43 protein-coding genes and 1 riboswitch (1 of these 44 only partly in view) are annotated in these 57,671 nt (G+C 71.8%); of the genes, 24 read left to right on the top strand and 19 right to left on the bottom strand.

Going from position 1 to position 57,671, the window contains the following annotated elements:
* Positions 1-1,100, top strand: partial view of a chaperonin GroEL gene (gene groL / locus ACFV2J_RS18215; RefSeq protein ID WP_266700883.1) — the 3' portion only. 529 nt of this gene lie to the left of the window's left edge; the window shows 1,100 of its 1,629 coding nt (coding positions 530-1,629); its start codon lies beyond the left edge, outside the window; its stop codon occupies positions 1,098-1,100.
* Between the two features lie 202 nt (positions 1,101-1,302).
* Here groL and ACFV2J_RS18210 read toward each other — a convergent pair whose 3' ends face one another.
* Together ACFV2J_RS18210 and ACFV2J_RS18205 are read right to left on the bottom strand one after the other, a co-directional pair.
* A complete protein-coding gene (locus tag ACFV2J_RS18210; RefSeq protein WP_385081555.1) occupies positions 1,303-2,076 on the bottom strand; it encodes an SDR family NAD(P)-dependent oxidoreductase in 774 nt (257 codons plus the stop codon).
* Positions 2,077-2,207: 131 nt separating this feature from the next.
* Entirely contained in the window at positions 2,208-2,876 is a 669-nt protein-coding gene (locus ACFV2J_RS18205) for an MOSC domain-containing protein (RefSeq protein WP_385081556.1), read from the bottom strand.
* A gap of 79 nt (positions 2,877-2,955) precedes the next feature.
* On the opposite strand from ACFV2J_RS18205, the gene ACFV2J_RS18200 reads away from it, so the two are divergent.
* Complete coding sequence (locus ACFV2J_RS18200) at positions 2,956-3,852, top strand: LysR family transcriptional regulator (RefSeq protein ID WP_385081557.1); 897 nt, start codon at positions 2,956-2,958, stop codon at positions 3,850-3,852.
* 139 nt (positions 3,853-3,991) lie between these two features.
* Here ACFV2J_RS18200 and ACFV2J_RS18195 read toward each other — a convergent pair whose 3' ends face one another.
* A complete protein-coding gene (locus ACFV2J_RS18195) occupies positions 3,992-4,321 on the bottom strand; it encodes a WhiB family transcriptional regulator (RefSeq protein WP_153289078.1) in 330 nt (109 codons plus the stop codon).
* Positions 4,322-4,711: 390 nt separating this feature from the next.
* Between ACFV2J_RS18195 and ACFV2J_RS18190 the strand changes: the two genes are divergently transcribed.
* The 4 genes from ACFV2J_RS18190 (at position 4,712) to ACFV2J_RS18175 (ending at position 9,427) form a co-directional block, all read left to right on the top strand.
* Positions 4,712-5,323 (top strand): response regulator transcription factor, encoded by a 612-nt coding sequence (locus ACFV2J_RS18190; RefSeq protein WP_003948568.1) that lies wholly within the window; start codon positions 4,712-4,714, stop codon positions 5,321-5,323.
* 256 nt (positions 5,324-5,579) lie between these two features.
* A complete protein-coding gene (locus ACFV2J_RS18185; RefSeq protein WP_148010063.1) occupies positions 5,580-6,155 on the top strand; it encodes a sigma-70 family RNA polymerase sigma factor in 576 nt (191 codons plus the stop codon).
* A 499-nt stretch (positions 6,156-6,654) separates the two neighbouring features.
* A complete protein-coding gene (gene guaB, locus ACFV2J_RS18180; RefSeq protein WP_329321705.1) occupies positions 6,655-8,163 on the top strand; it encodes an IMP dehydrogenase in 1,509 nt (502 codons plus the stop codon).
* A gap of 139 nt (positions 8,164-8,302) precedes the next feature.
* Positions 8,303-9,427, top strand: coding sequence for a GuaB3 family IMP dehydrogenase-related protein (locus ACFV2J_RS18175; RefSeq protein ID WP_385081559.1), 1,125 nt, complete (start codon positions 8,303-8,305; stop codon positions 9,425-9,427).
* A 253-nt stretch (positions 9,428-9,680) separates the two neighbouring features.
* Here the strand turns inward: ACFV2J_RS18175 and ACFV2J_RS18170 are convergent, their stop codons facing one another.
* The gene (locus ACFV2J_RS18170) at positions 9,681-10,889 is read right to left on the bottom strand and encodes a nucleotide sugar dehydrogenase (protein WP_385081560.1); all 1,209 of its coding nucleotides are present in this window, start codon (positions 10,887-10,889) and stop codon (positions 9,681-9,683) included.
* Positions 10,890-11,150: 261 nt separating this feature from the next.
* Between ACFV2J_RS18170 and ACFV2J_RS18165 the strand changes: the two genes are divergently transcribed.
* Complete coding sequence (locus tag ACFV2J_RS18165) at positions 11,151-12,857, top strand: glycerol-3-phosphate dehydrogenase/oxidase (protein ID WP_385081561.1); 1,707 nt, start codon at positions 11,151-11,153, stop codon at positions 12,855-12,857.
* 69 nt (positions 12,858-12,926) lie between these two features.
* On the opposite strand, the gene ACFV2J_RS18160 is transcribed toward ACFV2J_RS18165, so the two are convergent.
* Positions 12,927-14,216 (bottom strand): serine hydrolase, encoded by a 1,290-nt coding sequence (locus ACFV2J_RS18160; RefSeq protein ID WP_385081562.1) that lies wholly within the window; start codon positions 14,214-14,216, stop codon positions 12,927-12,929.
* Between the two features lie 149 nt (positions 14,217-14,365).
* On the opposite strand from ACFV2J_RS18160, the gene ACFV2J_RS18155 reads away from it, so the two are divergent.
* From ACFV2J_RS18155 to ACFV2J_RS18140, 4 genes are all read left to right on the top strand, one after another.
* Positions 14,366-16,609, top strand: a complete 2,244-nt coding sequence (locus ACFV2J_RS18155) for a serine/threonine-protein kinase (protein WP_385081600.1) — start codon at positions 14,366-14,368, stop codon at positions 16,607-16,609.
* A gap of 205 nt (positions 16,610-16,814) precedes the next feature.
* A complete protein-coding gene (locus tag ACFV2J_RS18150; RefSeq protein WP_385439511.1) occupies positions 16,815-20,309 on the top strand; it encodes a protein kinase in 3,495 nt (1,164 codons plus the stop codon).
* Between the two features lie 167 nt (positions 20,310-20,476).
* Positions 20,477-22,183 carry a serine/threonine-protein kinase gene (locus tag ACFV2J_RS18145; protein ID WP_385081602.1) on the top strand — a complete coding sequence of 569 codons (1,707 nt, stop codon included), beginning with the start codon at positions 20,477-20,479 and terminating at the stop codon, positions 22,181-22,183.
* 251 nt (positions 22,184-22,434) lie between these two features.
* Positions 22,435-22,815, top strand: coding sequence for a hypothetical protein (locus ACFV2J_RS18140; protein WP_385081564.1), 381 nt, complete (start codon positions 22,435-22,437; stop codon positions 22,813-22,815).
* Between the two features lie 41 nt (positions 22,816-22,856).
* On the opposite strand, the gene ACFV2J_RS18135 is transcribed toward ACFV2J_RS18140, so the two are convergent.
* The 3 genes from ACFV2J_RS18135 to ACFV2J_RS18125 form a co-directional block, all read right to left on the bottom strand.
* Positions 22,857-23,153, bottom strand: coding sequence for a hypothetical protein (locus ACFV2J_RS18135; RefSeq protein ID WP_385081565.1), 297 nt, complete (start codon positions 23,151-23,153; stop codon positions 22,857-22,859).
* Positions 23,154-23,297: 144 nt separating this feature from the next.
* Complete coding sequence (locus ACFV2J_RS18130; protein ID WP_385439507.1) at positions 23,298-23,552, bottom strand: transposase; 255 nt, start codon at positions 23,550-23,552, stop codon at positions 23,298-23,300.
* A 645-nt stretch (positions 23,553-24,197) separates the two neighbouring features.
* Positions 24,198-24,608 (bottom strand): hypothetical protein, encoded by a 411-nt coding sequence (locus ACFV2J_RS18125; protein WP_385081568.1) that lies wholly within the window; start codon positions 24,606-24,608, stop codon positions 24,198-24,200.
* A gap of 468 nt (positions 24,609-25,076) precedes the next feature.
* Between ACFV2J_RS18125 and ACFV2J_RS18120 the strand changes: the two genes are divergently transcribed.
* Entirely contained in the window at positions 25,077-26,753 is a 1,677-nt protein-coding gene (locus ACFV2J_RS18120) for a serine/threonine-protein kinase (protein WP_385081569.1), read from the top strand.
* Between the two features lie 114 nt (positions 26,754-26,867).
* Complete coding sequence (locus ACFV2J_RS18115) at positions 26,868-28,829, top strand: serine/threonine-protein kinase (protein ID WP_385081571.1); 1,962 nt, start codon at positions 26,868-26,870, stop codon at positions 28,827-28,829.
* Between the two features lie 136 nt (positions 28,830-28,965).
* On the opposite strand, the gene ACFV2J_RS18110 is transcribed toward ACFV2J_RS18115, so the two are convergent.
* Complete coding sequence (locus tag ACFV2J_RS18110) at positions 28,966-30,963, bottom strand: glycosyltransferase (RefSeq protein WP_385081572.1); 1,998 nt, start codon at positions 30,961-30,963, stop codon at positions 28,966-28,968.
* A gap of 476 nt (positions 30,964-31,439) precedes the next feature.
* On the opposite strand from ACFV2J_RS18110, the gene ACFV2J_RS18105 reads away from it, so the two are divergent.
* Positions 31,440-33,077, top strand: a complete 1,638-nt coding sequence (locus ACFV2J_RS18105) for a succinic semialdehyde dehydrogenase (protein ID WP_385081573.1) — start codon at positions 31,440-31,442, stop codon at positions 33,075-33,077.
* Between the two features lie 96 nt (positions 33,078-33,173).
* On the top strand, positions 33,174-34,994 hold the full coding sequence (locus tag ACFV2J_RS18100; RefSeq protein WP_385439501.1) for a GMC oxidoreductase: 1,821 nt from the start codon (positions 33,174-33,176) through the stop codon (positions 34,992-34,994).
* A 185-nt stretch (positions 34,995-35,179) separates the two neighbouring features.
* On the opposite strand, the gene ACFV2J_RS18095 is transcribed toward ACFV2J_RS18100, so the two are convergent.
* Entirely contained in the window at positions 35,180-36,199 is a 1,020-nt protein-coding gene (locus ACFV2J_RS18095) for an LPXTG cell wall anchor domain-containing protein (protein WP_385081575.1), read from the bottom strand.
* A 214-nt stretch (positions 36,200-36,413) separates the two neighbouring features.
* On the opposite strand from ACFV2J_RS18095, the gene ACFV2J_RS18090 reads away from it, so the two are divergent.
* Positions 36,414-37,607 (top strand): hypothetical protein, encoded by a 1,194-nt coding sequence (locus ACFV2J_RS18090; RefSeq protein WP_385081576.1) that lies wholly within the window; start codon positions 36,414-36,416, stop codon positions 37,605-37,607.
* Positions 37,608-38,212: 605 nt separating this feature from the next.
* Here ACFV2J_RS18090 and ACFV2J_RS18085 read toward each other — a convergent pair.
* Positions 38,213-38,641 carry a chorismate mutase gene (locus ACFV2J_RS18085; protein ID WP_385081603.1) on the bottom strand — a complete coding sequence of 143 codons (429 nt, stop codon included), beginning with the start codon at positions 38,639-38,641 and terminating at the stop codon, positions 38,213-38,215.
* Positions 38,642-39,176: 535 nt separating this feature from the next.
* On the opposite strand from ACFV2J_RS18085, the gene guaA reads away from it, so the two are divergent.
* Positions 39,177-40,757 (top strand): glutamine-hydrolyzing GMP synthase, encoded by a 1,581-nt coding sequence (gene guaA / locus ACFV2J_RS18080; RefSeq protein ID WP_385439498.1) that lies wholly within the window; start codon positions 39,177-39,179, stop codon positions 40,755-40,757.
* 9 nt (positions 40,758-40,766) lie between these two features.
* On the opposite strand, the gene ACFV2J_RS18075 is transcribed toward guaA, so the two are convergent.
* Positions 40,767-41,243 (bottom strand): pyridoxamine 5'-phosphate oxidase family protein, encoded by a 477-nt coding sequence (locus ACFV2J_RS18075; RefSeq protein WP_385091053.1) that lies wholly within the window; start codon positions 41,241-41,243, stop codon positions 40,767-40,769.
* Positions 41,244-41,491: 248 nt separating this feature from the next.
* On the opposite strand from ACFV2J_RS18075, the gene ACFV2J_RS18070 reads away from it, so the two are divergent.
* Complete coding sequence (locus tag ACFV2J_RS18070; protein ID WP_385091050.1) at positions 41,492-42,286, top strand: class II aldolase/adducin family protein; 795 nt, start codon at positions 41,492-41,494, stop codon at positions 42,284-42,286.
* On the opposite strand, the gene ACFV2J_RS18065 is transcribed toward ACFV2J_RS18070, so the two are convergent.
* The gene (locus ACFV2J_RS18065; RefSeq protein WP_385091047.1) at positions 42,279-43,172 is read right to left on the bottom strand and encodes a DUF4429 domain-containing protein; all 894 of its coding nucleotides are present in this window, start codon (positions 43,170-43,172) and stop codon (positions 42,279-42,281) included. The two genes, ACFV2J_RS18070 and ACFV2J_RS18065, sit on opposite strands and share 8 nt — an antisense overlap.
* Before the next feature lie 256 nt (positions 43,173-43,428).
* On the opposite strand from ACFV2J_RS18065, the gene ACFV2J_RS18060 reads away from it, so the two are divergent.
* Positions 43,429-44,742: a hypothetical protein gene (locus tag ACFV2J_RS18060; protein ID WP_385091044.1), complete on the top strand. Its 1,314-nt coding sequence runs from the start codon at positions 43,429-43,431 to the stop codon at positions 44,740-44,742.
* A gap of 338 nt (positions 44,743-45,080) precedes the next feature.
* Complete coding sequence (locus ACFV2J_RS18055; protein ID WP_385091041.1) at positions 45,081-45,623, top strand: DoxX family protein; 543 nt, start codon at positions 45,081-45,083, stop codon at positions 45,621-45,623.
* Positions 45,624-45,740: 117 nt separating this feature from the next.
* Here ACFV2J_RS18055 and ACFV2J_RS18050 read toward each other — a convergent pair whose 3' ends face one another.
* Both ACFV2J_RS18050 and ACFV2J_RS18045 read right to left on the bottom strand, forming a co-directional pair.
* A complete protein-coding gene (locus ACFV2J_RS18050; RefSeq protein ID WP_385091038.1) occupies positions 45,741-46,001 on the bottom strand; it encodes a hypothetical protein in 261 nt (86 codons plus the stop codon).
* Entirely contained in the window at positions 45,988-47,358 is a 1,371-nt protein-coding gene (locus ACFV2J_RS18045) for a PspC domain-containing protein (protein WP_385091035.1), read from the bottom strand. The genes ACFV2J_RS18050 and ACFV2J_RS18045 overlap by 14 nt, the downstream gene beginning before the upstream one ends.
* A 178-nt stretch (positions 47,359-47,536) precedes the next feature.
* Here ACFV2J_RS18045 and ACFV2J_RS18040 point away from each other — a divergent pair, with 178 nt between their 5' ends.
* Together ACFV2J_RS18040 and ACFV2J_RS18035 are read left to right on the top strand one after the other, a co-directional pair.
* Entirely contained in the window at positions 47,537-48,826 is a 1,290-nt protein-coding gene (locus ACFV2J_RS18040) for a PspC domain-containing protein (protein ID WP_385091032.1), read from the top strand.
* Positions 48,823-49,632: a LuxR C-terminal-related transcriptional regulator gene (locus tag ACFV2J_RS18035; RefSeq protein WP_385091029.1), complete on the top strand. Its 810-nt coding sequence runs from the start codon at positions 48,823-48,825 to the stop codon at positions 49,630-49,632. Before ACFV2J_RS18040 ends, ACFV2J_RS18035 begins: the two co-directional genes overlap by 4 nt.
* A gap of 57 nt (positions 49,633-49,689) precedes the next feature.
* On the opposite strand, the gene ACFV2J_RS18030 is transcribed toward ACFV2J_RS18035, so the two are convergent.
* Both ACFV2J_RS18030 and ACFV2J_RS18025 read right to left on the bottom strand, forming a co-directional pair.
* The gene (locus ACFV2J_RS18030; protein ID WP_385439491.1) at positions 49,690-50,322 is read right to left on the bottom strand and encodes a hypothetical protein; all 633 of its coding nucleotides are present in this window, start codon (positions 50,320-50,322) and stop codon (positions 49,690-49,692) included.
* Positions 50,323-50,439: 117 nt separating this feature from the next.
* Positions 50,440-51,531, bottom strand: coding sequence for an NlpC/P60 family protein (locus ACFV2J_RS18025; protein ID WP_385439489.1), 1,092 nt, complete (start codon positions 51,529-51,531; stop codon positions 50,440-50,442).
* 405 nt (positions 51,532-51,936) lie between these two features.
* Here ACFV2J_RS18025 and ACFV2J_RS18020 point away from each other — a divergent pair, with 405 nt between their 5' ends.
* A complete protein-coding gene (locus ACFV2J_RS18020) occupies positions 51,937-52,290 on the top strand; it encodes a hypothetical protein (RefSeq protein ID WP_356801347.1) in 354 nt (117 codons plus the stop codon).
* Here ACFV2J_RS18020 and ACFV2J_RS18015 read toward each other — a convergent pair.
* On the bottom strand, positions 52,268-53,245 hold the full coding sequence (locus ACFV2J_RS18015; RefSeq protein WP_385096974.1) for a tellurite resistance/C4-dicarboxylate transporter family protein: 978 nt from the start codon (positions 53,243-53,245) through the stop codon (positions 52,268-52,270). The genes ACFV2J_RS18020 and ACFV2J_RS18015 overlap by 23 nt on opposite strands.
* A gap of 185 nt (positions 53,246-53,430) precedes the next feature.
* On the bottom strand, positions 53,431-54,585 hold the full coding sequence (locus ACFV2J_RS18010; protein ID WP_385439485.1) for an NlpC/P60 family protein: 1,155 nt from the start codon (positions 54,583-54,585) through the stop codon (positions 53,431-53,433).
* Positions 54,586-54,592: 7 nt separating this feature from the next.
* Positions 54,593-54,765: riboswitch (cyclic di-AMP (ydaO/yuaA leader) on the bottom strand.
* Between the two features lie 396 nt (positions 54,766-55,161).
* Between ACFV2J_RS18010 and pcrA the strand changes: the two genes are divergently transcribed.
* Positions 55,162-57,671, top strand: a 2,510-nt coding sequence (gene pcrA, locus ACFV2J_RS18005; protein WP_385439482.1) for a DNA helicase PcrA, incomplete at its 3' end; no start/stop codon positions are given.

The following is a 57,671-nucleotide window of genomic DNA, read 5'->3' as shown; positions in this document are numbered from 1 at the left end:
AGTCCAACACCTTCGGTCTGGAGCTGGACTTCACCGAGGGCATGGCCTTCGACAAGGGCTACCTGTCGCCGTACTTCGTGACGGACCAGGAGCGCATGGAGGCCGTCCTCGAGGACCCGTACATCCTCATCCACCAGGGCAAGATCTCCTCCATCCAGGACCTGCTGCCGCTGCTGGAGAAGGTCATCCAGGCCAACGCCTCCAAGCCGCTGCTGATCATCGCCGAGGACGTCGACGGCGAGGCCCTCTCGACCCTGGTCGTGAACAAGATCCGCGGCACGTTCAACGCCGTCGCCGTGAAGGCCCCCGGCTTCGGCGACCGCCGCAAGGCCATGCTGGGCGACCTCGCCACCCTCACCGGCGGTCAGGTCATCGCCGAGGAGGTCGGCCTCAAGCTCGACCAGGTCGGTCTGGACGTGCTGGGCACCGCCCGCCGCGTGACGGTCACCAAGGACGACACCACCGTCGTCGACGGCGGCGGCGAGCACGACGCCGTCGTGGGCCGCGTCAACCAGATCAAGGCCGAGATCGAGAACACGGACTCCGACTGGGACCGCGAGAAGCTCCAGGAGCGCCTCGCGAAGCTGGCCGGCGGCGTGTGCGTGATCAAGGTCGGCGCCGCCACCGAGGTGGAGCTCAAGGAGAAGAAGCACCGTCTGGAGGACGCCATCTCCGCGACCCGCGCCGCGGTCGAGGAGGGCATCGTCTCCGGTGGTGGCTCCGCGCTCGTCCACGCCGTGAAGGTCCTGGAGGGCAACCTCGGCAAGACCGGCGACGAGGCCACGGGTGTCGCGGTCGTCCGCCGCGCCGCCGTCGAGCCGCTGCGCTGGATCGCCGAGAACGCCGGCCTCGAGGGCTACGTCATCACCTCCAAGGTCGCCGAGCTCGACAAGGGCCAGGGCTTCAACGCCGCCACCGGCGAGTACGGCGACCTGGTCAAGTCCGGTGTCATCGACCCGGTCAAGGTCACCCGCTCCGCTCTGGAGAACGCGGCCTCCATCGCCTCCCTGCTCCTCACGACCGAGACCCTGGTCGTCGAGAAGCCGGCCGAGGAAGAGGCCGACGCGGGCCACGGCCACGGCCACGGTCACTCCCACTGAGGCACGCGGTGAGGCGCCCGCACCGGTAGGCGCCCACACCGTCGGACAGCACTGAGGCCCAGCTCCCTTCGGGGATGCTGGGCCTCAGCGCTGCACCGGGCACGCGCGCGCCCCACGGCCGTACCGTCCGTACCGGCCGTACAGCTCCACGGCCGTACAGTCCTGCTGTTCTACGGCTCAGCCGCTCAGCCGCTCAGCCGCTCTACTGCGGCCCGTACTTGCGCCCCGTCTTCGACGTGATCCCGCCGAGCAGCCCGCGCGGCGCCACCTTCACCACACCCATCAGCGCCTTGTAACGCAGGTCGGGGATGGACAGCGACTTGCCGCGGGCCAGGTCCGCGAGCGCCGCCGCGACCAGCTTGTCCGCGTCGAGCCACATCCAGTTCGGGATGTTGTCCGTGCCCATCCCGGCACGCTGGTGGAACTCGGTGCGCACGAAGCCCGGAGCCAGCGCCATCAGCCGTACGCCGCTGCCGGCCAGATCCTTCGCCGCGCCCTGCGTGAACTGCACGACCCACGCCTTGGACGCCCCGTACGTGCCCCGCGGTACGAACGCGGCCACCGACGCCACATTGACGACCCCGCCCCGGCCGCGCTCCCGCATGGCCGCGGTCGCCGCCGACGTCAGCCGCAGCACCGCCTCGCAGTGCACCTTGAGCATCGTCAGCTCGTCCGCCATCGACACCTCGAGGTAGCGGCCCTTGTTGCCGAAACCGGCGTTGTTGATCAGCAGGTCGACCGGGTTCCTGCGGTCGCTCAGCCGCCTGGCCACCGACTCGATGCCGTCGTCCGTCGCCAGGTCGGCCGTCAGCACCTCCGCCTCGATGCCGTGCCGGTCGTGCAGTTCCGTCGCCTGCTCGGCCAGGCGCTTGGTGTCGCGCGCCACCAGCACGAGGTTGTGGCCGTCAGCCGCGAGGCGGCGCGCGAAGGCGGCGCCGATGCCCGCGGTCGATCCCGTAATCAGAGCCGTTGTCATGGCCCAAGGCTAGTGACCTGACCAGGCGCACCGCGCCCCCCGCCTCCCGGTGCCCGGCCCCGCTCCCGGTGTGCCGCGCGGCCGGTGCCGCGGCCCTCGCCCGCCGTGCCCCGCGCGTGCTGCCGCGACCGCTAGCCGCCCTGCCGCGCCACGTACTTCTCCGCCGCCGCCAACGCCTCCGGATGCAGTGCCCGGCCCGCGGCCAACAGCCCTGGCAGCAGCTCGCGTTCGGTCGTCATGGCGCGGAACTCGACCGCGACCGTCACCTCGTGCTCCGGCCGGTGGACGATCTCGATCGGGTCCCCCGCGCGGATCTCCCCGGGCTCGACGACCCGCAGATACGCTCCGGGCGCTGCTTTCCGGGTGAACCGCTTCACCCAGCCGCGCTCCCCGAGGTGTTCCTGGAACGTGCGGCAGGGGATGCGTCCGGAGGTGACCTCCAGGACCAGCACGGAGCCGACCCGCCAGCGCTCACCGATCCGCGCGCCGGACACGTCCAGTCCCCGCGTCGTGAGGTTCTCGCCGAAGGCGCCGTTCACCAGTGGCCGGCCGAGCTCGCGCTCCCAGTCGTCGAGGTCCTCACGGGCGACGGCGTAGACGGCCTGGTCGTTCCCGCCGTGGTGGCGCAGGTCGCACACCGTGTCCCCGGCCAGACCGCTCGCGCCGACCCCCTTGGGCCCGGGGGCCGTCACCCGCACCGGCCCGGCCACCGGCTGTTTGTCGATGCCGGTCACACCGGCGGCCTGGTCCGTGTACGGGACGGCGCGCGCACGGCCCAGATTCAGAGACAGAAGCTGCATGACAGCACGCTAGGCGATGGGAGGCAAAGCGTCGACGCGATATTCGCCACCGTACCCAAGTCTCGCTTATGCTCGAACGGTGATCGAGGCTCGTCATCTCCGTGTTCTGCGCGCCGTCGCCGCCACCGGTTCCTTCTCGGCGGCGGGACGCGAACTGGGCTGCACCCAACCCGCCGTCAGCCAGCAGATGAAGGCGCTCGAATCGTCCGTCGGCACACCGCTGCTGATCCGCACGGGCCGTGAGATGCGCCTGACGCAGGCGGGCGAGGCCCTGGTGCGGCACGCGGCCGGCATCATCGCGGGGCTGACCGCCGCCGAGGAGGAGGTCGCCGCGATCGCCGGCCTGCGCGCCGGCCGGGTCCGGCTCGTCTCCTTCCCCAGCGGCAGTTCGACCCTCGTCCCCACGGCACTGGCCGCCCTGCGCGCCGCGCATCCCGGCACCCGGGTCTCGCTGGAGGAGGCCGAGCCGCCCGAGTCCGTCGACAAGCTCCGCGACGGCGACTGCGACATCGCGCTCGCGTTCCGCTACGAGGGAGCGGCGGGCGTCGAGGAGTGGGACGACCTGGTCGTACGGCCGCTGCTGCGCGACCGGCTGGTCGGACTGGTCCCCGAGGGGCACCGGCTCGCCCGCGCGGGGTCCGTCGCGATCGGTGAACTCGCCGGGGAACCGTGGATCGCGGGCTGCCCGCGGTGCCGGGGGCAACTGGTGGAGGTCTGCCGCCGCGAGGGTTTCGCGCCCCGCATCGACTTCGCCACCGACGACTATCCCGCGGTGGTCGGGCTGGTCGGCGCGGGTCTGGGGGTCGCGGTGCTGCCGCAGCTCGCGATCGAGTCCGTACGCCCCAAGGGCGCCCGCGCCGTGACCGTGGAGCCGCCTGTGTGGCGGGAGATCGTCGCGCTGACGCTGCCGGATCTCTCTCAGGTGCCGGCGGTGGCGGCGACGCTGGACCAGCTGGCCCTGGCCGCGGCCCGCTGACGACGGCGGACGACCGCGGGCGCCGCGCACGCGTCAGGGACGCGCGTGCGCGCGTCCGTTCCAGGGCATGCCGACGCACGCCCGATCAGGGGCACACCTCTGCGCCCAGCTGCGGACTCATCAATGAAGAAACGTTCCTTCAAGTGTTCGAAGCGGAGCCGCTCCCGGTGGCCGACGCCGTCACCAGGCGGTTCCGTGCCCGTCCCATGAGTTCTTCGCGCTCGTCCTCGGTCAGGCCGCCCCACACCCCGTACGGCTCGCGCACCGCGAGTGCGTGAGCGGCGCACTGCGCGCGTACCGGGCATCGCATACAGACCTCTTTGGCCGAGTTCTCGCGAGCGCTCCGTGCCGCACCGCGCTCGCCCTCCGGATGGAAGAAGAGCGAGCTGTCGACCCCACGGCATGCCGCGAGGAGCTGCCAGTCCCAGAGATCCGCGTTCGGACCGGGAAGGCGGGAGAAATCTGCCATTGCGTGTCCCCTTGTTGCCGTTCTGGGATGCTCTGTGCCCACCGACCGTACATCTACGATCTAAGGAGATGAAAATATGACTCATTGCGAATCTAGCCGCAGACACCAGTAAATGGGAAGAAAACAGGCTGAATGGGGCATAGGTTGTGTTGAAAGATTGAGGGTCCGTAGCGCATGTCTGCACCGTGTCCGTGCCTTCACGTAGAGTGCCGAAGATGACCGGCTGCCCCGTAACTCTTTCGAGTGACCATCGTTGAGAGTGCGGAGGCGGTTGAAGGAACAAGCGCTCGGGCAGACGGCAGTTTCCGTCGGCGAGTGTCGACCGCACAGGTGACGATTCGTACCAGCCTGGAGGCTCAAGGTGACGCGCATCAGCTGCGGAGGGCGGCCATGACATCCGTCCTCGTCTGCGACGACTCCCCGCTTGCCCGAGAGGCGCTCCGCCGTGCGGTGGCGACCGTGCCCGGCGTCGAGCGCGTGACGACTGCGGCCAACGGAGAAGAGGTGCTCCGCCGATGGGGTGCCGACCGTTCGGACCTGATTCTGATGGACGTACGCATGCCCGGTCTGGGCGGCGTCGAGACCGTTCGGCGGCTGCTGTCCGCCGACCCCGGTGCGCGCATCATCATGCTCACCGTGGCCGAGGACCTGGACGGTGTGGCACTCGCCGTCGCCGCCGGGGCCCGGGGATATCTGCACAAGGACGCCTCCCGGGCGGAGCTGCGCGCGACCGTGACCCAGGCGCTCGCCGACCCGACCTGGCGGCTCGCCCCGCGCAGACTGCGCTCGGCCGAGATGGGCGCCGCGCCCACGCTCACCGCGCGTGAGATCCAGGTCCTCGAGGGCATGAGCCACGGCCGCTCCAACGCGGAGATCGGCCGCGAGCTGTTCCTCTCCGAGGACACGGTGAAGACGCACGCCCGGCGGCTCTTCAAGAAGCTCGGCGCCTCGGACCGAGCGCACGCCGTGGCGCTCGGTTTCCGGTGGGGCCTGGTCCGCTAGGTGAGCCGTCGCGGGGCTACGACGCACCCCGCCTGCCGCGTGGCGGGCGGGGCCGACAAGGGGGCGCGCCGGGTGCCCGCTGCTCGTTTCGCCGCCGATGCCGCATCCTTGAGGTGTGGAGTTCCTCGGGGACGAGTCGGTCGAGCGGAAGGGGAGGGCGCAGGAGATGAGTTCCGGCGCACCTGCTCATAACGCTTCGGTGCACAACTACGGACGCGGTGCCACGGACAGAACGACGCCAAGGCACCATGGACCGATGCGTGACGACGAGACGACGGTGATCGGTGCGCTCGTCCATCGCGCGGTCGACGGCGACGAGCAGGCCACGCACGACCTGCTCGCTCATGTTCATCCTCTGGCATTGCGCTACTGCCGCACGCGTCTGTCCCGGCTGCCGGGCGACGCGCGGCACTTCGTGGAGGACCTGGCGCAGGAGGTCTGCGTCGCGGTGCTCCTCGCCCTGCCCCGTTACAAGGACACCGGGCGGCCCTTCGAAGCCTTCGTCTTCGCCATCGCCGCGCACAAGGTCGCCGACCTTCAGCGCGCCGCGATGCGCCATCCCGGGTCGACGGCGGTCCCCTCGGACGAGATGCCCGAGCGCCCCGACGACTCCCTCGGTCCCGAGGAGCGCGCGCTGCTCAGCAGCGACGCCGAATGGGCCAAGAAGCTGATGGCCAACCTCCCCGAGAACCAGCGCGAGCTGCTTCTGCTCCGTATCGCGGTGGGCCTCACGGCCGAGGAGACGGGCCAGATGCTGGGGATGTCACCGGGAGCGGTCCGGGTGGCTCAGCACCGGGCGCTGAGCCGGCTGCGGGCGCTCGCGGAGCAGTAGGCGCGCAGCCGCGGTCGCCGGAGGGCGCGCCGTGGCCGGCGTGCGCGAGAGCTGCCGAAGCGTGCGCGAGAGCTGCCGAAGGCACGGGCGGGTACGGGGCGGGAGCGCGGGCCGCGGGCGTGCGCTCCGTCGTGTTCCGCCGCGCTCGGTGTTCTGCCGCGCGGGTGTCGCGTCCTGTGATGTGTGCGCCGGGGTGCACGGTGCCCGGCTCCGCCGTGCGCCGTCGCGCGGTCGCCGGTTTCTTGCCGCAAAGGTGAGAACGGACACGGTGGAGTGCGGCATCGTCGGGAGAAACCGCGTCCGCGGAGTGTTACGGCACCGCGGTGACGGGGAGGCGAACCCCGGGGACCAGGCTGTCGGGCCGACGGATGAACGGCCCCGGCGTGGCGCCCGTACGAACCTACGAAGCCCGAGGGCGATCCGAACCGTGGAATGGGAGACCCTTGCTTCCCGTTAGCATGGACATCCGCACCGATCAAGGCCATTTGGGGAAGGTGTCATGACTGCCAACGTCGACGGAGTGCCCGCCAAATTCGCGACACTCGGGCTGACCTACGACGACGTGCTGCTGCTGCCGGGCGCGTCGGACATGGCGCCCGACGAGATCGACACCGCCTCGTACATCTCGAAGAACGTGCGGGTGAACATCCCGCTGCTCTCCGCGGCCATGGACAAGGTGACCGAGTCCCGCATGGCCATCGCGATGGCCCGCCAGGGCGGTGTCGGCGTGCTGCACCGCAACCTGTCCATCGAGGACCAGGCCAACCAGGTCGACCTGGTGAAGCGGTCCGAGTCGGGCATGGTGACCGACCCGATCACGGTCCACCCGGACGCGACGCTCGGCGAGGCCGACGCGATCTGCGCCAAGTTCCGCATCTCCGGCGTGCCGGTGACCGACGGCGGCGGCAAGCTCCTCGGCATCGTCACCAACCGCGACATGGCCTTCGAGACCGACCGTTCGCGCCAGGTGCGCGAGGTCATGACGCCGATGCCGCTGGTCACCGGCAAGGTCGGCATCTCCGGCACCGACGCCATGGAGCTGCTGCGCCGCCACAAGATCGAGAAGCTTCCGCTGGTCGACGACGCGGGTGTCCTCAAGGGCCTCATCACGGTCAAGGACTTCGTGAAGGCCGAGAAGTACCCGAACGCCGCCAAGGACGCCGAGGGGCGTCTGCTGGTCGGCGCGGCCGTCGGTGTGGCCGGTGACGCCTTCGAGCGCGCCCAGGCCCTCATCGAGGCGGGCGTCGACTTCATCGTCGTCGACACCGCGCACGGCCACTCCCGGCTGGTCGGCGACATGGTCGCCAAGATCAAGTCGAACTCCGCGGGCGTGGACGTCATCGGCGGCAACATCGCCACCCGTGACGGCGCGCAGGCCCTCATCGACGCGGGTGTCGACGGCATCAAGGTCGGTGTCGGCCCCGGCTCCATCTGCACGACCCGCGTGGTCGCCGGCATCGGCGTACCCCAGGTCACCGCCATCTACGAGGCCTCCCTCGCCGCCAAGGCGGCCGGTGTCCCGGTCATCGGCGACGGCGGTCTTCAGTACTCCGGCGACATCGCCAAGGCCCTGGTCGCCGGCGCCGACACGGTGATGCTCGGTTCGCTCCTGGCGGGCTGCGAGGAGTCGCCGGGCGAGCTGCTCTTCATCAACGGCAAGCAGTTCAAGTCGTATCGCGGCATGGGCTCGCTGGGCGCCATGCAGTCCCGTGGCGAGCAGCGCTCCTTCTCCAAGGACCGTTACTTCCAGGAGGGCGTCGCCTCCGACGAGAAGCTGGTGCCCGAGGGCATCGAGGGCCAGGTGCCCTACCGCGGTCCGCTGTCCGCGGTCGTGCACCAGCTGGTCGGCGGCCTGCGCCAGTCGATGTTCTACGTCGGCGGGCGTACCGTTCCCGAGCTCCAGGACAACGGCCGGTTCGTCCGGATCACCTCGGCGGGCCTCAAGGAGAGCCACCCGCACGACATCCAGATGACGGTCGAGGCACCGAACTACAGCCGCAACAAGTAGCCGTCACCAAGCAGCCGTACAGAGCTCCACGCGTGCGTGAAGCCCGAACGAGGGCGGTCCCGGAGGTTCCGGGACCGCTCTCGTCGTAGGCGTCGGGGATACTGGAAGGCGCAGAACCGAAGAGGGAAAGGCCACACACGTGACTGAGATCGAGATCGGGCGCGGCAAGCGCGGCCGCCGGGCGTACGCCTTCGACGACATCGCCGTCGTCCCGAGCCGCCGTACGCGGGACCCGAAGGAGGTCTCGATCGCCTGGCAGATCGACGCCTACCGCTTCGAGCTGCCGTTCCTGGCCGCCCCGATGGACTCGGTCGTCTCCCCGGCCACCGCGATCCGTATCGGCGAGCTGGGCGGCCTGGGCGTCCTCAACCTCGAAGGCCTGTGGACGAGGTACGAGGACCCGCAGCCGCTGCTCGACGAGATCGCCGAGCTGGACGTGGACGCCGCGACCCGTCGTCTGCAGGAGATCTACGCGGCTCCCATCAAGGAGGAGCTGATCGGGCAGCGCATCAAGGAGGTGCGCGACTCCGGAGTCGTCACCGCCGCAGCGCTGTCCCCGCAGCGCACGGCCCAGTTCTCCAAGGCCGTGGTCGACGCGGGTGTGGACATCTTCGTCATCCGCGGTACGACGGTGTCGGCGGAGCACGTCTCGGGCGCCGCCGAGCCGCTGAACCTCAAGCAGTTCATCTACGAGCTGGATGTTCCCGTCATCGTCGGCGGCTGTGCCACGTACACCGCGGCCCTGCACCTGATGCGCACCGGCGCGGCGGGTGTCCTGGTCGGCTTCGGCGGCGGCGCCGCGCACACCACGCGCAACGTGCTGGGCATCCAGGTCCCGATGGCCACCGCCGTCGCCGACGTGGCCGCGGCCCGCCGCGACTACATGGACGAGTCCGGCGGCCGGTACGTGCACGTGATCGCGGACGGTGGCGTCGGCTGGTCCGGCGACCTGCCCAAGGCCATCGCCTGCGGCGCCGACTCGGTGATGATGGGCTCTCCGCTCGCCCGTGCCACGGACGCGCCCGGCAAGGGCCACCACTGGGGCATGGAGGCGGTCAACGAGGAGCTGCCGCGCGGCAAGAAGGTCGACCTCGGCACCGTCGGCACCATCGAGGAGATCCTCACCGGCCCGTCGCACATCCCGGACGGTTCCATGAACATCTTCGGTGCCCTGCGCCGTGCCATGGCCACCACCGGCTACAGCGAGCTCAAGGAGTTCCAGCGCGTCGAGGTGACGGTCGCGGACTCGCAGCACAAGCGGTGATCTCGCGCTCGACCTGAACGAGGGGCCCGGACCGGCATCGGTCCGGGCCCCTCGCGCGTGCCCACGGGTTCTGGCCTCCGTACGGGTTGCCGGCGGGTGGACCGGACGGCGGCCGAGTCATGCGGTCCCTCTGCATCCCCCAGGGAGGCGAGCGCACAGCCGAGAGCGCCCGATTCGTGGTCGCACGTGTGTACGGGAGAGGGTGCACGGCAATGGGCGGCGGTGATCTCGGGCCGGGGGGATTTCGGTGGGGTCAGAGCCGGTGCGCCGCTCCCGTGGGGGTCGCCCCGCGGGTGTCCAGCAGGAGCTGGGCCTTCACGGACAGGCCCTGGAGGTCGTACGTCCGGTGCGGCTGGAGCAGGATCGTGAGGTCGGCGTCGGCGGCCGCCTCGTACAGGGAGTCGGCGCGCGGGACGGGGCGGCCGAGGACGTTCCAGGCCGGGACCAGGGGGTCGTGGTAGCTGACGGACGCGCCGAGTTCCATCAGGCGCAGGGCGATCTCGTGGGCGGGAGTGCCCTGTTGGTCGGCGAGATCGGCCTTGTAGGTGACGCCGAGCAGGAGCACACGTGCGGCGCGGGCCGATTTCCCGTGCTCGTTGAGGAGGGCGGCGGCGCGCCGGATGACGTACTGGGGCATGTGGTTGTTGACCTGCTGGGCCAGTTCGACCATGCGCAGGGAGCGCGGCGCGCGGCCGGTCAGGTCCTGGGGGATGCCGTGTCCGCCGACGCCGGGGCCCGGCCGGAAGGCCTGGAAGCCGAAGGGCTTGGTCTCGGCGCAGCGGATGACGTCCCACAGGTCGACGCCCAGGTCGTGGCAGAGCACGGCCATCTCGTTGACCAGGGCGATGTTCACGTGCCGGTAGTTGGTCTCCAGGAGCTGCACGGTCTCCGCCTCGCGTGGCCCCCGCGCGCGGACGACCTTGTCCGTGAGCCGGCCGTAGAAGGCGGCGGCCGACTCGGTGCAGGCGGGGGTGAGACCACCGATGATCTTGGGGGTGTTGGCCGGGGTGAAGTCGCGGTTCCCCGGGTCGACCCGGCTGGGCGAGTACGCGAGGTGGAAGTCGCGCCCCGCGCGCAGTCCGGAGCCCTCTTCGAGGAGGGGGCGCAGGAAGTCGTCCGTGGTCCCGGGGTGCACCGGTGACTCCAGGATCACCGTGGTGTGCGGGCGCAGGTGCGCGGCCAGGGTCCGGGCGGCGGAGGCCACCTGGGCCAGGTCGTGCGCGCCGTCCGGGCCCGGTGGGGTCGGGGCGCAGATGACGGCGGTGCGGACCCGGCCGAGTTCGACCGGGTCGGTGGTCGGCCGGAAGCCCCCCGAGAGCATCCGGCGCACTTCGGCGGGGGTGAGCGAGCCGCCTTCCGGCCCGGTCTTGTAGCCGAGCGTGGAGACGCCGGCGGCGACGGCGGCCTGGGCCAGGGGCAGGCCGAGATGACCGAGTCCGATGACGGCGAGATCTGCGGGCATGGCGTGGGCCGTCCTTCCCAGTAACCGAAGCGGGACAGGTGCGCAAGTCCTGTGGACAGGATGGACGAGCGCAATGTCAGACTAGGAGTAAATATGACCGATATGTGGGATTGGTCGGGCGAATTTCCGCGAGTGTTGTCCACAGGCTGAGGGCGCGTGGTGGCCGAAGAAGGGCAAGACGGTCAGACTTTGGGCAGGGGGCAGGTGAGCCGGGCGTCGCCGGACAGGTGAGGCCAGCGCGACAGACAGCGGGAGGCAGCGGTGAGGACAGCGAAACTGGGGCCGGCGGAGCGTGCCGAGTCCCTGGCGGGAATGGCCGAGCGCGAGCTGGACGTGCTGGTGGTGGGCGCGGGCGTGGTCGGTGCGGGCACCGCGCTCGACGCCGTGACACGCGGCCTGTCCACAGGCCTGGTCGAGGCCCGTGACTGGGCGTCGGGCACGTCGAGCCGGTCCAGCAAGCTGATCCACGGCGGTCTGCGCTACCTGGAGATGCTCGACTTCGCCCTGGTGCGCGAAGCCCTGAAGGAGCGCGGGCTCCTCCTGGAGCGGCTCGCACCGCACCTGGTGAAGCCGGTGCCCTTCCTCTATCCCCTCCAGCACAAGGGCTGGGAGCGGTTGTACGCCGGATCGGGCGTGGCTCTCTACGACGCCATGTCGATGACGAGCGGCCACGGACGCGGCCTGCCCACCCACCGTCATCTCTCCCGCGGCAAGGCCCTGCGCGTCGCCCCCGCGTTGAAGAAGGACGCGCTGGTGGGCGCGCTGCAGTACTACGACGCGCAGATGGACGACGCCCGCTATGTGGCGACCCTGGTGCGTACGGCGGCGGCGTACGGCGCGAAGGTCGCCAACCGTGCCCGCGTGACCGGCTTCCTGCGCGAGGGCGAGCGCGTGGTCGGCGCCCGGGTGCAGGACGTCGAGGGCGGCGGGGAGTACGAGATCCACGCCAAGCAGATCGTCAACGCCACCGGCGTGTGGACCGACGACACCCAGGCCATGGTCGGCGAGAGGGGCCAGTTCCACGTACGCGCCTCCAAGGGCATCCATCTGGTCGTACCGAAGGACCGGATCAACTCCTCGACCGGTCTGATCCTGCGCACCGAGAAGTCCGTCCTCTTCGTCATCCCCTGGGGGCGGCACTGGATCATCGGCACCACGGACACCGACTGGGACCTCGACAAGGCCCACCCGGCGGCGTCCAGCGCGGACATCGACTATCTGCTGGAGCACGTGAACTCGGTGCTCTCGGTACCGCTGACCCGTGACGACGTCCAGGGGGTCTACGCGGGACTGCGGCCGCTGCTCGCCGGGGAGTCGGACGCCACCAGCAAGCTGTCGCGCGAGCACACCGTGGCCCATCCGGTGCCGGGCCTCGTGGTCGTGGCGGGCGGCAAGTACACGACCTACCGGGTGATGGCCAAGGACGCGGTCGACGAGGCGGTGCACGGACTCGACCAGCGCGTCGCCGAGTGCGTCACCGAGGACACCCCGCTGCTCGGCGCCGAGGGGTACCGGGCACTGTGGAACGCGCGGGCCCGCATAGCGCAGCGCACCGGGCTCCATGTGGTCCGCGTGGAGCACCTGTTGAACCGCTACGGCGCGCTCGCGGAGGAGGTCCTCGACCTCATCGCCGCCGACCCGGCCCTGGCTGAGCCGCTGCCGGCCGCCGAGGACTACCTCAAGGCCGAGATCGTCTACGCCGCCTCGCACGAGGGCGCCCGGCACCTGGACGACGTGCTGACCCGGCGGACCCGCATCTCGATCGAGACCTTCGACCGCGGCACGCGCAGTGCCCGCGAGGCCGCCGAGTTGATGGCGCCGGTCCTCGGCTGGGACAAGGACCAGATCGAGCGCGAGGTGGAGCACTACGAGAAGCGGGTCGAGGCCGAGCGGGAGTCCCAGCGTCAGCCGGACGACCTGACGGCCGACGCGGCGCGGCTCGGGGCCCCGGACATCGTGCCCCTCTGACCTGCGGTTCCCGGCACATCACCCGAACGGCCGTAGGGATCCGGGATCTCCGCTCGGGTCCCGTCCGTTCTACCGGGTGCGAGGGCAGAACTCGGTGGAGAGCAGAGCGGGTTCGAGGCCGGGATCGGCGATCTGGTCCGTGTTCACGCGGAAGCTGACGACGTGACGGCCGTCGGCATCGGCCGCGGTGCGCACATAACTGCCGGATATGCGGCCGTTGTGCCCCCAGACCGTGGTGCCGCACGCCAGTTTCACGGGATAGAGGCCCATGCCGTACAGGCCGTGTGCGGTGCGGGTGTCGAGCATCTCGCGCAGCAGGCGCGGTGGGAGCAGTTCGCCGCCGAGCAGGGCCGCGTAGAAGCGGTTCAGGTCGGTGAGGGTGGTGACGAGCTCACCCGCCGCGCCGGCCACGCGCGGGTCGAGCTCGGTGACGTCCCTGCCGTCGGCGGTGTACGAGCGGCCGTGCGGGGAGGGCAGGGACGTCAGACCACCGGGGAAAGAGGTGCCGGTCAGGCGGAGCGGACCGATGATGCGCCGCTCGGCCTCGGCGGCGTAGGAGTGGCCGGTGACCTGGCGGACGACCAGGCCGAGCAGGACGTAGTTGGTGTTCGAGTAGGCGAAGCGGCCGCGGGGGGCCGGGGAGTGGGTGAGCGCGATGCGTACGGCCGCCGCCGGGGTGAGCGGGACGATGCCACCGGTGTCCGCGGTGAAGTCGTACAGACCGCTGGTGTGGGTCAGCAGGGAGCGCAGGGTCAGCCGGCGGCCGTCGTTGCCCGCTCCGCGCACCAGACGCGGAAGATGAGCTTCCACCGAGTCGGACAGCGACAGTCGGTGCTCGGCGGCCAGTTGCAGCACCACGGTCGCGAGGAACGACTTGGTGACACTGCCCGCGCGGAAGTGGTCGGCACGGGCGATGCCCCGTCCGGCGCCGGCGAAGCGTGAGCCCGTGCCGTCGGAGGAGAGCAGGGCCGCGGCCGGGGCCCCGCCGCGGGTGACGAGACGGTCGAGGGCGGCACGGGTGGTCCGGGAGAGGGGGGTTGGCGCGCCGGCCGCGACGGAGCCGATGGAATCGACGGAGGCGAGGGGGTATGAGGTGGCCGGTGCGGGGGACCCGGGGGTGCGCGAGGCCGTCGGCTTCGGCGGGGCGGGTGACGGCTGGTCCGTCGGCGCGGGCGGCGGAAGTGTCCGCGAACCCCCCGGACGGGGTGGCGCGGACGCCGCGGAACCCGCCGGCGGCAGGGAGAGGAAGGACGGGGAGAGGGGCGAGTTCAGGCCGAACAGGCCGGCCGGGGCCAGTACCGCGAGCGTCAGGGACAGTGGTATGACCAGGAGTGTCCGAGGTGTCCGGCGCGATGGCATCGGCGGTCCTTCCTTCTCGCCGTCCATCATGCGGGACGCCGCGGCCCCGGCACCGGGCGGACCCCTTCCGAGGGGCACCCTGGGCGCTGAGCGCTTGTCGGGTGAGGGACAATGAAGGCTCTGTCAGGGCGGGTTGCATGAGGGGACGCATGTCGGACGCGGAGCGGGCGGGAGCATCCCGTCAGGACAAGAGCGAACGTCTCCTCGCCGGGCGGTACCGCCTGGGGGATGTTCTCGGCCGCGGCGGCATGGGCACGGTCTGGCGGGCCCAGGACGAAACGCTGGGCCGCACGGTCGCCGTCAAGGAGCTGAGGTTCCCGTCGAGCATCGACGAGGACGAGAAGCGGCGGCTGATCACGCGCACCCTGCGTGAGGCCAAGGCGATCGCGCGCATTCGCAACAACGGCGCGGTGACGGTCTTCGACGTGGTCGACGAGGACAACAGGCCGTGGATCGTGATGGAACTCGTCGAGGGCAAGTCGCTCGCCGAGGTCATCCGTGAGGACGGCGTCCTCACACCGAAGCGCGCCGCCGAGGTGGGGCTCGCGATACTCGACGTACTGCGCTCGGCGCACCGCGAGGGCATCCTGCACCGCGACGTGAAGCCGTCGAACGTGCTGATCTCCGACGACGGCCGGGTCGTGCTGACCGACTTCGGCATCGCCCAGGTGGAGGGCGACCCGTCGATCACCTCGACCGGCATGCTCGTGGGCGCGCCCTCCTACATCTCGCCGGAGCGGGCGCGCGGTCACAAGCCCGGTCCCGCGGCCGACCTGTGGTCGCTGGGCGGGCTGCTGTACGCGTCGGTCGAGGGCGTCCCGCCGTACGACAGGGGCTCCGCGATCGCGACGCTCACCGCGGTCATGACCGAGCCGGTGGAACAGCCGAAGAACGCGGGTCCGCTGGAGAACGTGATCTACGGGCTGCTCGCCAAGGACCCCGAGCAGCGGCTCGACAACGAGCGTGCGCGAGCGATGCTCAGCGAGGTGGTCCGCGCCCCCGAGCCCCGGGCGGCCGTGCCGGAGCCGGTGGACGCGACGAAGGTCGTGTCGCTGCCGCCGCTGCCGGACGAGGGCTCCGGCAGGGGTAGTTCGGGCGGCTCCGGCGCCAAGCGGGGCGAGGAGTCCGGCGAGCGGTTCCGTGGTGCGCTGCGTTCTGTGCGCAAGGCCGCTTCGGCGGCCGGCGCCGCCACCGCGGCGGCGACGGCGCGCGCGAAGCCCACCGGTACGGCGGGCACCGAGGGCGCGGCTCCGAAGACGCCGACGGTTCCCGGGCCGGCGGCTCCGGCGGGCGCGACCCCGTCGAAGCCCGCGGACGGGAAGGCCACGACGGCCGGCTCGGGCGCGGTCGCACCGGGCCCGCGCACCGGAGCGACGGACGTCTCCCGCAAGCCGGGAGCCCGCGACGGCGTGACGGTGGGGCTGAGCTCCGGACCGGTCGGCGGGCCGGGCACGAAGGACACGGGCGGTTCGGCGGATTCGACCCGGGTGGTGGACGCGGTCGGTTCGAGCGGGACCACGGGCGGCTCGGGCTCGGGAGGTTCCCAGGGTTCGGGATGGCCGGTGGCGCCCGAGCGACCGCCGCGGCCCGCGCCGAGGGCGCCGCTCACCGACGTGGTGCCGCGGCGGACCCTCGTCGTCATCGCGGTGGTCCTGGCCCTCGTCGTGATCGGGACCGTGCTGGCCCTCACCCTCGGCGGTGGTGACGGCAACGGCGCGAAGGGCGGCAAGAGCGGCGGCACCAAGACCACCGCGTCCGGCGGGGCGAACGCCGGCAGCGGCGGCAAGGACGCGAACAAGGGCGCGCACACCGACAGTGGAGACAAGAAGGACGACTCCTCGGCCCCGGACGGGGGCGGCACGTCGGGCGCCACGCCCGGCGCGGGCGCCTCGGGCGACGGGAGCGGCTCCGACGACGACAGCGGTTCGGGCGGCGGCAAGGAGACCGGTTCCGGCGGCTCCACGGCGGAGTCGACCTACGAGGGGGCCCAGGGGTTCTCGATCGGGCTGCCCAAGGGATGGAAGTACCGGACCACGGACGACGCGGGCGCCCGTTTCACCGGCCCCGACGGGCAGAAGCTGCTCGTCGGCTGGACGTCGACCCCCAAGGACGACCCGGTCGCGGACTGGGAGAACCAGTCGCGGTACATGACGCGCTCGCAGTACCAGAGGATCCGCATAGAGAAGGTGGACTACCGCGGCTGGAACACCGCCGACTGGGAGTTCACCTACCAGGACGGAGGCACGAAGTACCGGTCGATCGACCGCGGATTCGTTGTCAACGCCCATCAGGGGTATGCGTTGATGTACACGGCGAAGGCCTCCGCCTGGGACAGCGATCTGCGCAAGGACACCTGGCAGACGCTGACGAAGACGTTCCGGCCGAAGTCGTGAGACGCGGGTCCGAGCCCGGGTCGTGAGGTTCGGGCCGGTTCGCCCGGGGTGTCTGATGTAGGGCTCGGTCACGGGCTGGTGACATCTCGCATCCTCACATTGCGGGTTGCCTCCGGCACGTATCGTGAGTGGTTGCGGACCGTACCAAGCCGTAACGGGACGCAAGGCGAACGGAATTGACCACCGGGCGGCCGGGGGAGGCATCGTGGACGAGTACGCGGGTCGGGTACTGGCCGACCGCTATCGCCTCCCTCTGCCGCCGTCCGACGAGTACGAGTTCGCCGAGAGCCGCGCGTTCGACACCTACAGCGGGCAGGAAGTCCTGGTCCGGCAGGTGCCGTTGCCGGAGGTCGTCGAGGCCGAGGTGCTCGACGCGGACGGGTTGCCCGAGGGGTTCGTGGCCCGGGACGGCGGGGTGCGCCGCGCCACCGCGCGCACCACGCGCCGGCCTGCCGAACCCGCGGTGCGGCGGGCGATCGAGGCCGCGCAGGCAGCCGCCCAGATTCCCGACCATCCCCGGCTCGACCAGGTCTTCGACGTGTTCGCCGAAGGCGGCTCGCTGTGGATAGTGAGTGAACTGGTGCCCGCGAGGCCGCTGGCCGCGCTGCTCGCCGAGAAGCCGCTGAGCCCCTACCGCGCCGCCGAGGTCGCCGCCGACGTCCTCACCGCGCTGCGGGTGCTGCACGCGCACGGGTGGGTGCACCGCAACATCACCGCGCGCACGGTGCTCGTCTGCGACGACGGCAGGGTGATGCTGACCGGGCTGGCGGCCGGCGCCGCGGAGGAGGCGCTGTGCGGGTACGACCCGGTACCGGTACGGGACTTCGACGGTCCGGCGGGCGCTGAGGGCGCCCCCGGAGGGCCGGGGGCCGCGGGCCCGGGCGGGCCGCGGGCCTCCCGGGTGTCACAGGTGTCGCAGGTCCCGCCGGTTCCCCGGGGATCGAGGGCTGCCGGGGGTGAGGGCGGTGGGAACACCGGGCCGGCCTGGAACACCGGTTCGCCCGGCGCGCACTCCGGTACGGGCCCAGGGGCGGGCGCCCCGCGTGGCGTGAGCGGTGTCGGGGCCGGAGCCCAGGGGGCCACGAGTCCCGGGGGCACGTTCGGTGCCGTGGTCGCCGGCGCCCAGGGGATCGACGCCGAGGCCGCGCGACGGGCCGCGATCGAGGCGCGCGCCGAGAACGGTACGCCGGTGGGGGAACCGCCCGCCGCGGGCAGCGCTGCCCTGGCCCGCAGGGCACTTGACCCGGAGGGCGACGCCCGGGCGGCGCGGGCCGGAGCCATCGCCGCGTACCGCGCCGGAGCGCGCGCCGCCGCCCGTGTGCACGAACAGCAGCGGGGTGGCCCCGCCGCACTGCCCGCGCCCCGCCCCGCCCCGCCGGCCGACTCCTCGGCACCGCCCGCGCAGGCGTCCGGACACATCGTGGAACAGCGGCCGGAGACACCGCCGCCCGGTCAGATCGCCGACCCGTACGGCGTGGCACACACCAGGGCCTGGCACGGCGCACAGCCCCGCCCCGGCACCACGGGCACGGGCACGGGCCAGGGAGCCGGCCACGACACGGGCGGGGCATTCGGCCAGGGCGAGGCCCAGGGCTTCGGCCAGGGCGCGAGCCGGGACGACGAGCACGACAGCGGCCAGGGCACCGGCCCCGACAGCAGGCGGGGGTTCGGTCCCGAGGCCGGCCAGGGCTTCGGTCAGGGCGCGGGCCACGGCGCGGGTTCGGGCTTCGGGCCTGATACCGGCCAGGGCTTCGGTCAGGGCGCGGGCCCCGACGCAGGCGAGGGCTTTGGCCGGGGTGCCGGCTACGGCGCGGGTTCGGGCTTCGGTCCCGAGGCCGGCCAGGGCTTCAGCCAGGGCGCAGGCCCCGACGGTGGCCAGGGCTTCAGCCAGGGCGCGGGCCCCGACGGCGGCCGGGGCTTCGGCCAAGGCAACGGCCCCAACGCGGGCGAGGGCTTTGGTCAGGGCGCCGGCCCCAGCGTGGGCCCCGGCTTCAGCCGGGAGGCCGACCACGGCACCGGTCAAGGTTTCGGCCAGGGCACCGGCCAGGGCTTCGTTCAGGGTGCTGGTCAGGGCGCGGGTCAGGGAAGTGGGCGCAACGCCGGCCGGGGTGTCGGCCACGGTGCCGGTCAGGGCGTCGATCCCGGCGCTGCCCGCGGCTACGGCCACGACGTCGGTCAGACCCTCGGAAACCCCAGCGCACAAGCCCTGGGCCAGGGCGGCGGCCAGGCGCGTCCGGCGCTCCCGGGCGGCGGCGCCGGACACGGCCGCGTCGCCCCGGAGCTTCCCGGCGGCGCGCCCGCCCTGGTGCCCGGACAGCAGCACTCCGCGGTGCCCGTCCCCCCGCGCGGCCGTTGGGACGAGCTCGTCGCCGGTGCACCGCCGCGTCGCGGCCCCGCCACCGCGCTCGCCGCGGAGCGGGCCCGGCAGGCGCGGATGGCGGTCGTCGGTCCGGTGACCGAGCGCTGGGCGCCGGAGCAGGCGGGCCCGGTGCACGAGAACTGGCAGCTGGCGGCGCCGATCGGACCCGCCACCGACCTGTGGGCCTTGGGCGCGCTCCTCTTCCGGGCCGTGCAGGGCCACGCGCCCTACCCGGAGGAGAACACCGCCGAGCTGGTGCAACTGGTGTGCGCCGAGCCGCCCGCGTTCGCGGAGGAGTGCGGGCCCCTGCGGCCCGTCGTGGAGTCGCTGCTGCGTCAGGACCCCACGGAGCGGCTCGACTTCGAGGAACTGCGCGGCTGGCTGCGCTCCCTGGTACGGTCCGCGCCCGAGCCCGAGGCGGGCGCGCACGTCGTCGCGGCGCCCCCGGTCGACCCGAGCCGGCTCCCGATCGTGCGCCGGAGGTACGAACTCGTCCGCCGGCGCCGCGCCGGACTGCCCGCGACCAGCCCGCACGCCCGTCACAAACGGGCCAAGAGTGAGCGCCCGGTCCGTCCGGCGAGCCGAGCGGGGCAGGACAGGCCCCGGCGGCTCGGGCGGAACCTGGTCCTCCTGGTCCTGCTCCTGCTGGTCGCGGCGGTCGCGTACGCGATGGTCTTCATGCCGAAGAACGACCGCACGAACGGTTCCGACGACAGGCCGGCCGACTCCGCGGGACAACTGAGCCCCACCCCCCGGAACTCCTCGGGCACCGGCGCCGACGGAAGCGCGAGCAGCGAGCCGCGGCCCGACCAGACCTCCCCGGCAGGCGACAAGAACCCCTCCGGGAAGCCGAGTTCGTCGACCTCCCAGGGCCATGCCCCCGGCGTCGCGGCGGGCTTCACGCTGCGCAAGGACTCCGCGGGTTTCCAGGTCGCGGTGGCGAACGGCTGGGACCGCTCGCCCAAGAACGGGCGCGGCCAGGTCGTCTACTCCCACGGCGACTTCGAACTCATCGTCGTGCCCGGCCGGGACGGCACCGCGACCTACGGCAGTGATCCGCTGACCTACCAGCGGGAGCGGGAGGCCGAGTTGCAGCCGTTCCGCGACTCGACCTGGGCGACGTCCAGCGGGATGCGACGCATCGACGTCGGCGGACGGACCATGGCCGAGGGGCAGTTCACCTGGCAGAACTCCGCGGGGCAGGAGCTGTACGTCCGCAATCTCGTGATCGTCCAGGGCGGGCGCTACCACATCGTGCAGGTGCGTGGCCCGGAGGCCGAGATGGACGAGGTGACCCGGCTGTACGAGCAGGCGTCGACGACGTACCAAGTCACCGGCTGAGCACGCCGTCCGGTGCCTCCGCGACGCTGAACGCGGAATGGTTCCCTTCCGTACCAGGAAGGGAGAACCGTCACAGTGCGGTCTCCGTACGACCCCGCCGGTTCCCTGCGGGGTGACCGCTCCTTAGTCTGACCCTGTCAAGACCATTGCGGGGAAACGTGAATCAGATGCAGGGCCTGCTCCTCTCGGGCCGCTACCGGCTTGTCGAATCCATCGGCAGCGGTGGCATGGGCCGCGTGTGGCGCGCGCACGACGAGGTGTTGCACCGCGCGGTCGCGGTCAAGGAACTGACGGCAGCGCTGTACGTCACCGAGAGCGACCGGGCCGTACTCCTGGCGCGTACCCACGCGGAGGCGCGCGCCGCGGCCCGGATCAACCACTCGGCCGTCGTCACCGTGCACGACGTACTGGACCACGACAACCGGCCATGGATCGTCATGGAGCTGGTCGAGGGCAACTCGCTTGCCGACGCGGTCAAGGAACAGGGGCGGATCGAACCGGCCGAGGCCGCGCGGATCGGCCTGTGGGTGCTGCGCGCGCTGCGCGCCGCGCACGCGGCCGGGGTGCTGCACCGGGACGTGAAGCCGGGCAATGTCCTGCTCTCGTCCGACCGGCGGGTGCTGCTCACCGACTTCGGCATCGCGCAGGTCGAGGGCGACACGACGATCACGCGTACCGGTGAGATCGTCGGGTCCGTCGACTACCTCGCGCCCGAGCGGGTGCGTGGTCAGGACCCCGGTCCGTCCTCCGACCTGTGGGCGCTCGGTGCGACGCTGTACACGGCCGTGGAGGGGCGCTCGCCATTCCGGCGGACCTCGCCGCTGACCACGATGCAGGCGGTGGTCGACGAGGAGCCCGCGCTGCCGCAGCACGCCGGTGCACTCGGGCCCGTCATCACTGCACTGCTGCACAAGGATCCCGCCGTACGGCCCGGCGCGGAGGAGGCCGAGCAGATGCTCGCCGAAGCCGCAGAAGGACGCCGCCCGAGCGAGGCGCAGGCGTATGTGCCGACCCAACATGTGGACACCACGAGAGGTGCGCCCACGCACTCACCGGCGGGACCATATGGAACGACCACACAGGGCACCACGGCACATGGCACGGTCACACACGGCACGGCCAGGCAGGGCACAACGGGATATGACGCGACAGGGCATGGCACGGTCGCCCAGGGATACGGCGGGCCGCCCCACGGGGCGACATCGACGCTGAACGGGCCGGCGTCCGGACCCGCGGCCGGTGTTCCCGCCGGCGCCGGTAAGCGTCGCCGCGGACGGACGATCGCCCTCGTCCTCGCCTTCGCCGCGCTCGTCGGCGGTGGCGGTGCCGTGGCCATGAAATACCTGTCCGACGGGCACGGGCACAACAATGCCTCGACCGGCAAGGACACCACCGGCAAGAAGACCACCGGCAAAGGGGTCACCGGCTGGAGGCAGGTGCCGGACCCCGAAGGGTTCAGCCTCCCCCTGCCCGACGGTTCATGGAAACGGAAGGCCAACGGCGACCAGGTCGACTACACGCCGGACGGTGGCGAGCACTTCGTCCGCATAGCCGTCGACGCCTCCCCGGACTTCACCGACCCGCACGCGCACCAGCTCGACCTGGAGCAGCAGTTGACCAAGCTGGTCGACTACAACAAGGTGACCCTGGAGCCCAACACCTTCCGCGACCGTCCGGGCTCCCTGTGGGACTTCACCTGGACCGCGCTCCCGAAGCAGACGCCGTTCCCGGGACCGCGCCGGGCGATCGAGGAGACGTATCTCAGCCGGGACGGAGTCGAGTACGCGATCTACATGTCCGCGCCCGCGGCCGACTGGGCCACCGCACGGAAGCAGTTCGACGTGATCCTGCGGGGCTGGCTCCCGAAAGCCTGAGGCCGCCTGGCAGATCCGGCAGGTCTGCCAGGTCTGACAAGGCCGGGCATGGGTGACCGTGAGGTGCTGGCCGCGACCATGTCCGTGGCCGCGTCCGGCTGCACGTGGCAGCAACTGCCCTCGGCGTCGTTTGGACCTTCAGGGGCAATGGCCCACCGCAGTTTCACTGAGACGTGTTTGAGATCTGCTGTGGAGCTGTAGGCCCGACTGAGGTCGAAGGAGCGGGGTGGCGGTAGGTCGGAGGGGATGTGATGTTGCAGGTTCTGTACAGCGGGGGAACCAGGGAGCTCGAGCTCTCTGGGACGCGTCGAGGTCTCCTGATGCTCGGGCAGTTGCTGCGGGGGAAGGCTGGAAGCTTTGATCTCTCGGAGAACCGGCACCCCTTTCCCTACGAGAGGCCGCTGTCCGAGATCGCGTTCCGGGAGGATCCGGAGCGTGACACCGCTTCGATCGTCGCGGAGGACCAGATTCTGCGGATCCGGGGAGGGCGGGAAGCCCTCGACCTCCTTGCCGACAACATCGAGGACTTCGCCTCCGAGGCGGATGCAAGTGATCATTGCCACGTCGACTTCCCGACATACGACTTCATCGCGCCAGAGTCGGACCCGCTGGTGATCGCGTTCGTGAGGTGAGCGGAGAGCCTTCGACCGCACGGCGGTTGAGCCCGCAGGCCTCAGTGCGCTAGAGCGATCGTGGTCCTCGTCGGGTTGCCGGTCCGCCTCGGGTGAGGCGGCGGATCATGATGTCGATCATCGCCCAGCGGAGACGACCAGGCGGCCAGCGAAGCCCTGGTCGGCCCAGACCTTCCGGGCCCGGGGTGGTCGAGCCTGTTCCACAGCCACAGCCACAGCCACAGCCACAGCCACAGCCGCTTCGCGCCGACGCGGTCCTGGACGTTCGCCGCGACGACGTGGACGGCCAGGAGTAGGCCGAGGGTGTCGGTGACGATGAACCTCTTGCGGCCCTTCACCTTGTTACTCGCGTTGAAGCCCCTGGTTGCAGTGGGGCGGTATCCGCGGTGCGGACGGACTGCGAGTCGATCAAGCCAGCGCTGGGCTCCGCGTCGCGGCCGTCAGCTTCGCGGACCTTCCCGCGCAGGGCGTCATGGATGCGCTCAACGGTGCCGTCGTCGTGCCGCCACGTGACCCACCCAGTACACCGTCGGCCACGGAGTGAAGTCCCTCGGCAGTTGCCGCCAGGAACACCCGGTCCGCACCACGTAGAAGATCGCGTCGACGATCCGCCGCCGCAGATGTCTCTCCCGCCGACCACCCTTCGGACCCACCCGCGCCTGCGGCAGCAACGGCTCCACCAATACCCACTGCTCATCCGCCAGGTCCGACGGATACCCACACCCAGCACCGCTCACAGCATGCTCAACCACCGCCCCGGCAACGGGGCTTCCCAGGAAAAGCGGACCCGACGGATCCGAATCCTGTGGACCGGGGCAAGTTCGGTTCGAAGATCCATCTGGTCACCGAGGGGACCGGCTTTCCCTTGTCCGTCGGGATCTCGGGCGAATCTCCATGCGGACAAGGGCTATGACTGAAACCACCTGCGGCGTCGGTTATCCCGGCGGAGAATGCGGCACCGCATCGCCCGCGAGTGCGGTCGCAGAATTACACCGGGATACCGGACCTGATGGAGGACCGGGAGAGTCCGGAAGACACTATCGCGATGAGTTCGGCGGTCCGGTCGTGGTTCGGCCCCAGCATCATCAGGAACCCGAGATCAATACACCAGGCCGGGATGATCCGGGCACTCGCCGGGGCCTTGTCTGCCTGACCAACGTAGACATCTCACCCCGGGCGATCACCGGAGCGTGGATTCATTTTCCCGAGTGGTCAAAGGATTACCCCGCCGGGTACGTGCGACAGTCCCTAGAGCAGAGCGAAGTGATCGGTCCCTCGTGAGTGCTCTCCACCGTTCGGACCCGCCCGGCTTATGGTGTGCCCTCGAGGATCCGCGCGAGAGTTGAGCTGGACAGGCCATAAAGATGGCTCGGATGTTGCACTCAGGCCCAATCGAAGCAAGTCCTGACTATCTTGTCTCCTTCCCAGACCGCCACGTTCACACCGATATAGCGGAGCCAACCGTTGCTGTTCGATGCGTGAGTGGTGAAGGAGAGTTTCGATCCCTCTCCGTCGTATTCGTTATGCCAGGGCCATGGGTAGTTTTGAGCACTGCCATCGGTAGAGAGAAGTTGAATGGCCACGTGGTGGCCATCGGCAGCGGTGTCCTTAACCCAACCACTGATGTCCACGTAATTGTCTGACCAGTTGGTGAATGTGAGACTCCCTGAGGCGCCGGTCGTAGAACACGCGGCGCCGCCGCTCGCTGCGCTGGCGTTGGTCACTGTGGTTGTGGCGAATATTGCCACCGCCGCAACACTCGTGACAGAAAGACGCTTCAATGTGTTTCCCATAAAGAAAGGATAAGGCTTCCATGATTCACGTGACAGCATGATTCCAGCCGCCCGTTTTGCCCTGTGTGGCGCGTATCCTCTGGTGCTTTGCCATGCTTTGTATATTGTTCAGGACAGGTTGCGGCCGAAAATGATCGCCTCTGGGCCGCCCTGGTCACGCACGCCGACGAACTGGCCGAACTCGCCGGCTCCCAGGGGCCGTCGCGGCCACCTGGGCCGCCGGCTTGCCAATCCGGTTGCTCCCGGATCTTCGTGGACAAGGCGTCCCGCAGGAACACGGTCCAGTCGGAGCTCGGCAAGGCGCTGGACTACCTCCGTGAGGGCGACTTCGCCGGCGGTGAAGTCCGTCCCGCACGGTCCGCGGCAAGGCCTGTGTTCCCTGGTGTATGCCACCGGCTGTCTCGGGCGACGACACTTGGCCGGTCGCCGCCACGGAGGGCGTCCGTCCGGTGCGGCATGATGGGGCGTATGGGGACCGAGGGGGAGAACGTCCGCGTGATCGCCGGGCGTTACCGGCTGGAGGCCAGGATCGGGCGGGGCGGCATGGGTGTCGTCTGGCGGGCCACCGACCAACTGCTCAGCCGTCAGGTCGCGGTGAAGGAGCTCCCCCTCGACGACTCGCTCTCCGCGGACGAGGCCCGTCAGCAACGCGATCGCACCCTGCGCGAGGCCCGCGCGGTCGCCCAGCTGCACCACCCGCACATCATCGTCGTGCACGACGTGGTGGAGGAGGCCGAACGCCCGTACATCGTCATGGAGTTGATCGACGGCGGTTCGCTCGCGGAACGGATCTCCGCGGACGGCCCGGTCGACGCGCGCGAGGCCGCCCGGATCGGCATCGCCCTCCTCGGCGCGCTGCGCCGCGCGCACGACGCGGGGATCCTGCACCGTGACCTCAAGCCCGCGAACGTCCTGATGGAGGCGGGCACCGACCGGGTCGTCCTCACCGACTTCGGCATCGCCCAGGTCGCGGGGGCGACGACGCTCACCGAGAGCGGCTCCTTCGTCGGTTCGCCCGAGTACACCGCGCCCGAGCGGATGTCCGGCGCCCGGACCGGCCCCGAGTCCGACCTGTGGTCGCTCGGCGCGCTGCTGTGCACGGTGCTGAGCGGCGAGTCGCCCTTCCGCCGCGACTCCCTGGGCGGCATCCTGCACGCCGTCGTCATGGACGAGATCAGGCCGCCGGCCCAGGCCGCGCCCCTGCTTCCCGTCGTCCGGGGGCTGCTGGAGCGCGATCCGGACCGGCGGCTCGACGCGGTGGAGGCGGAGCGGCTGCTGCGGGCGTTCCGGCAGACCGGCCGTACGCCGCGGCCCGCGTCGCCCGGGTACACGCCCACGCAGCGCGACGTACCGAAGCGCAGGCCCGTGCCGCCGGACGCCGGGCCCCCGGTGCCGTCCGCCGGCAGGGCGGCCGGCGGCGCGCCGGAGCGTTCCGGGAAGCTCTCCACGCGGGGGCTGCTCATCGCCGCGCTGGTCGCCGCGATGGCGGGCGCCGGGGTGTCGGCGGCCGCACTGCTGACGCACGACGGCCGGGACGGGAGCGGCGGGGGTGACGGGGGCCGTACGCCGTCCACGTCGGCGAGTCCCGCGCCGGGGGCGTCGGCGAGCGCGTCGGCGTCCGTGGGCCGCCAGGTGTCCCCGGCGACTCCGCACCCCACGGTCACCGTCACCCGGGAACGGACGCCGAGCGCCGCCGAGCGCACCACGCCGGCCGGCTACCGGACCGTGCGCGATCCGGACGGCTACACGCTCGCCGTCCCGGACGGCTTCACGCGCGACCCGCAGGGCGAGCGGATCTTCTACATGTCGCCGGGGCAGACCTTCCGGATCGGCATCAAGGTGTCGGATCCCGTGGTGGGCGGTCCGCTCGTGGTGATGCGGAGCGCGGACGCCGACGGGCCGTCCACGAACCCGGGTTACCGCGACGGCACGGTCACCCCCACCTCGCACGCCGGACGGTCCGCGGCACTGTGGGAGTTCACCTGGGAGGGCTTCACCGAGGCGGAGGGGCCCCGGCACACGTACGACCTCTGCTGGGAGGAGCGCGGCCGGATGTACGACGTGTGGGTCTCGGCGCCGGTCGGCAGGATGACGGAGGCGAAGAAGTACTTCGACGTGGCGGTGGGGACCTTCACCGCCACGTGAACCGCACGTAGGCGGTGGATACGTGGCATATCGGCGGTGCGCCGCGTCACGGCTCTGTGACCGGTACGCGACGGGTCTGGATGCCGGAGCGCGGGCCGCGATAGGGATGGACCCATGAGCAGTGACGGGGGAGTACCGCAAGGCGCCGACGAGCCGACCAGCTTTGCCCTGCAACCGCCGCGGCCGGTGGCGTCCGCGGGGCAGCAGCGCGTTCCCTACCCGGGCAATCCGTACGCCGAGCCGACCGGGGCCGCCCCGCGGACGCAGGCCGGCCCTCCACAGCATCCGCGGTCCGCACAGCCGCATCCACAGCCACAGCATCCGCATCCACAGCATCCGCAGTCCGCGCAGCCGCAACCGCACCCCGCGCAACCGCAACCGCAGTCCGCACCACCGCATCCGCAGCCCGTGCATCCGCAGTCCCCGCAACCGCGATCCGAACAGCCGCAGTCCGCCCACCAGGGAGCTGCCCACCAGGGAGCCGACCACCAAGGGGTCGCGCATCCGCGGTCCCGGCCGGGCTCGGCTCCGCAGGACCCCGGTACCGGGCGGCTCGTCGCGGGCCGCTACCGGCTGCTGGCCAAGCTGGGCCACGGTGGCATGGGGACGGTCTGGCGGGCCGAGGACGAGACGGTGGACCGCGAGGTCGCCGTCAAGGAACCCAGACTCCCGGACCACCTGCCCGAGCGGGAACGCGCCAACGCCTTCGAGCGGATGCGCCGGGAGGCGCGCGCCGCCGCCCGGCTCGACCACCCGGCGGTGGTGAACGTCCACGACGTCGCGGTCGTGGACGGGCAGCCGTGGATCGTCATGGAGCTGGTGCGGGGCCGTTCGCTGGGCGCCGCCCTCGAGGAGGGCACCCTGGGAGTGCGGGAGGCGGCGCGGATCGGCCTGGAGGTGCTCGGCGCGCTGGAGGCCGCGCACGCGGCGGGCATCCTGCACCGTGACGTCAAGCCCGACAACGTCCTGCTCGGCCCGCACGGCCGGGTGGTCCTCACCGACTTCGGCATCGCGCAGATCGAGGGCGAGACGAGTCTGACGGACACCGGCGGCTTCGTCGGCTCGCCCGAGTACATCGCGCCGGAACGGGTGCTGGGCCAGCGCCCCGGCCCGTCCTGCGACCTCTGGTCGCTCGGCGTCGTCCTCTACGCGGCCACCGAGGGCGTGTCGCCCTTCCGCCGCAGCAACACCCCGGCCACCCTGCAGTCCGTGCTCAACTCCACCCCGGCGGCGCCCGCTTCGGCGAAGGGGCCGCTGGCGGAGGCGATCAACGGGCTGCTGGACAAGGACCCGTCCCGACGCCTCGGGGCCGCCCGGACGCGCCGGCTCCTGGAGGAGGCCGCCGAGCCGCCCGTCCCGGCGCCCACGCAGATCGTGCGGGCCGCCGGGGACGGGGAGACCGGCGGGCCGGCGCGGAGCGGCGGGGCGGGACCGGACGGCGGGACCGGACGGAACGGTGTCCGGGTTCCGCGCGCGGCCCTGTTCGGGCTGGGCGCGGCCGTCGTCGCGGCGGCCGTGACGGCGTACCTGGTGATCGCGAACCCGTTCGCGGGGCCGCTGCCCGACGGCTGGGGCAGACACCACGAGAAGGACGTCACCGCGACGCTGGCCGTGCCCGCGGGCTACCAGAGAACGACGCCGGACCGGACCTCGGACAAGACCCACTGGGTCACGTACACCGACTGGAGCGGCGGCATCTCGATCGGCCTCGGTGTGACCCGCAGGTCCGAGGACACGCCGCACCAGATCAAGGACTCCTCTGCCGCCCAGATGTACGCCGACAACGGCGACTTCAAGCAGAGCGGCGCGTACGCCCTCGACATGCCCCAAGGGCCGCGGACGGCGCCGAAGGAGACCACGTACCACGGCAGGCAGTCCGCGGAGAACACGGTCGTCTACACGACGAACGACAGCCAGGACCCGCGCCCGCGCGAGCTGCGCATGTTCTATTACAAGTCGTCCGCGGGCGACATGTACAAGCTCACGATCAGCTATCCGGGCAAGGGCGACTTCACGGCCCGCGGCCGTGAGGTCGCGAGGGCGGCGATCGCGAACCTGGACATCGACAAGCGGTAGGAAACCGGTGACGGGTCAGGAGGCCCCGCGGGCCCGTGCCTCCGCCGGGCCGGCGGGTACGGGCACGGGGCGGGCGCGGGTACGGCGGCGGTGCGGTCCTGGCGGACCGGCCCGTGACGGCCGGACGCGCCGCAGGTCACGGCTTGAGCCGGCCCGCGACCGCCTTGACGAGGTCGGTCTTCCCCACCCGCAGGGCGAACCGCTCGGCGCCGCCGGTCAGCGGCTTGGCGTACCAGGGCGTGCCCCGGCGGCGCCACTTGGCCGCGGCCAGGTCCTGCGGGAGCGGCGGGAGGGTCACGGACCAGCCGGCGAGCCGGAGTTCGCCGCTCCAGACCCCGGCGGGGAGGTCGGCGACCGGCACCCGGGCGGTGAAGGTGTCGCCGTGCGGGGTGCGGGTGGCGGGGAAGACGGCCGTCGCACCGCCTTCACCGGCGAGCACGAGCTCCAGCGGCTCGTCCGGATAGACGCCCAGCGTCCACCGGCCGGAGACCAGCAGCTCGGTCGGGGTGCTGGCGTTCCAGCGGGCCGGCGCGAGCTTCAGGTGCGACAGCACCCGGTGCTTCCTCTCGCCCAGGTCCAGCGTGAAGTTGCCGTGCGGCTTCGTGGTGTAGAGGGTGACGGCGCGGACCCCCCGGACGGTGTCCACGACACGGCTGTCCACCGCGCCGGGCACGTCCTCGCCCCGCTTGCTGCCGATCCGTGCCTCACGCGAGAGCCCCTGGGCCCCGACCGCCAGGGAGATGTCCCACAGCCCGTCGCCGAGCGGTGCCGTGCCGGCGGCGGTGTCGATGTCGACGCGGACCTCGAATCCCGCCGTGTCGTACGTGTACCGGCCGTCGTCCTCGTGCGCGCCCAGCCCCGGCGTGGCGGTGTGCGTGACCGGGAGCCGGTGCTCCGTCCCGGTCTCGCGTTCGCGCAGCACCAGTTCGGTGGTGACGTCCTCGGTCGCCACCCGGTGCAGGTACGCGTAGCCGGCCAGGCGCAGTACGGTGCCGCGCAGTTCGGCGCGGGAGACGTGGTGCCGGGTGCCGACCTGGCCGGTGACCTCGTAGCAGTCGTCGGGGACGGCGCGTGCCGGGTCCCGGAAGAAGGGGTACCGGGCGTAGGCGCGGCCCTTGTCGACGACCAGCGGCGTGGCCACGCCGGACTTCTTCGACTCCTCCTCGAAACGGTCGAGTTCGAGGAGTTCCTCGGGCATGTTGCGCTGGACGAGGTGCAGGCGCAGCCACGCCATCGCGGAGAGCTCCGCGCGCAGGCCGTCGTGGACCAGCGGGGTGATGATCCGGCTGAGCCGGGCCAGGGTCTCGCGCTGCTGCTCGGGAGATTCCAGTCCGAGGTGGCGGTGGACGAGCGAGCGCACCTCGACCGTGAGGTGGCGGTGCGCCATGCGGTCGCGGCCGGGGCCGGGCGGGACGTTGTCGGTGATGAGGTCGACCATGCGGGCGAGGTAGCGCAGCCGGGGCTCGGAACCCGAGGTGGTCGCGGTGATGTTGTTGCCGTCGTCGCGCAGGACCCAGAAGACGCAGTCGTAGTCGGCGACCACGGAGATCCCCGCGGCGTGGAGGTAGGCGGCGCCCACGAACGGCTGGTCCTCGCCCGTGGGCAGATCGGTCGGGAAGCGCAGACCGTGCCGTTCCACCAGCTCGCGGCGGAAGAGTTTCATCGGGCTGAGGGTCCAGTAGACGCGGGAGGTGAAGACGTCGGTCCTCGGCTGGTTGCGCCGGAACATCGACGTGGGAGCCTCGCGTCCGCCGACGCCGACCATCTTGCCGAGGACGACGTCGGTGCCGTTCTCCTCGGCCATGGCGACCATGCGTTCCAGGGCCTCGGGGCCCAGGTGGTCGTCGGCGTCCAGGAAGAAGACGTACGTGCCGCGGGCGAGGTCGAGTCCGGCGTTGCGGGGGGCGGCGGGGCCGCCGGAGTTCTCCTGCCGGACGACGCGCAGCAGACCGGGGTGCACACCGGCCAGCCGGTCGAGTTCGGCCGCGGTGCCGTCCGTCGAGCCGTCGTCGACGACGATGACTTCCAGCCGTTCTGTACCGATGGTCTGCTCGGCGACGGAGGAAATGGTGCGCGTCACGTAGGGCATCGCGTTGTATGCCGCGATGATCACCGAAACGGTGGGCGTGGCCATCTTTGACGTTCTCCAAGCAGGGCGGGGCACCCCCCGGTTCTCTGGCATGGCGTTCGCCATGTGCGGAGGTGCGCGCCATTTTCGGGAATACGTGCCGACTGTCTTGTGAAGATACCGTGAGCTGCCTATGCCTTCAAGGTAAGGGGCAGGTTAAGAGATCGTTCGCGAAGCGGGATGAACAATTCCTGAATGTCTCTTTTGTAATGCATTTCGATCGGGTGGGGCTTTCCTGTTCGTTGGCAGGGGAAAGTACCTCGAGGTCTGCCGCCGGGAGAATTCCGGGTCCGCGGCGGCTCCCGGTCGGAGGTCCCGCTCCCCCCGCTCCTCCTCGACGGCGGGGTGAAGCGGGCGCGGGCCCGAACAACGCCCTGATCAGCGCATTTGCTGCCAGTGCTCACTGGCGTGGTGTGTGCACCCCGTGAAAGCGGGTTACCAACGGGTACCCAAAGCCCCCGCGCCGTCATACCCTGCGCTTCATGACGGACTCGCAGGCCCCGGAAATCATCGGTACGGACCAGCCGGAAAAGACCGGCACCAACCCCCTCGCCGCCGCCCCCGCGGGCGCCCGCACCGCTGCCGACGTGGTCACGCCCGAGCTGGTCGCGCAGCTCACCAAGGGCGTCGTCGGCTCCGGACGGACGGCCAACCACACCCCGTTCACCGGCGAGAAGCTGGCCGACCTGCCCGAGTCCACCCCCGAGGACGTCGCCACGGCCTTCGAGCGGGCCCGCAGGGCGCAGACGGCCTGGGGTGCCACCCCGGTACGGCAGCGCGCCGCCGTCCTGCTGCGCTTCCACGACCTGGTGCTCGCGCGGCAGGCCGAGGTGCTGGACCTCATCCAGCTGGAGACGGGCAAGGCCCGGCTGCACGCGCACGAGGAGGTGCAGGCCGTCGTCGTGGCCGCGCGCCACTACGGCCGCAGGGCCCCGGCGTACCTCCGCCCCAAGCGGCACGCCGGCGCGATGCCCACCCTCACCAAGGTCACCGAACTGCGCCACCCGCGCGGTGTCGTGGGCCAGATCGCGCCCTGGAACTACCCGCTCGAACTCTCCGTCGGCGACGCGCTCCCCGCGTTCGTCGCGGGCAACGCGGTCGTCATGAAGCCCGACACCGAGACCTGTCTCACCGCGCTCTGGGCTCGCGACCTGCTGATCGAGGCCGGGCTGCCGGCCGAGGTCTTCCAGGTGGTCATCGGGGACGGTCCGGTCGTCGGACCGGAGATCGTCAAGCACGCCGACTACGTCTCCTTCACCGGGTCCACCCGCACCGGCCGAGAGGTCGCCCAAGGCGCCGCGGCCCGCCTCGTGGGCGTCTCCCTCGAACTCGGCGGCAAGAACGCCATGGTGGTCCTGGAGGACGCCGACATCGACAAGGCCGCGGCGGGCGCCGTCCGCGCCTGTTTCTCCTCCGCGGGCCAACTCTGCATCTCCATCGAGCGGTTGTACGTCCACGAGTCCGTCGCCGACGCGTTCGCGGAGCGTTTCGCCGCCCGCACCAGGGCCATGCGGCTCGGCACCTCCCTCGCCTACGGGGCCGACATGGGCTCGCTGGTGGGGGAGCGGCAGCTGGAGACCGTGACCCGGCACGTGGAGGAAGCGGTCGCGAAGGGGGCGAGGGTGCTCGCCGGAGGCGTCGCCCGTCCCGACGTCGGCCCCTACTTCTACGAGCCCACCATCCTCGACGGAGTCGAGGCACCCATGGCCGTCTGCAACGAGGAGACGTTCGGACCGGTGGTCTCGCTGTACCGCTTCAGGACGGAGGACGAGGTCGTCGAACTCGCCAACTCCACGGCGTACGGCCTCAACTCCTCCGTCTGGACGAAGGACGGGCGGCGCGGACGCGCGGTCGCGGCCCGGCTGCGCACCGGCACCGTGAACGTCAACGAGGGCTACGCGCCCGCGTACGGCAGCGTCCAGTCGCCCATGGGCGGCATGAAGGACTCGGGGCTCGGCCGGCGCCACGGCTCCGAGGGCATCCTCAAGTACACCGAGGCGCAGACCGTCGCCCAGCAGCGGCTGCTGCCGATGGCGCCGTCGCTGGGCATGGACGACGAGAAGTACGCGGCGTTCATGAGCCGGAGCCTCCAGGTCATGAAGGCGCTGCGGCTCCGCTAGCGCCGAGGCCCCGCCGGCGCCGCGGCACCCGTGCCGCCTGCGCCGGTTCCGGCGTCCTCACGCGTCCGTACCCGTTCTCGACGAGGAGAGCAGCACGTGTCACAGGAGAACTCCGTCCAGGAGCAGCACGACGACACCACGTACGACTCCGCGTACGACTACGACGTCCTCGTGGTCGGCTCCGGCTTCGGCGGTTCCGTCACGGCCCTGCGCCTGACGGAGAAGGGCTACCGCGTCGGGGTGCTGGAGGCCGGCCGCCGCTTCACCCGCGACACGCTGCCCAAGAACTCCTGGGACATCAGGAACTACCTCTGGGCCCCGCCGCTCGGTATGTACGGCATCCAGCGCATCCACCTGCTGGGCAACGTCATGGTGCTGGCGGGCGCGGGCGTCGGCGGCGGCTCCCTCAACTACGCCAACACCCTCTACGTACCGCCGAAGGCCTTCTTCGACGACCCGCAGTGGAAGGACATCACCGACTGGCAGGCGGAGTTGGGCCCGTACTACGACCAGGCCCGGCGCATGCTCGGCGTCCGGCTCAACCCGACGATGACCCCGTCCGACGTCCACCTCAAGGCGGCCGCGCAGCGGATGGGCGTCGGCGACACCTTCCACATGGCGCCGGTCGGTGTCTTCTTCGGGGACGGGAAGGACGCGGACGGCACGGCCGAGGCCGGTCCCGGCGGCGAGGTGGCGGACCCCTACTTCGGCGGCGTCGGACCCGACCGCAAGGCGTGCACCGAGTGCGGCGAGTGCATGACCGGCTGCCGGCACGGCGCGAAGAACACCCTCAACGAGAACTATCTGTACCTGGCCGAGAAGGCGGGCGCGGTCGTGCACCCGATGACGACCGTCGTGTCCGTCACCGACGACTCGCGCGGCGGGTACGCCGTGGCCACGCTGCCCACGGACGGGAAGCGCAAGGGCGCGGGCAAGATGTTCACGGCGCGCCGGGTCGTGATCGCCGCCGGTACGTACGGCACGCAGACCCTGCTGCACCGGATGCGGGCGGGCGGTCAGCTGCCCCGCCTCTCGCCGAGGCTGGGAGAGCTGACCCGCACCAACTCGGAGGCGCTGGTGGGCGCCCAGACGGACAACCGCAGGTACCGCAGGGCCACCGGTACACCGAAGGTCGACTTCACCCGGGGCGTCGCCATCACGTCCTCGATCCATCCCGACGCGAACACGCACATCGAACCGGTCCGCTACGGCAGGGGATCGAACTCGATGGGCAGCCTCTCCATCCTCCAGGTCCCGTACGCGGAGGGCTCGTCGAGGGCGCTGGGCTGGCTGGCCAACGCCGTGCGGCACCCGCTGCTGGTGGCCCGTTCGCTCTCCAACCGGCACTGGTCGGAGCGGACCATCATCGGCCTGGTGATGCAGTCGCTCGACAACTCGCTGACCACGTACCTGAAGCCGAAGGGCGCGGGCAAGGGCCTGCTGACCGCCCGCCAGGGGCACGGGGCGCCCAACCCCAAGCAGATCAGGGCGGCTTCGGAGGCGGCCTCCACCCTCGCGGCCGAGATCAACGGCTTCGCCGGCAGCAACGTGGGCGAGCTGATGGGCACACCGCTCACCGCGCACTTCCTGGGCGGCTGCCCGATCGGCGCGAGCCCCGAAGAGGGCGTGATCGACCCGTACCACCGGCTGTACGGACACCCGGGGATCTCGGTGGTCGACGGCGCCGCCGTCTCCGCGAACCTGGGCGTCAACCCGTCGCTCACCATCACGGCCCAGGCCGAGCGCGCGATGTCGTACTGGCCCAACAAGGGCGAGGCGGACCCGCGCCCGGCGCCGGGCGCCGCGTACGAACGGCTCGAGCCGGTCGAGCCCCTCCGGCCCGCCGTCCCCGCGGACGCCTTCGGCGCGCTGCGGCTGCCGTTCCTGGGGATGCCGACGGTGCCGCCGAAGAAGTAGGGCACCGAAGAAGCGGCCGGAGCCGGACGGACGCGGGAACGCGAAGAGGGACCTGTGCCCCCCTCCGAGCCCAGGTCCCTCTTCTTGTACTTGTACGAGTTCCTGTACGCGTTCCTGTACCGAGTTCTTGTACGTGTACCGCTGAGAGACGTCCCGCCTGCGCGGTCCGTCTCCGGCGTGCCGCCTTACGCGGCCGCGCCACCCGACTTGCGACGACGCACGGTGAACACCGCGCCGGCACCCGCGACGACGGCGATGCCGCCCACGAGGGCGATCGTCGGCAGGGCGGACGAGGAACCGGTCGAGGCGAGGCTGCCGGTGGCCGGGATCTCGTCGGCACCACCCTGCGGCTTCGTGCCGCCGGACGGCTTGTCACCCTTGCCCGGCTTGGCCTCGCCCGGGTCCTCGTTGCTGCTGCCGGCCGCGAGGACGGTGAGCTCGTAGAACGCGAAGGAGCTGTGGACGCAGTCCTGCTCCTGGTCCACGTAACCGCCCAGGCCGAGGGCGTAGCCGTCGCCGGCGGGGGCCTTCGAGCTGATGTTGACGCGCAGCTTGATGGCGACCGTCTGCTTGCCGCCCAGCGTGGTCTCACCGAAGTAGATGCCGTTGCCGACCTCGTCCGCGATGGACTCCCACGACTTGCTGGTGGGGTTGAAGTACTCGAGCTGGGCGTACGTGCTCAGCCAGTCCTTCTCGTCGTCGCTGTCCGAGTAGTTGTCGACCGTGGCGAGCCACTGGACCTGGCCGAGGTCCTGGTCGCTGTGGTTGGCGGCGGAGAGCGTGAAGTTGTGCCAGCCGCTGCCCGCGACGATCTTGCCGGGAAGCCCGGAGACGGCCAGCGACAGCTGGGAACCGGCGTCCACGCCGTCGTCGTCGACGGGGCAGTCCTCCGTCGGCCACGCCGACGGCTCGGCGGACTGCGACGGAGTGGCCGACGCGGTCGGCTTGCCGGACGTGCTGGCGGTGGCGGAGGCGCTCGCACTGCTGCTCGGAGCCGGAGCGGTCTCGCTCGTGGACTCGGAGGTGCTGGGCGCGGGAGCGGAGTCGCTCGGCGACGCGGACGCCGGCTCGCTCGCGGACTCCGACACCGTCGTACTCGGGGAGGGGCTGTCGTCCGACGCGAACGCGGCCGGCGCCGAAAGCAGCGCCAGTGGGGCTATGGCTGCCGTCGCGGCCGCGACGGCCATGGCACGGCGAAGCTTCATGAAGACCTCGGAAAGTCCGGTGCACCGCACTGCCGCGGCACGCGTATGGGTGAGGCCTCCGCGTGTGGGGCGCGGGTGTGGCCGGTGGTTCAGCAGGTGTGACCCGTGGACCTTGTGAAGGGTTGTGCTGCCCCTCACGGAATCCTTATGTGTGTTGGGTCACATGCGGGTACGACTTGTGGACACACGTTCTATCCACTTAGAACTGACCCTCGTGTCTGAGAAGCAGCCCGAAAGGGCAGGTGAGCCCGAGGAACGGCCGGGGGAGTCCTCCGTTCCCGACGAGGTGTGGGAGCGGTTCATCCGTGACTCCGAGCGGGACATCCGGGCCTCGGCCCCCAAGGAGCCGTCCGCCCGCGCCCGCATGGTGACCGAACGACTGCGGCAGCGGGAGGCCCAGGGCGTCGAACCGGAGGGATGGCGGACCGGGCCCGCCTGGCAGGAGATACGGAAGGCGGAGGGCCGCACGGCCCGTCGCCGACGGCTGTGGGCGATCATCGGCGTCCCCCTCGCGGCCGCCGTGGCACTGGTGGCCGTACGGCCGTCACTGCTGCCCGGCGATCCCCTCGGAACGTCTTCCGGCAGCTCGTCGTCCGGCGACGGGGCCGTCACCGAGCTGCCCGCCGAGACCGCGGCTCCGACCGCCGCGCCCTCGAAGGCCGCGCCCGATACACCCACCCTCGACCGGCCGTTCGCCGGGTCGCCCGCCGAACGGTACGCCGACGGCGCGGCGGGCATCGTCGTGCCGGCGGCGAAGCCGGTCGGCCCGCTCACCAAGGAGCAGGTCGCCCAGGCACTGCGGCAGACCAAGGCGCTGCTCGTCGGTGCGAACATCGACAGCGCGACGCTGCTCGGCGGCCGTCCGACGCACGCGCTCGCCGTTCTCGACCCCAAGCAGCCGAAGTTGCTCGACGACGTGAACAGCTGGCTGCGCAAGCCGGACGTGAAGCACGATCCGCTCTGGCTCTTCAGCCGGTTCGACCCGCGCGAGGTACGGCTCGTCGGGGACGTGGTCAAGACCCGCGGCCGTATGACGTTCAAGGCGGGCACGCGCGCGTCCGTCGTCATCCACGCCGACTACACCTTCGTCTACCCGCTGGCCCAGGCGGACCGGAAGTCGACCGAGGTGGCCCGCACCATCGTGCGCCGCGTCCTGGACATCGAGGTCTCCGACCCGGCGAAGTACCAGGTCACCCCGGGCAGACTGGCGCTCCTCTCGTACGACGAGAACCTCTCCAACTCCGCGTGCTTCGTCTACGACGGCTTCCTGCACCCGCGGTTCGACTCGGCCGCCCCGACCGCCTCGGCCGAGGCGACGCCGAGCGGACCCGCCATCGATCCGTACGACCGGAGCCGGGAGCTCGACCACTCCGACACCGAGTCCTGCGGAGCGGTCTCCAGGACCTGACCCGAGGGCACGCGCACGTGCGAAGGGCCCCGCGGGACGGAAACCGCGGGGCCCTTCTGCGTCAGCACCGACGTCAGGGCGGCGCCGGTGCCTGGGGCGCGGCGCCGGAGGGGGTGCGCCGCGGGTCATGGAACGAGGTCGTCGGTCCACGGGGACATGAACACGGACATGGACACGGACGTGGAGTCGGAGCCGGGGTGCGTCAGGAGCCGGGATCTCCGGACGTGTGCAGGTGCGGGGACTTCCACGGGTGGGGGCGCCCGTCGAAGGGACACGGTGATGCGGTTCCGCCGGCCGGTCGGACGGTCGCGCCGGGCGGCCCCGGGCGTCCCCGGAGCCGACCGTTCTCTTGAGTGACCGGGCCGCTGTCCCCTGCCGTCCGGTCACACCCCTGGGGCGAGGTCCCACGACGCACGGCACGATCCGTACGTCTCATCGCCCCAGCGGAGCCACGCGTGGTTGTTTCGGGCCCGCCCCTGGCTGGCACGGACACCAGGACCAACGAAGCGCGTCGCGTCCCGGTCACGCGCCGTACGGGTGAGACGGCATGCGTACGTGCGTACGCGGCGTGACGGGGTGCGCGGGACGGACGCGGCGCGCGGGATTCAGATGCGGCCCCGGCACAGCTCCAGCAGGGTCATGGCCAGCGACGTGCCCGGCTTGCCCAGCGCGTCACGGTAGCGGCCGAGGACCTCCATCTCGCGGGAGAGGTTCACCCGCCGGCCGCCGGACTCGATCCGGGCCTTCTGGATCACCGCCGAGACGGCCATGCGTTCCTGGACGAGGCCGATGATCCGGTCGTCGAGGGCGTCGACACGGTCACGGGCGTCGGCGATCACGCCGGCCGCCTCGTCGGTGCGGGCGCCGGTCCTGTCGAGTACGTCGGCTGTGTCGGCCATGGTGGGGCTCCTTCTGTCTGTTCCGCGGAAGGGGCACCCCGGGGCGGCCGGGCCCGGAAACGGCAGACGCCCCGGGCCTTGTCGGCCCGGGGCGCCTGGGGAGTCGCTTGTCAGTTGCTCAAGCAGCACGACCATGGCAGCCGGTGGGCCGGTTGCCATAGGTAAACGCGAAGGTGTGGTGCGTGAGCATGGGACCAGTATGCCCGGGCGTCCGGAATGGGCCAAGCGGGTTCGCATACTGAGACGCCGCGCGCCCCTACCCGGCCCATCCCCGGGGGCTCCGCCCCAGACCCCGCCAAGGGGCTGCGCCCCCTGGACCCCCGCCATCGCCCGAAGGGCTCGTCCTCAAGCGCCGGACGGGCTGGATATGCGGGCCTGCGCCGGGTGTGCCGGCCTGCCCCGGATATGCGGGCCCGCGCTGGATGTGCGGGCGTGGGCCGGATGGCCACAGTCCGGGCGTCAGCCTGTCGACGCAGGCCCGCACCATCAGCCCGTCCGGCGTTTGAGGACAAGGCCCTTGAGGCCGGACGGGGGTCTGGGGGCGGAGCCCCCAGGTACGGGATGGGTCGGGTAGGGGCGGCGGGGGCGAAATCGGCGGGACGGCACCCCCACGCCCACCCCCGGTAGACTCGACACCCCACACCCCCTGCTCACCGCCGGAAGGCAAACCGTGCCAGAAGCGTCCCCCGCCGCCCCCGACACCGTCCTGGTCGTCGACTTCGGTGCGCAGTACGCCCAGCTCATCGCCCGTCGCGTCCGCGAGGCCCGGGTCTACAGCGAGATCGTGCCGAGCACCATGCCGGTCCAGGAGATGCTCGCCAAGAACCCGGCGGCGATCATCCTCTCCGGGGGCCCCTCGTCGGTGTACGCCGAGAGCGCCCCCCGCCTCGACCGCGAGCTCTTCGAGGCCGGCGTCCCCGTCTTCGGCATGTGCTACGGCTTCCAGCTGATGGCGACGGCCCTCGGCGGCACCGTCGACAACACGGGCGCCCGCGAGTACGGCCGTACGCCCCTGCACGTCTCCAAGTCGGGCTCCACCCTGTTCGAGGGCACCCCGGACGAGCAGTCGGTGTGGATGTCGCACGGCGACGCGTGCAGCGCCGCCCCCGAGGGCTTCACGGTGACGGCCTCCACGGACGTCGTCCCGGTCGCGGCCTTCGAGGACGACGAGAAGAAGCTGTACGGCGTCCAGTACCACCCCGAGGTCATGCACTCCACGCACGGCCAGCAGGTGCTGGAGCACTTCCTGTACCGCGGCGCCGGCCTCAAGCCGGACTGGACGACCGGCAACGTCATCGAGGAGCAGGTCGCCCTCATCCGCGAGCAGGTCGGCGGCAAGCGCGCCATCTGCGGTCTGTCCGGCGGTGTGGACTCCGCCGTCGCCGCCGCGCTCGTGCAGAAGGCCATCGGCTCCCAGCTGACCTGCGTGTACGTCGACCACGGTCTGATGCGCAAGGGCGAGACGGAGCAGGTCGAGAAGGACTTCGTCGCGGCGACCGGCGTGCAGCTGAAGGTCGTGGACGCGCAGGAGCGGTTCCTCGACGCGCTCAAGGGCGTCTCGGACCCCGAGGAGAAGCGGAAGATCATCGGGCGCGAGTTCATCCGCGTCTTCGAGCAGGCCCAGGCGGAGATCGTCGCCGAGGCCGCCGAGGGCGAGGACGTCGCGTTCCTCGTGCAGGGCACGCTCTACCCGGACGTGGTCGAGTCCGGCGGCGGCACCGGTACCGCGAACATCAAGTCCCACCACAACGTGGGCGGCCTCCCCGAGGACCTGGAGTTCGAGCTCGTCGAGCCGCTGCGCAAGCTGTTCAAGGACGAGGTCCGGATGGTCGGCCAGCAGCTCGGCCTGCCCGACGAGATCGTCCAGCGCCAGCCCTTCCCGGGTCCCGGCCTCGGCATCCGTATCGTCGGCGAGGTCACCAAGGACCGGCTCGACCTGCTGCGCGAGGCCGACGCCATCGCCCGCGAGGAGCTGACGGCGGCCGGCCTCGACCGCGACATCTGGCAGTGCCCGGTGGTCCTGCTCGCCGACGTCCGCAGCGTGGGTGTCCAGGGTGACGGCCGTACGTACGGCCACCCGATCGTGCTCCGCCCGGTGTCGAGCGAGGACGCGATGACGGCCGACTGGTCGCGCCTGCCGTACGACGTCCTCGCGAAGATCTCGACCCGGATCACGAACGAGGTCGCCGACGTCAACCGCGTGGTCCTCGACGTGACGAGCAAGCCCCCGGGCACGATCGAGTGGGAGTAGCCCCACCCGTCAGGTCCGCCTGAGAGTCCGCACCGGCTCTCCGGGCTTCCAGACCTGGACGACCAGATACGTGTCGTCCTCGACGAAGGTCCGTACGACCTCCGTCAGCTCGGTGCGGAAGAGGTGGAACGGCTCCGGCGGTTCCACCTCTTTCCCGTACGCCCGCTTCGCGTCGCCGTCGGTGACCTCCACCGCCCGGCCGCTGATCCGTACGTCGCCCCCGCCCATCGCGGTGCCCGGCCCCGGGTTCGCCTGGAGCGCGAACCGCGGGTCGCGGCGCAGGTCGAGTGCCTTGAGCGAGTCCGGCATCATGCCGAGCCACAGCTCGCCGAGCAGGAAACGCGCCTCGATGCCGCTGGTGCGGGGTGCGCCGTCCTTGCGGAGCGTCGCGAGGACGTGGTGGGTGAACGCCCCGAACCGCTCCTCGGCCGGCCGGGCGAGTTCGGGTGCGGAGACGGTGAAGGCGGCCCAGTTCGTACGACTCATACGAGGAGTGTCGCGCCGATACCTGACATCTTCTGTCGTGATGGGGGGAGGTTCTCGGCAGCCCCGCAGGCTTCCGGGACCGGAGTGCCGCCCGCGCGGCCTCCGCACGACGCACGACCCCGGTACGGCCCCTCTCAGGGCCCTCCCGCGTAACGGTTCCGCACTCTCTTCACCGAACGGCCCTGTTCTCCTACGGCACCCGGAGGTAACTTCCGGTCCGTATCGGACACGCCAGTGCTGGAGGACATATGCAAGGGCCCACGCCGCCCCTGCCCCTACCGACCGACCAGCTCCAGTTCGCCATGCCGCCGATGTACGACTCGCCGGACGACGAGCGAAGCCACCGCAAGGAGCGGCTGGCCGGAGCGCTGCGGATCTTCGGGCGGCTCGGATTCGAGGACGGGGTCTCCGGCCACATCACCGCGCGCGACCCGGAGTACAGCGACTGCTTCTGGGTGAACCCCTTCGGGATGCCCTTCAAGCACGTCACCGTGAGCGACCTGGTCATGGCCAACCAGGACGGGCAGGTGGTCGAGGGCCGCTACCACGTGAACCAGGCGGCGTTCACCGTGCACGCCCAGGTCCACGCCGCCCGCCCCGACGTCGTCGCCGTCGCCCACTGCCACTCGGTGCACGGCCGCGCGCTCTCCGCCCTCGGCGACCTCCTCGACCCGATCAGCCAGGAGAGCTGTGCCTTCTACGAGGACCACGCGCTCTACGACACCTACAGCGGTGTCGCCGTGGACACCGAGGAGGGCCGCCGGATCGCCGGCGCGCTCGGCAGCCGCAAGGCCCTGGTGCTGCGCAACCACGGCCTGCTCACCGTCGGCGACTCGGTGGACGCGGCGGCCTGGTGGTTCCTGTCGATGGAACGCTCCAGCCAGGTCCAGCTCACCGCGCAGGCCGCGGGCCGTCCGGTCCTCATCGACCACAAGCAGGCCGTCGCGACCCGGGAGCAGCTCGGGGGCGACCTGGTGGCGTGGATCAACTACCAGCCCCTGTGGCAGGACATCAGCAGGAGCGAGCCGGATCTCCTCAGCTGAAGCCCTTCAGGACCGCCGCCTTCGTCACCGCGAACTCCTCGTCCGTGAGCACCCCGTCCCGGTGCAGCTCGCCCAGCTCGCGCAGCCGGCGCAGGAGTACGTCGTGATGGTCGGCCGGGGCCGGTACGCGGGCGGCGGCGGACGCCTGCGGGGGGCGCTCGGCGAACGCGCCCGTCCGGACCGACGGATGCGGCAGACGGGCCGTCACCGCGGCGGCGACGAGCGCCGTGAGCAGGTCACGGCGGGCGCTGCCCCACAGGTCGAGCGCGAAGGGATCCTTCTCGGCCGGCAGTTTGGAGAACACGGCCTCGCGCGTCACGAAACGCAGGAAGCCGTCCTCGTAACCGGAGTTGGGCAGCCATTCCACCTGCACCAGGTCGCCGACGGCGATGATCCGCGGGCCCGTCGCGCGCTTGACCCGGTCGGAGGTGTCCGCCCAGTCGATGCGCACCTGAGCGCCGTCGAAGGAGACCGTGCCGTCGCTGGACCGCACGGAGACGGGTACGGGTGGCCCCGCGAGCAGATAGGCCGTCGCCGGTTCCTTGGGGACCTGGTCCAGGAGCAGCGCACGGCGGATCTCCTCGGCGACGTACTCGGCGACCCCGGACCGGTCGACGTCGACCGTCAGCCGGTACGGATCGGCCGCGTCCGGAAGCCGGCCCCCGGTCGCCTGGAGCAGCGGATCGGCGCCCTCGCGCAGCCTCAGGCGCAGCCGGCCGCGCTTGCGTTCGGGTTCGTGGACGATGCCGGACACGGCTTCCAGGGGAACCGTGATCTCCCCGTACGTCTGCCGGAACAGGGGCACGGACCGGTGCAGCCCCGGCGTGATCCTGACCGTGCTGCCGTCGAAGGCCCAGGTCCCGTCGCGCTGGATGATCTCGGCCATGGGGGAATTCTCGCAGCCCGGTCAACACGGGGTCCGGCACTTCACCCGCGCTGACCAGACCTGCCGGACGCGGGCGCTGTTGCGTACGGCACAATTCGCTGTCATCGCGGGGCAGTTGTAAGGCAGTTGTACGGAAGTCAGGCGTGCGGGGCGGTACGGAGACGTACGACCCCGCACGAGGACGTACGCAGGCGTACGCAGACGTACGAGGATCTGGCCGCACGGGAGTTCCGGTGCGGGGAAGGCGGCAACGGGCGTGGCGGTGCAGGAGGCGAGACACGGCGCGGAGCGCGGTGCGGGGCGCGGTGGCGGGCTCGGCGCCGGGCAGGGCGCGCATGGTGGCGGCTGCACCTGCGGGGACTGTCCGCACGGGGCGCGCGAGGGGCACCGGCGGGCCGTCGCCGCGTTCCTCGCCAAGCGCGACGAACTGGCGTCGGGACAGGGTCTGCCGGCCGCCGTCGCGCACTCGGCTTCCGCGTCCCGGCAGTGGGTCTCGGACGAACTCACCCAGTCCGCCGACCTGGTCGCGGAACGCGGGCGCGTCGACGGCGAGGCCTGGCTCGGGCGGCTGTGGCGGCGTACGGCGTTCGCGGTGTGGGGAACCGTCGTGGCGCTGCTGCTGGTGCAGGCGCTCACCGCGATCGGCGCGGGGTGGACGGCGGCGCGGACGGCGGGGCTGGTCGCCGCGGTCGTGGTGGCCGGCCTGCTGACCGGCGCGGGCTATCTGCACCGGGCGCGCGGCGGTGCCCTCGCGCCCGTCATCGGTGAGGACAACCGTCTCTCCACCTCGCGTGCGATGGCCGTCGCGTGGGTGCTGTTCGTGGTGTTCGCGGTGCTCGTCCTGGTGGGGCAGCTGGCGGCGGCCTCCGCCCACGGCAGGCGCGACGACCTGATCGCCGGGCTCGAACTCGCCCGGGGCGCGGGTGTCGTGACCGTCGTCGCGGTGGTGTGCGGGATCGCGGTGCTGGTGCGCCGCGTGGTGGGCGTGCGGGTCCTCGGGCAACGGCTGCAGAAGGTGCGGGCCGACCGGCCGCGCGCCGCCGACCTCCTCACGGACGACTCGGGCAAGGGCAGCTTCGCCGACATCCAGTACGTCGTCATCGGCGCCGTCGCCCTGGTCTTCGCCGCCGTACGGCTGGCCCGGCGGCCGGAACAGCTGCCCGACCTGCCATGGGGCCTGGCGCTGCTCGTCCTGGTCTCGGCCGCCACCTATCTGTCAGGCAAGTACGCGGAGGGCGGCCGGCCCGTGATCCTCTCCGTCGTCCGTTCCCGCGAGGCCGGTGACCTCGACGCTCCGATCCGCACCGGGGACGACATCGAGATCCGGGGGGCCGGGTTCGTCCCTCCGGGCGCCCAGACCGCGGACCGGCTCTCCCGCATGGTCGTCCGCATCGGCGCGGTCCATGTGCACGTACCGCTGGTCCCGGTGCCGGGCGGCTTCAGCAGTCCCACGGACGCCGTGCTCACCGTGCCGGTACCGGTCGACGTGGAGCCGGGACGGGTGGAGGTCCAGGTGGTGACGGCGGCGGGTGTGGAGACCAACCGCTGCGTGATCGACGTGACGGACTGAGGGAGCGGCGGGCTGGGGGAGCAACGCGCCGGGGGAGTGGCGGGCTGAGGGGTCGGCGGGCTGGAGGAGTGGTGGGCTGGAGGTGGTGGGCTGAGGGGGCCTCGGCGCCGGGGTGCCGTGCCACCGGGGCGGTGGTCGCTGGGCGTCGGGTCACCGGTTCGGCGGTGGCGGACGGAGGCGCAATTTCCGTCCTGTCCGCCCTGTACCCATGGCCGGAGGGCGGCCGGACGCGGCTCCGGGCAAGAAAAACCGCTCCCCGCCATTGAGCGGGGGCCCGCTCCCGTACGTATGGTCTGTTGAGGGGTCAACGGAATACGGGTGAGAGGCGGCGGAGAGCGATGACTCACGGTATGCGAACGGACACCCAGGGCTCCTATGTCGACAGCGGCGGCGGGCGGGACGGGTGGCGCGAGACGGCCACGCGCTACGCCCTGCTGCCGCTGCGCATCTTCCTCGGCGTCACCTTCATCTACGCGGGGATCGACAAGCTCACCAACAGCGCCTTCCTCTCCGACTCGGGCTCCGGCTCGATCGGGGACCTGATGCGCACGGTGCGTGACTCGTCGGCGATCCCGGCCCTGGTCGATCTCGCGCTGAAGAGTCCCGTCGGATTCGGCTACGCCATCGCCCTGGGCGAACTGGCGGTCGGCCTCGGCACCCTCTTCGGACTGCTGGCCCGTCTCGCGGCGTTCGGCGGCGCGCTGATCTCCCTCAGCCTGTGGCTGACGGTCAGCTGGGCCTCCGACCCGTACTACTACGGGAACGACCTCGCCTACCTGATGGCCTGGCTGCCCCTGGTCCTCGCCGGCGCCTCGGTCTTCTCGCTCGACGCGGCCTGGCGCGCGCGGCGCGGGCAACGGAGCGGGGAGTACCGCTACTAAGGCGTGTTGCGGAAGTCCCGGTCAGGACACACCCCGGGCGGGGGCTGCGGGACCGCGAGGCCGAGGCGTGAGCGCCGGAGGCCGCGCGGTCCTTTCGTGTGCCGTGTCCCGGCCCGGTCAGCCCGGCAGGTACGAGTCCTCGGGGCCTCGGTCCGCCGCCCCCGCGGCCGCCAGTCGGGAGCCCGCCCTGCGCCGCCGTATGCCGTGTGCCAGGAGCGCCACCGCTCCGGCCAGGCAGAGGCCGCCCGTCAGGAGGGGGATCATCACGAACCACGGGGTGTCCCACCAGCCGCCCGCGTCACCGGCGTACACGACGCCCGCGGTGGTGAGGAAGAAGCCCGCGACCAGCTTTCCCGGCCGGAACTCATGACGTGCCACGGGTCACCTCCGCCTGGCCGACACCGACGTGCAGGTCGAGGTCGAGGATTCCGCCGTGCCGCGTGCCCGCCGCCGGGGCCAGCGTCACCTGCTTGACCTTGCCGGGCTCCACGTCCACGTCCTTCTTGCCGTCGCCGGGCAACTGGATGTCCCCGAGCCCCACGTCGATGTTCAGCCGTACGATCGCGTCCTTCGGGACCACCACTTCGAGCCGCCCCGCGCCCACCTCCGCGCGCGCCGTCACCGTCCGTCCCTCGGCCAGGTCGAGCCGGCTCAGGTCGAGGGTGCCCACGCCCGTGCCGAGTTCGTAGTTCTTCCGTACGTCCGCGACGGCGGCCGGTGTCCACTCCGTCCGCTTCCAGTGCGTGCTGATGTCCTTCGGCAGGGCCACCGAGCCGGCCAGCAGAGCCGCCGTGAGCACGGCCAGGAAGAGCGAGCCCGCGCCCGTACGCCCGACGAACGCGCTGAGCGCGATACCCAGGCCGAAGACGACGAGCGCGCAGGACAGACCGATCTGCAGGCTCGGACCGAGCGGCCGGTCGTGCCACGTCAGGCCCGAGCCGAGGCCGCCCGCGACGAGCGCCAACAGGAACACCCAGCCGCCGATCCAGCGCGGCCCGCGCGGCCGCGGCTCCCGCGACGCGCGCAGGTCCGGGCGGGGGATGCCGCGGGCGATGGCCACCGCCGCCGCGACGTCCCGGTCCCGGGCGTCCCGCGGGCCCCAGAGATAGCCGGTGCCGCCGACGTGCGAACCGTCCTTGACGATCGGGTCGCGCCACCAGGAGGGGTAGGAGGCGGGCACCGGCGGAGCCTGTGCCTCGGGCGGGGCGTCGGCCACGGCCTGGGCGGCGAGCGGGTCCGGGTCGGGCGCGCCGCGCTGCTGCGACCAGTACCCCGCGCCCGCGAGGAGCAGGGTGAGGACCACGGCGAAGGTGAGCACCCCGCCGTTGTTGAGCATGGAGAGGAAGACCCCGCAGCCCACGAGGGCGAAGAGCACGGCCGTCAGCGCCTGGCCGTCCACCCGGCCGGTGAGGAGCTTGCGCACCTCGTTCTCGTCCTCGTCGTCGTACGGGACGAACAGCCAGAAGAAGCCGTACAGGATGAGACCGATGCCGCCCGTCGCGGAGAGCACCGCGAGCACGATCCGGAAGATCACCGGGTCCATGTCGCACTGCCGCCCGAGGCCCGCGCACACCCCGCCCAGCATCCTGTGCCGCCGGTCGCGCCGGAACCTGTGCGGGGCCTCGGGCGCCACCACGTCGTCGTGCGCGCGCGGCCCGTCACCCGTGGCGGTGCCCGGCGGCGGGGCGCCTGAGCCACGGGGCGGCTCCGCTGCCGCGCGCTGCTGATCTGTCATGTGTCCATGGTGACGGGCGGGAAGGCGCGACGGGAGTCGGGACGACCCTGGCCGAACCCTGATATCGGCCCTGACGGGTCCGCGCGGAGCCCTTCGAGCACCGGCTCGTCGAAGATCAGGGGAGTCTCGGGGGTCGACCCTGATGCTCCGGCCGCCCGGCCGTGTGAACATCGTTGGCATGCCGGAAGCCGCAGCAGTGCCTCTCGACGACCCGCGGCCCCCGCGCAAGCTCTACCGCAGCAGTGACGGACGCTGGCTCGGCGGTGTGGCGCGGGGGCTCGCCGGGCATCTCGGGCTGCCCGTCATCTGGGTGCGGCTGGTCTTCGTCGGCCTGTTCATGGCGGACGGCCTCGGCGCGCTGCTCTACGCCGCCTTCTGGTTCTTCGTACCGCTCGGTGTCGGCGGGGTCGACTCCGAGCGCGCGCCTGCCTTCACCACCGAGACCGCCCCCGACGGCCGCCGCAGACTCGTCGCCCGCAAGCCGGACCGCGGCCAGATGGTCGCCCTGCTCCTCATGGTCGTCGTGGCCATGGTCTTCGTCGGCAACGTGAACCTCGGCGGCGGAGCCAAGGCGTACCTCTGGCCCACCGTCCTCGTCGGCGCGGGCGTCGCCCTGGTCTGGCGCCAGGCGGACAACGCGCGGCGGGCCCGGTGGGTGGAGGTCGGCCGCCGCCGCCGGACGCTCACGCTGCTGCGGTCCGCGGCCGGTGTCCTGCTCGTCACCGCGGGCGTCACCGGGATATTCGTCCTCCAGGGCTCCGCGGCCCACCTCGGCTCCGTCCTCCAGGCGGCGCTCGCCGTCCTCGTCGGCACGGCGCTCCTCGCCGGCCCCTATCTCGTCCGCATGACGCAGGACCTCTCCGAGGAGCGCCTGATGCGCATCCGGGCCCAGGAGCGGGCCGAAGTGGCCGCCCATGTCCACGACTCGGTGCTGCACACCCTGACCCTGATCCAGCGCAACGCGGAGAATGCGAACGAGGTGCGCCGGCTCGCCCGGGCCCAGGAGCGCGACCTGCGCGCCTGGCTCTACAAGCCGGAGGGCACCGGCAAGGACGAGGCCGACGAGCCCACCACCCTCGCCGAGGCGGTCCGCCGCGACGCCGCCGAGGTCGAGGACAAGCACGGCGTCCCCATCGAGGTCGTCGTGGTCGGGGACTGCCCGCTCGACGAGGGCCTGAGCGCACAGATGCAGGCCGCGCGGGAAGCCATGGTGAACGCCGCCAAGTACGGTGGCGAGGGCGGCGCCGTACAGGTCTACGCCGAAGTCGAGGGAAGGACGGTCTTCGTGTCCGTCCGCGACCGCGGCCCCGGCTTCGACCTCGACGCGATACCCGCCGACCGCATGGGCGTCAGAGAATCGATCATCGGCCGCATGGAGCGCAACGGCGGCACGGCGCGACTGCGCGCGGTGCCGGACGGCGGCACGGAGGTCGAGCTGGAGATGGAGAGGGCGGAGAAGACGTCATGAGCGACGCGAACGGGCCGACGGCCGGATTGCCCGGGCACACCGGCCCCGACGAGCCGAGCGACACCGCGACCGGAGCGGGGGCGGTCACCGGCTCCCCGGAGGCGAGCGGACCGGCCGCCGCCGAGCCGTCCGGAGCGCCGGGCGGACGTCATGTGCGGGTCGTCCTCGTCGACGACCACCGCATGTTCCGTACGGGGGTGCAGGCCGAGATCGGACAGACCGAGCGGACCGGCGTCCAGGTGGTCGGCGAGGCCGCGGACGTCGACCAGGCGGTCACGGTCATCACGGCCGCCCGGCCCGAGGTCGTGCTCCTCGACGTCCATCTGCCGGGCGGCGGCGGTGTCGAAGTGCTGCGCCGCTGCGCCCCGTTGATGAGCGACGCCGAGCAGCCGGTCCGTTTCCTCGCGCTGTCCGTGTCGGACGCGGCGGAGGACGTCATCGGCGTGATCCGCGGCGGTGCCCGGGGCTACGTCACCAAGACGATCACCGGGACCGACCTGGTGGACTCCATCTTCCGTGTCCAGGAGGGTGACGCCGTCTTCTCGCCCCGCCTGGCCGGGTTCGTCCTGGACGCCTTCGCCTCCACCGACGCCCCGCCGGTCGACGAGGACCTCGACCGTCTCACCCAGCGCGAGCGCGAGGTCCTGCGCCTCATCGCCCGCGGCTACGCGTACAAGGAGATCGCCAAGCAGCTGTTCATCTCCGTCAAGACGGTCGAGTCCCATGTCTCGGCGGTCCTCAGGAAGCTCCAGCTCTCCAACCGGCACGAGCTGACGCGCTGGGCGACGGCACGACGCCTGGTGTGACACACGGTCCGCCGGTCCGCGCGGACGCCGGACGTCCCGGTGTTCCGCGGCGGGCGCCTACCGGTGTTCCGCGGTGCGCGCCGGGCCCGGGATGCGCAGCGCCCAGCGGTAGTGGCGTACGGCCTTGGCGATCCCGATGAGACCGGTCGTCCACAGGATCAGGCCGATTCCGACGCCCTGGACGACATCGCTGTACAGACCGGGGCCGGACCCGGCCGGCGCCGCCGCGGCGTAGGACGTCCAGACGCCGATCGCGCAGACACCGAGTGAGGAGAGCAGCCAGAAGAGGCTCAGCCCGGGGGAGCGGAGCCGGGAGTCGGTCGCGGGATGGCGGTCCAACTCGGTCCAGGCCTTCAGCAGTTCGTGCATACGCCGGTCGCTGCGCACGGACAGGGCGAGAGCGAGGAGCGTCGGGGCGAGCGCGGCAAGACCCAGCAGGGCGAACAGCGGGCCGAGGACGACACCGGTGGGATCGCGCTGCTCGATCTGCTGGAGCGGCAGCACCAGCAGGGCCCAGCCGACGATCGCCGCGAGCGCCAGCAGCCAGAGCAGCAGCACCCGGTGCACCCCGAGGCTCCGTCCGCGCAGTTCCTCCAGCACCCGGCCCCGGTCGGCCAGCAGGGCCGCCCGGTCCGGCCAGGAGCGGATGTGCGCGGGCGGCGGAGGCGGCGGCAGCAGGAAGCCGGGCATCAGGACCTCTCGGACGACGGAACGGAGTCCGCGTCGACGCTACCGCGATCCACCCCCGCGCCCCCACCACGCCGATCCGCCCCGGTGTCTTCGCGCCACCCGGGTGGACCTGTGCGCTCAGGCCACCCGGGTGGCTCCCGCGAACGGCATCTCGTCGACCGGCGCGAGACGCACCGGCGCGGTGGGGTTCGGGGCGTGGATCATCATCCCGTTGCCCACGTAGATCCCCACATGGCTGATGCCCGAGTAGAAGAACACCAGGTCGCCGGGGCGGAGTTCGGAGCGCGAGACCCGTCGGCCCGCGTTGATCTGGGCGTACGTCGTGCGCGGCAGCTGGACGCCCGCCGAGCGGTACGCGGCCTGGGCCAGGCCCGAGCAGTCGAAGGCGTCGGGCCCGGTGGCGCCCCAGACGTAGGGGCTGCCGAGCTTCCCGTAGGCGTACGAGACGGCGGCGGCCGCGCGAGAGTTGGGGGCCGCGACCGAACCGGCCGAGGGCGACGAGGGTGCCGGGCCCAGGTCCCGCGCGGCGGAACGCGAGGCGTGCCGTGCCGTGCCCGCGGCACCGCCGGCCGCCCCGGGGTCCCCGAGCCGTGCCCGCTGCTCGTCGGTGAGCCGCGACAGCAGCTGTCGCGCGGAGTCCAGCTTTCCGGTGATCGTCTTCTTGGCCCGCTTCAGCTCCGCCTGCCGCGCGGTGAGCGACGCGAGCTCGATGTGGGCGGCCCCGCGCAGCTGCTCGATCTCCCGCAGCTGTTTGCGGACCCGGGCCACCGCCCCCGCCTGCCGGTCACCGACCCGCTCGGCGAACGCGGCCCCGTCCAGGTACTGGTCGGGCCGGTCGGAGAGCGCGAGCTGCAGAGCGGGGTCGAGGCCCCCGCTGCGGTACTGCGCCGCGGCGATCGAACCCAGCGCGTCCCGTGCCGCGTTGAGCCGGTCCTCCTTGCGCGCCGTCTCGTCGCGCAGGTCGTGCAGCCGCCGTGACGCCTGGTCGGCCTTCTCCTTCGCCCCGTCGTACTTCTCCGTGGCGACCTCGGCCTCTTGGTACAACGTGTCGACCCTGGCCTTCACCTGCGCCGGGGACAGTTGCGGCTCCGCGTGCCCGGTGCCCTCGAATCCGGCCGTCGTCGCCGCGCCGGCGAGGGCGATGGTCGCGGCCGTGCGGACCGTATGGCCGCCGAGTGAGCGCTGTCTGGGCTTGCGGTGCGCTGCCACGAGGGCCCACATCCTTCCCGGGGGACGTGACCGCCGGGGAGTGCGCGGTCATCGGTGACGCGTCCGGCGGCGGCCCACACAGGGGGAGCGAGTCGCCGCCGGACCTTTCTCGGCGGTGGTGTCCGACTGCCGCCCCTGGCCCGGGCGGCGGTGGGGAGCCGGGCACCTGGTGGAGGACGCTAAACCTGAGGGTGAGGGCGCGGTAACACCATGTGCGGAACTGGCGGAAGTGGATCGCCCGGTGACCGTATGTGACCGTGATTCCGGTGTGCCCCCGGCGACTTCACACAGGGTGATGACCGATGGGACGGTTCCGGGACGATCCAGGGTTCTCAGGTGCTACGGGCCGCCAGGGGGTGGGCCGGTGCGAAGAGGGACACACACCGCCGATTAGGCTCCGGCCCCATGGACGTACTCATCCATCTCTTCGTGGGCCTGCACATCATCGGCATCGCCTCCCTGCTCGGCGGCTTCCTCACCCAGATGAAGGCGATGGGCCGGGGCACCGCCCGGTTCGTCCCGGCCATGCTGCACGGCGCGCTGACCATGCTGGTCACGGGTGTCGTCCTGGTCGGTCTCAACCAGGCCGACGACCACGCGGTCAACACCGTCAAGATCGGCGTGAAGCTGGCCCTGCTGATCGTGATCCTCGGGCTGGTCTACGTGAAGCGGGACGACGAGAAGGTCGACAAGGGCCTGTTCGGGCTGGTCGGGCTGCTGACGACCGCGAACATCTTCATCGCGGTGCTGTGGACCTGACGGTTCCGGCCGCCACCAGCAGCCAGGCCGCCACCGAGATCCACAGCAGTACCTGCCCGACCCCCCTCAGCCACGCGAAACCGACGGCGTCCGCGACCGACAGGGCCGCCGCCGCCGTCATGGCCATCGGGAACACGGTCGCCCACCGCCGCACGTCGTACCGCGGACGCCGAAACAGCAGTTCCGCGACGGCCAGCACGGCGTACCAGGCGAGCGTCACCATGATCAGCGCCTGGGTCATCCAGCGCATCACGCCGTTGTCGTCGTAGTTCCACAGAGAGGTGTCCGCCTGGTAGGCGAGGACCAGCTTCGACGCGGCCAGCGCCGAGATCGCGAGCGCGCCGCCCGCGATCCAGTGGTCGCCGCCGCCGGTGGCCGTCTCCCGGAAGTCGAAGCACGTCAGCGCCACCACGTAGAGCACCAGGAACCCCAGCCAGAACAGGACCAGCGCCGCGTACGCGAGCCAGTCCACGCGCGCGGCCCCGGCGAGCGACGCGGCGAGCACCGCGAGGGCCTGCGTGGCCACGCACCCCAGGAACACGCTTCCGGGCATCCGGAGCCGCAGTCCTCTGACGAGGAGGCAGAGGAGCCCCGGCCACAGCACGGCGGCGAGCGCGAGCAGCACCTCCGCGGCCCCGAGCCATCCCAGGTCGGTCAGCCGGGTGCCGAGCACGGCGGTCGCGGCGACCCCGGTGAGCGCGCTCGGCGTGCCGGCCTCCTCCAGCCACCGGTCCCGCTCCCGCAGCAGGCGCACGGTGAAGTCGACGGCGAACCCGAGCCAGGTGACGGCCGCCAGGACCAGTGCGATCAGGGACAGGACCTCGGCGCCGGTCTCGTGCAGCCCGACGGAGAGGATGCCGGTGGCCAGGACGGCGGCCGCGGCGGCGGGCGGGCTCTCCGCCCACCAGGTGCGGAGTCGGACCCACGGGCTGCGGGGCGGCGAGGTGGCTGGCATGGCCCCGATGCTAGGGATCTTCTGCCGGGTTGCCCGTGGGGCGCGCGCGTCCTTCACGAATGCGCGGCGGGGCGGGCGGGCGCGGACAGGGCGGCACGGGGGTGCGCCGGCGGGCGGCGCGGAGGACGCGGGCACGCGCGCGGGGAGCCCGGGGGGCCACACGCGCGCGTGCCCCGCGGCGGCGCTCAGGCCGGGCGCACCACACTGTGGATGGCGTAGAAGATCGACTCCTCACGGACGTACGCACCCGGCTTGGGGGCGTGGATCATCATCCCGTTGCCGATGTAGAGGCCCACGTGGCTGATGTCGTCGTAGAAGAAGACGAGGTCTCCGGGCTCGACGGCGGAGAGGGAGACCGTGGTGCCCACGTTCACCTGGTCGTAGGTGGTCCTCGGGAGGGTGACGCCGGCGGCCTTCCAGACGGCCTGGGTGAGACCGGAGCAGTCGTACGAGCCGGGTCCGGTCGCGCCCCACACGTACGGCTTGCCGATCTGGGCGCGGGCGAAGGCGATGGCCTTGGCGGCCTTGGCGGCGTACGAGGAGTCGCCGGCCGGGGTCCCGGAGGTCCCCGTCCCGGTGGTGCCGGACGGTGTGCCCGGCTGCCGGGCCGTGTCCCGGGCCTTCCGCTCCGCCGCGGCCCGCTCGGCGGCCAGCTCGGCCGCCTTGCGGTCGGCCGCCTCCCGCTTCTTCTTCGCGATCGCGGCGAGCCGCGCCTTCTCGTCGGCGGTCAGCTTCGAGAGCAGGTCGCGCGCCGCGGCGAGCTTGCCCTGGACGTCGGCCTTGGAGGTCTTGAGCGCGTCCTGCGACGTGGTGAGCGTCCGCAGGCTCCGGGAGGCCTCCTCGCGCTTCTTCGAGGTGGCGGACCGCTCGGTGACGTAGTCGTCGACGGCCGCCTTCTGGCGGCTGGTCAGACGGTTCATCAACTGGGTCTGGTCGAAGTAGTCCTGCGGGTTGTCGGCCAGCAGCAGGCTCGCGCTGCCGGGCGCGGACGCCCCGGTGCGGTACTGGGCCGCGGCGAACGAACCCAGCTCCTCGCGCGCGGTGTTGAGCTTCTCGGTGCGCCGGGCCACGTCGTCGAGGAGGGAGTCGACGCGCTTGCGCTGCTGGGCGGTCCTCTCCCTGGTCGCGTTGTACTTCTCGGTGGCGGTCTCGGCCTGGTGGTAGAGGTCGTCGACCTTCTTCTCGACCTCTTCGAGGGTCGGCCGGGGCTCGGCCGGGGGTGCGGCATTGGCCGTCTGCGAGAGCAGGGCCACGGAGGTCAGGGCGGCCGTGGCGAGGGCCGGGGTCCGTATGCCCGTCCGGCGGGTGCCCGGAGGACTCCACTTGCGGTGCGACGCCAAGAGAGGCGACTCCTTCCGTCATCCGCCTACCGGGTTAGCTGTCGGGTTCGGGCGGGTGCTTCCGGAAGGTTTGCCCTACGGTCCTCGCCCCAGAGGCGGTTGGACCGATTCACCCCAAAGTCGGTTGGGTCCCCGGCTCCGGTGGCCGCGCGGGCGCGCCGGACTCGGCGGAGGCCGCTCGGCCCGGCGACGTTCGCCGGTCGGTGTCGAGCGGTCTGCCCGGCACGCTAGCCAACGCGTAAGTGTTCTGTGAAGTTTGATGTGCGATATGCCCGATACATTTTCGTGACCTGGACCGCCGGGGCCTCCGGAGTGGCCGCCCGTAGCGGGACGGTCCCGGAAGGTGAGCGCGCGTGGGTGGGGGTCGGGCGGTCCCCGAGGGTGAGGGCGCGTCGCTGGGGGTCGGTCCCGGAGGGCGGGGGCGGCGTCGGTGGGGGACGGCCTCGGAGGGGGGCGCGTCGGTGCGGGAGGAGGGCGCGGTTTCCGCGCGGTCCCGGGCCGGACTCCGTGGGAAATCCGGCCCAGTTCTCGGGGTGGCGGCGGGTTGTCAGTGCGGCCGCCTAGACTCGGAGAGCGATGAGCAGCCTCTTTGATGACAGCTTCCTGGCGGACCTCAAGCCTTCCGGGGCCCATGAGGAAGAGCCCCCGCCGCCGCCCGAGGACGAGGCGGCGGAGCCGCTTCCGGACGACCTGTTCGGCGGCCGCTTCGACGTGCCCCCGGACCGCGACGCGTACTACCGCGACGGCGCCCACCGGCCCGCCGTGGACCCGGCGGCCCTGCTGGACGGGCTGAACGAGAACCAGCGCGCGGCCGTGGTGCACTCCGGCTCCCCGCTGCTCATCGTGGCCGGCGCCGGCTCCGGCAAGACCCGGGTGCTCACACACCGGATCGCGCACCTGCTGGGCGAGCGCCATGTCCACCCCGGCCAGATCCTCGCGATCACCTTCACGAACAAGGCCGCGGGCGAGATGAAGGAGCGCGTCGAGCAGCTCGTCGGCCCGCGCGCCAACGCGATGTGGGTGATGACCTTCCACAGCGCGTGCGTGCGCATCCTGCGCCGCGAGTCGAAGCGCCTCGGCTTCACGTCCTCGTTCTCGATCTACGACGCCGCCGACAGCAAGCGCCTGATGGCCCTGGTCTGCCGCGACCTCGACCTCGACCCGAAGCGCTTCCCGCCGAAGTCGTTCACCGCGAAGATCTCCAACCTGAAGAACGAGCTGATCGACGAGGAGGACTTCGCGGGCCAGGCGGCCGACGGTTTCGAGAAGACCCTCGCCCAGGCCTACGCGATGTACCAGTCGCGGCTGCGCGAGGCCAACGCCCTCGACTTCGACGACCTGATCATGACGACGGTCAACCTGCTCCGTGCCTTCCCGGACGTGGCCGAGCACTACCGCCGCCGCTTCCGCCACGTCCTGGTCGACGAGTACCAGGACACGAACCACGCGCAGTACGCCCTGGTCAGGGAGCTCGTGGGACCGGCGAGCGGGGACCGCGCCGAGGACGTGCCGCCGGCCGAGGGCGATCTCGGGCCCGCCGAGCTGTGCGTGGTGGGTGACGCCGACCAGTCGATCTACGCCTTCCGCGGCGCGACCATCCGCAACATCCTCCAGTTCGAGGAGGACTACCCGGACGCGACGACCATCCTCCTGGAGCAGAACTACCGCTCCACCCAGACGATCCTCACCGCGGCCAACGCGGTCATCGAGCGCAACGAGTCGCGCCGCCCCAAGAACCTGTGGACGAACGCGGGCGCGGGCTCGAACATCACGGGCTACGTCGCCGACACCGAGCACGACGAGGCGCAGTTCGTCGCCGAGGAGATAGACCGTCTCACCGACGCGGGCGAGGCGAAGGCGGGCGACGTCGCGGTCTTCTACCGGACGAACGCCCAGTCCCGTGTCTTCGAAGAGATCTTCATCCGCGTCGGCCTGCCCTACAAGGTCGTCGGCGGTGTCCGCTTCTACGAGCGCAAGGAGGTCCGGGACGTCCTGGCCTACCTGCGGGTCCTGTCCAACCCCGAGGACTCCGTCCCGCTGCGCCGGATCCTGAACGTCCCCAAGCGCGGGATCGGCGACCGCGCCGAGGCGATGATCGACGCCCTGTCGCAACGGGAGCGGATCAGCTTCCCGCAGGCTCTGCGCCGCGTCGACGAGGCGTACGGCATGGCGGCGCGCTCGACGAACGCCGTGAAGCGCTTCAACACGCTCATGGAGGACCTCCGGACGATCGTCGAGTCCGGCGCGGGCCCGGCGACGGTCCTGGAGGCGGTCCTGGAGCGCACCGGCTACCTCGCCGAGCTCCAGGCCTCGACCGACCCGCAGGACGAGACCCGGATCGAGAACCTCCAGGAACTCGCCGCCGTGGCACTGGAGTTCGAGCAGGAGTCCGGCGCGGCCGAGGACGGTACCGGCGCGGCGGGAGCGGCCGATGCGGCGGGAGCGGCCGACGGGGCCGATGCGGCCGGGGCGGCTGGACCGGCCGGGGCGACCGGCGGCCTCTCCGCGTTCCTGGAGCGGGTCGCGCTCGTCGCCGACTCCGACCAGATCCCCGACGAGGACGACGGCAACGGCGTCATCACCCTGATGACCCTGCACACCGCCAAGGGCCTGGAGTTCCCGGTCGTGTTCCTCACCGGGATGGAGGACGGCGTCTTCCCGCACATGCGTGCGCTGGGGCAGGTCAAGGAGCTGGAGGAGGAGCGGCGTCTCGCGTACGTCGGCATCACCCGCGCGCGGGAGCGGCTCTACCTCACCCGCTCGTCCATGCGCAGCGCGTGGGGCCAGCCCTCGTACAACCCGCCGTCCCGCTTCCTGGAGGAGATCCCGGACACGCATCTGGAGTGGAAGCGCACGGGCGCGACGGCTCCGGTGTCCTCGGGACCCGTCTCGGGGGTGGCGGCCTCGCTGTCGTCCTCGCGTTCGCGGTCCGCTGCGTCCGGGGCGTCCGGTTTCGCGACGCGCCGCGGGGCCTCCGAGAAGCCGGTCGTCTCGCTGGCGGGGGGGGTGCGGGGGACCCACCCCCCCGTCGGGCGCCGGCCGGTGGTGGGCGGGGAGGGCCCGGGCGCGCACCCGGGGGCCCCCGT

Source organism: Streptomyces sp. NPDC059668 (genome assembly GCF_042734135.1).
Taxonomy (GTDB): Bacteria; Actinomycetota; Actinomycetes; order Streptomycetales; family Streptomycetaceae; genus Streptomyces.
Note: the sequence above shows the minus strand (reverse complement) of the source record. Positions and strands in the feature narration are given on the sequence as shown.

Coding starts and splice junctions, on each gene's coding strand:
- ACFV2J_RS18045 (WP_385091035.1), bottom strand. CDS start 47,358: ATGACAGATCAGCAGCGCGCGGCAGCGGAGCCGCCCCGTGGCTCAGGC.
- ACFV2J_RS18040 (WP_385091032.1), top strand. CDS start 47,537: ATGCCGGAAGCCGCAGCAGTGCCTCTCGACGACCCGCGGCCCCCGCGC.
- ACFV2J_RS18120 (WP_385081569.1), top strand. CDS start 25,077: ATGGGGACCGAGGGGGAGAACGTCCGCGTGATCGCCGGGCGTTACCGG.
- ACFV2J_RS18065 (WP_385091047.1), bottom strand. CDS start 43,172: ATGGCCGAGATCATCCAGCGCGACGGGACCTGGGCCTTCGACGGCAGC.
- ACFV2J_RS18155 (WP_385081600.1), top strand. CDS start 14,366: ATGTCGGACGCGGAGCGGGCGGGAGCATCCCGTCAGGACAAGAGCGAA.
- ACFV2J_RS18070 (WP_385091050.1), top strand. CDS start 41,492: ATGCAAGGGCCCACGCCGCCCCTGCCCCTACCGACCGACCAGCTCCAG.
- ACFV2J_RS18035 (WP_385091029.1), top strand. CDS start 48,823: ATGAGCGACGCGAACGGGCCGACGGCCGGATTGCCCGGGCACACCGGC.
- ACFV2J_RS18085 (WP_385081603.1), bottom strand. CDS start 38,641: ATGGTCGTGCTGCTTGAGCAACTGACAAGCGACTCCCCAGGCGCCCCG.
- ACFV2J_RS18170 (WP_385081560.1), bottom strand. CDS start 10,889: ATGCCCGCAGATCTCGCCGTCATCGGACTCGGTCATCTCGGCCTGCCC.
- ACFV2J_RS18115 (WP_385081571.1), top strand. CDS start 26,868: ATGAGCAGTGACGGGGGAGTACCGCAAGGCGCCGACGAGCCGACCAGC.
- ACFV2J_RS18145 (WP_385081602.1), top strand. CDS start 20,477: ATGCAGGGCCTGCTCCTCTCGGGCCGCTACCGGCTTGTCGAATCCATC.
- ACFV2J_RS18210 (WP_385081555.1), bottom strand. CDS start 2,076: ATGACAACGGCTCTGATTACGGGATCGACCGCGGGCATCGGCGCCGCC.
- ACFV2J_RS18020 (WP_356801347.1), top strand. CDS start 51,937: ATGGACGTACTCATCCATCTCTTCGTGGGCCTGCACATCATCGGCATC.
- ACFV2J_RS18075 (WP_385091053.1), bottom strand. CDS start 41,243: ATGAGTCGTACGAACTGGGCCGCCTTCACCGTCTCCGCACCCGAACTC.
- ACFV2J_RS18105 (WP_385081573.1), top strand. CDS start 31,440: ATGACGGACTCGCAGGCCCCGGAAATCATCGGTACGGACCAGCCGGAA.
- ACFV2J_RS18205 (WP_385081556.1), bottom strand. CDS start 2,876: ATGCAGCTTCTGTCTCTGAATCTGGGCCGTGCGCGCGCCGTCCCGTAC.
- ACFV2J_RS18095 (WP_385081575.1), bottom strand. CDS start 36,199: ATGAAGCTTCGCCGTGCCATGGCCGTCGCGGCCGCGACGGCAGCCATA.
- ACFV2J_RS18190 (WP_003948568.1), top strand. CDS start 4,712: ATGACATCCGTCCTCGTCTGCGACGACTCCCCGCTTGCCCGAGAGGCG.
- ACFV2J_RS18110 (WP_385081572.1), bottom strand. CDS start 30,963: ATGGCCACGCCCACCGTTTCGGTGATCATCGCGGCATACAACGCGATG.
- ACFV2J_RS18160 (WP_385081562.1), bottom strand. CDS start 14,216: ATGCCATCGCGCCGGACACCTCGGACACTCCTGGTCATACCACTGTCC.
- ACFV2J_RS18055 (WP_385091041.1), top strand. CDS start 45,081: ATGACTCACGGTATGCGAACGGACACCCAGGGCTCCTATGTCGACAGC.
- ACFV2J_RS18185 (WP_148010063.1), top strand. CDS start 5,580: ATGCGTGACGACGAGACGACGGTGATCGGTGCGCTCGTCCATCGCGCG.
- ACFV2J_RS18015 (WP_385096974.1), bottom strand. CDS start 53,245: ATGCCAGCCACCTCGCCGCCCCGCAGCCCGTGGGTCCGACTCCGCACC.
- ACFV2J_RS18030 (WP_385439491.1), bottom strand. CDS start 50,322: ATGCCCGGCTTCCTGCTGCCGCCGCCTCCGCCGCCCGCGCACATCCGC.
- guaB (WP_329321705.1), top strand. CDS start 6,655: ATGACTGCCAACGTCGACGGAGTGCCCGCCAAATTCGCGACACTCGGG.
- ACFV2J_RS18140 (WP_385081564.1), top strand. CDS start 22,435: ATGTTGCAGGTTCTGTACAGCGGGGGAACCAGGGAGCTCGAGCTCTCT.
- ACFV2J_RS18195 (WP_153289078.1), bottom strand. CDS start 4,321: ATGGCAGATTTCTCCCGCCTTCCCGGTCCGAACGCGGATCTCTGGGAC.
- ACFV2J_RS18125 (WP_385081568.1), bottom strand. CDS start 24,608: ATGGGAAACACATTGAAGCGTCTTTCTGTCACGAGTGTTGCGGCGGTG.